The 57,671-nt window shown below is 36.9% G+C and carries 52 protein-coding genes and 2 tRNA genes (2 of these 54 only partly in view); 27 read left to right on the top strand and 27 right to left on the bottom strand.

Going from position 1 to position 57,671, the window contains the following annotated elements; genetic code table 11:
• From FORMB_RS05030 to FORMB_RS05010, 5 genes are all read right to left on the bottom strand, one after another.
• A protein-coding gene (locus tag FORMB_RS05030; protein ID WP_069676414.1) for a POTRA domain-containing protein crosses the window boundary here: on the bottom strand, positions 1–507 show its beginning. The gene continues 2,115 nt to the left of window position 1, outside the view; the window shows 507 of its 2,622 coding nt (coding positions 1–507); the start codon lies at positions 505–507; its stop codon lies beyond the left edge, outside the window.
• A complete protein-coding gene (locus FORMB_RS05025) occupies positions 479–1,219 on the bottom strand; it encodes an isoprenyl transferase (protein ID WP_069677903.1) in 741 nt (246 codons plus the stop codon). Before FORMB_RS05025 ends, FORMB_RS05030 begins: the two co-directional genes overlap by 29 nt.
• Before the next feature lies 1 nt (position 1,220).
• Complete coding sequence (locus tag FORMB_RS05020) at positions 1,221–1,910, bottom strand: type IX secretion system protein PorG (RefSeq protein WP_069676413.1); 690 nt, start codon at positions 1,908–1,910, stop codon at positions 1,221–1,223.
• Positions 1,911–2,005: 95 nt separating this feature from the next.
• Entirely contained in the window at positions 2,006–2,887 is an 882-nt protein-coding gene (locus FORMB_RS05015) for an NAD kinase (protein ID WP_069676412.1), read from the bottom strand.
• Between the two features lie 18 nt (positions 2,888–2,905).
• Positions 2,906–3,562 carry a CBS domain-containing protein gene (locus FORMB_RS05010; RefSeq protein WP_069676411.1) on the bottom strand — a complete coding sequence of 219 codons (657 nt, stop codon included), beginning with the start codon at positions 3,560–3,562 and terminating at the stop codon, positions 2,906–2,908.
• An 89-nt stretch (positions 3,563–3,651) separates the two neighbouring features.
• Here FORMB_RS05010 and FORMB_RS05005 point away from each other — a divergent pair, with 89 nt between their 5' ends.
• The 5 genes from FORMB_RS05005 to clpX all read left to right on the top strand — a co-directional run bounded on the left by FORMB_RS05005 (position 3,652) and on the right by clpX (position 8,566).
• Positions 3,652–4,365: a pyridoxine 5'-phosphate synthase gene (locus FORMB_RS05005; protein WP_069676410.1), complete on the top strand. Its 714-nt coding sequence runs from the start codon at positions 3,652–3,654 to the stop codon at positions 4,363–4,365.
• Positions 4,365–5,129: an alpha/beta fold hydrolase gene (locus tag FORMB_RS05000; protein WP_069676409.1), complete on the top strand. Its 765-nt coding sequence runs from the start codon at positions 4,365–4,367 to the stop codon at positions 5,127–5,129. The genes FORMB_RS05005 and FORMB_RS05000 overlap by 1 nt, the downstream gene beginning before the upstream one ends.
• Before the next feature lie 75 nt (positions 5,130–5,204).
• Positions 5,205–6,530 carry a trigger factor gene (gene tig, locus FORMB_RS04995; protein WP_069676408.1) on the top strand — a complete coding sequence of 442 codons (1,326 nt, stop codon included), beginning with the start codon at positions 5,205–5,207 and terminating at the stop codon, positions 6,528–6,530.
• Between the two features lie 110 nt (positions 6,531–6,640).
• Positions 6,641–7,315: an ATP-dependent Clp endopeptidase proteolytic subunit ClpP gene (gene clpP, locus FORMB_RS04990; protein WP_069676407.1), complete on the top strand. Its 675-nt coding sequence runs from the start codon at positions 6,641–6,643 to the stop codon at positions 7,313–7,315.
• Between the two features lie 18 nt (positions 7,316–7,333).
• On the top strand, positions 7,334–8,566 hold the full coding sequence (gene clpX, locus FORMB_RS04985) for an ATP-dependent Clp protease ATP-binding subunit ClpX (protein ID WP_069676406.1): 1,233 nt from the start codon (positions 7,334–7,336) through the stop codon (positions 8,564–8,566).
• Here clpX and FORMB_RS04980 read toward each other — a convergent pair.
• Positions 8,563–10,074: a GH3 auxin-responsive promoter family protein gene (locus tag FORMB_RS04980; protein ID WP_069676405.1), complete on the bottom strand. Its 1,512-nt coding sequence runs from the start codon at positions 10,072–10,074 to the stop codon at positions 8,563–8,565. The two genes, clpX and FORMB_RS04980, sit on opposite strands and share 4 nt — an antisense overlap.
• Positions 10,075–10,118: 44 nt before the next feature.
• Here FORMB_RS04980 and FORMB_RS04975 point away from each other — a divergent pair, with 44 nt between their 5' ends.
• On the top strand, positions 10,119–10,913 hold the full coding sequence (locus FORMB_RS04975) for a DUF2797 domain-containing protein (RefSeq protein ID WP_069676404.1): 795 nt from the start codon (positions 10,119–10,121) through the stop codon (positions 10,911–10,913).
• A gap of 90 nt (positions 10,914–11,003) precedes the next feature.
• The gene (folK, locus tag FORMB_RS04970) at positions 11,004–12,131 is read left to right on the top strand and encodes a 2-amino-4-hydroxy-6-hydroxymethyldihydropteridine diphosphokinase (RefSeq protein ID WP_069676403.1); all 1,128 of its coding nucleotides are present in this window, start codon (positions 11,004–11,006) and stop codon (positions 12,129–12,131) included.
• On the opposite strand, the gene FORMB_RS04965 is transcribed toward folK, so the two are convergent.
• Positions 12,128–12,655: an RNA methyltransferase gene (locus FORMB_RS04965; protein ID WP_069676402.1), complete on the bottom strand. Its 528-nt coding sequence runs from the start codon at positions 12,653–12,655 to the stop codon at positions 12,128–12,130. The genes folK and FORMB_RS04965 overlap by 4 nt on opposite strands.
• Before the next feature lie 105 nt (positions 12,656–12,760).
• Here FORMB_RS04965 and mutS point away from each other — a divergent pair, with 105 nt between their 5' ends.
• From mutS to FORMB_RS04950, 3 genes are all read left to right on the top strand, one after another.
• Positions 12,761–15,370, top strand: a complete 2,610-nt coding sequence (mutS, locus tag FORMB_RS04960) for a DNA mismatch repair protein MutS (protein ID WP_069676401.1) — start codon at positions 12,761–12,763, stop codon at positions 15,368–15,370.
• An 87-nt stretch (positions 15,371–15,457) separates the two neighbouring features.
• Positions 15,458–15,529, top strand: a tRNA-Gly gene (locus FORMB_RS04955).
• Between the two features lie 29 nt (positions 15,530–15,558).
• Positions 15,559–15,642: transfer RNA gene (locus FORMB_RS04950), tRNA-Leu, on the top strand.
• A gap of 440 nt (positions 15,643–16,082) precedes the next feature.
• Here the strand turns inward: FORMB_RS04950 and FORMB_RS04945 are convergent.
• The 8 genes from FORMB_RS04945 to FORMB_RS04910 form a co-directional block, all read right to left on the bottom strand.
• Entirely contained in the window at positions 16,083–16,364 is a 282-nt protein-coding gene (locus tag FORMB_RS04945; RefSeq protein ID WP_069676400.1) for a type II toxin-antitoxin system RelE/ParE family toxin, read from the bottom strand.
• 6 nt (positions 16,365–16,370) lie between these two features.
• Complete coding sequence (locus tag FORMB_RS04940; protein WP_069676399.1) at positions 16,371–16,610, bottom strand: hypothetical protein; 240 nt, start codon at positions 16,608–16,610, stop codon at positions 16,371–16,373.
• Positions 16,611–16,983: 373 nt separating this feature from the next.
• Complete coding sequence (locus FORMB_RS04935) at positions 16,984–17,265, bottom strand: plasmid stabilization protein (RefSeq protein ID WP_069676398.1); 282 nt, start codon at positions 17,263–17,265, stop codon at positions 16,984–16,986.
• Positions 17,265–17,513: a hypothetical protein gene (locus FORMB_RS04930; protein ID WP_069676397.1), complete on the bottom strand. Its 249-nt coding sequence runs from the start codon at positions 17,511–17,513 to the stop codon at positions 17,265–17,267. The genes FORMB_RS04935 and FORMB_RS04930 overlap by 1 nt, the downstream gene beginning before the upstream one ends.
• Positions 17,514–17,819: 306 nt before the next feature.
• Entirely contained in the window at positions 17,820–18,173 is a 354-nt protein-coding gene (locus FORMB_RS04925; protein ID WP_069676396.1) for a type II toxin-antitoxin system HicB family antitoxin, read from the bottom strand.
• A gap of 2 nt (positions 18,174–18,175) precedes the next feature.
• Complete coding sequence (locus tag FORMB_RS04920) at positions 18,176–18,415, bottom strand: type II toxin-antitoxin system HicA family toxin (RefSeq protein WP_069676395.1); 240 nt, start codon at positions 18,413–18,415, stop codon at positions 18,176–18,178.
• 309 nt (positions 18,416–18,724) lie between these two features.
• Positions 18,725–19,525, bottom strand: coding sequence for a Fic family protein (locus tag FORMB_RS04915; RefSeq protein ID WP_083243910.1), 801 nt, complete (start codon positions 19,523–19,525; stop codon positions 18,725–18,727).
• Between the two features lie 140 nt (positions 19,526–19,665).
• A complete protein-coding gene (locus FORMB_RS04910) occupies positions 19,666–20,145 on the bottom strand; it encodes a hypothetical protein (protein ID WP_069676394.1) in 480 nt (159 codons plus the stop codon).
• A 140-nt stretch (positions 20,146–20,285) separates the two neighbouring features.
• On the opposite strand from FORMB_RS04910, the gene FORMB_RS04905 reads away from it, so the two are divergent.
• Together FORMB_RS04905 and FORMB_RS04900 are read left to right on the top strand one after the other, a co-directional pair.
• Positions 20,286–20,573, top strand: a complete 288-nt coding sequence (locus tag FORMB_RS04905) for a helix-turn-helix domain-containing protein (protein ID WP_069676393.1) — start codon at positions 20,286–20,288, stop codon at positions 20,571–20,573.
• A gap of 227 nt (positions 20,574–20,800) precedes the next feature.
• The gene (locus FORMB_RS04900; RefSeq protein WP_069676392.1) at positions 20,801–22,276 is read left to right on the top strand and encodes a Fic family protein; all 1,476 of its coding nucleotides are present in this window, start codon (positions 20,801–20,803) and stop codon (positions 22,274–22,276) included.
• A 143-nt stretch (positions 22,277–22,419) separates the two neighbouring features.
• Here FORMB_RS04900 and FORMB_RS04895 read toward each other — a convergent pair whose 3' ends face one another.
• The gene (locus FORMB_RS04895) at positions 22,420–22,899 is read right to left on the bottom strand and encodes a hypothetical protein (RefSeq protein ID WP_069676391.1); all 480 of its coding nucleotides are present in this window, start codon (positions 22,897–22,899) and stop codon (positions 22,420–22,422) included.
• 92 nt (positions 22,900–22,991) lie between these two features.
• Here FORMB_RS04895 and FORMB_RS04890 point away from each other — a divergent pair, with 92 nt between their 5' ends.
• Complete coding sequence (locus FORMB_RS04890) at positions 22,992–24,305, top strand: hypothetical protein (RefSeq protein WP_069676390.1); 1,314 nt, start codon at positions 22,992–22,994, stop codon at positions 24,303–24,305.
• A 131-nt stretch (positions 24,306–24,436) separates the two neighbouring features.
• Here FORMB_RS04890 and FORMB_RS04885 read toward each other — a convergent pair whose 3' ends face one another.
• Positions 24,437–25,480, bottom strand: coding sequence for an alkane 1-monooxygenase (locus FORMB_RS04885; RefSeq protein ID WP_069676389.1), 1,044 nt, complete (start codon positions 25,478–25,480; stop codon positions 24,437–24,439).
• Positions 25,481–25,814: 334 nt separating this feature from the next.
• Here FORMB_RS04885 and FORMB_RS04880 point away from each other — a divergent pair, with 334 nt between their 5' ends.
• The 4 genes from FORMB_RS04880 (at position 25,815) to FORMB_RS13115 (ending at position 30,407) form a co-directional block, all read left to right on the top strand.
• A complete protein-coding gene (locus FORMB_RS04880; RefSeq protein WP_069676388.1) occupies positions 25,815–27,158 on the top strand; it encodes an OmpA family protein in 1,344 nt (447 codons plus the stop codon).
• Positions 27,159–27,287: 129 nt separating this feature from the next.
• Positions 27,288–28,475 carry a glycosyltransferase family 4 protein gene (locus FORMB_RS04875; protein WP_069676387.1) on the top strand — a complete coding sequence of 396 codons (1,188 nt, stop codon included), beginning with the start codon at positions 27,288–27,290 and terminating at the stop codon, positions 28,473–28,475.
• 137 nt (positions 28,476–28,612) lie between these two features.
• Positions 28,613–30,169, top strand: a complete 1,557-nt coding sequence (locus FORMB_RS04870; RefSeq protein WP_069676386.1) for a T9SS type A sorting domain-containing protein — start codon at positions 28,613–28,615, stop codon at positions 30,167–30,169.
• Between the two features lie 67 nt (positions 30,170–30,236).
• Entirely contained in the window at positions 30,237–30,407 is a 171-nt protein-coding gene (locus tag FORMB_RS13115) for a hypothetical protein (protein ID WP_197493499.1), read from the top strand.
• Between the two features lie 75 nt (positions 30,408–30,482).
• Here the strand turns inward: FORMB_RS13115 and FORMB_RS04865 are convergent, their stop codons facing one another.
• Entirely contained in the window at positions 30,483–32,285 is a 1,803-nt protein-coding gene (locus FORMB_RS04865) for a sensor histidine kinase (RefSeq protein ID WP_197493498.1), read from the bottom strand.
• A 249-nt stretch (positions 32,286–32,534) separates the two neighbouring features.
• On the opposite strand from FORMB_RS04865, the gene FORMB_RS04860 reads away from it, so the two are divergent.
• The 8 genes from FORMB_RS04860 (at position 32,535) to bglX (ending at position 47,514) form a co-directional block, all read left to right on the top strand.
• On the top strand, positions 32,535–33,296 hold the full coding sequence (locus FORMB_RS04860; protein ID WP_069676384.1) for a LytR/AlgR family response regulator transcription factor: 762 nt from the start codon (positions 32,535–32,537) through the stop codon (positions 33,294–33,296).
• A 112-nt stretch (positions 33,297–33,408) separates the two neighbouring features.
• A complete protein-coding gene (locus FORMB_RS04855) occupies positions 33,409–36,213 on the top strand; it encodes a triple tyrosine motif-containing protein (protein ID WP_083243909.1) in 2,805 nt (934 codons plus the stop codon).
• Positions 36,214–36,442: 229 nt separating this feature from the next.
• Entirely contained in the window at positions 36,443–39,484 is a 3,042-nt protein-coding gene (locus tag FORMB_RS04850; protein ID WP_069676383.1) for a SusC/RagA family TonB-linked outer membrane protein, read from the top strand.
• 11 nt (positions 39,485–39,495) lie between these two features.
• On the top strand, positions 39,496–41,001 hold the full coding sequence (locus FORMB_RS04845; RefSeq protein WP_069676382.1) for a RagB/SusD family nutrient uptake outer membrane protein: 1,506 nt from the start codon (positions 39,496–39,498) through the stop codon (positions 40,999–41,001).
• 12 nt (positions 41,002–41,013) lie between these two features.
• Positions 41,014–43,059 carry a PKD domain protein gene (locus FORMB_RS04840; RefSeq protein ID WP_157498077.1) on the top strand — a complete coding sequence of 682 codons (2,046 nt, stop codon included), beginning with the start codon at positions 41,014–41,016 and terminating at the stop codon, positions 43,057–43,059.
• Between the two features lie 25 nt (positions 43,060–43,084).
• Positions 43,085–44,035, top strand: coding sequence for a PKD domain-containing protein (locus FORMB_RS04835; RefSeq protein WP_157498076.1), 951 nt, complete (start codon positions 43,085–43,087; stop codon positions 44,033–44,035).
• Positions 44,036–44,108: 73 nt separating this feature from the next.
• Entirely contained in the window at positions 44,109–45,215 is a 1,107-nt protein-coding gene (locus tag FORMB_RS04830; RefSeq protein WP_069676379.1) for a glycoside hydrolase family 16 protein, read from the top strand.
• Positions 45,216–45,219: 4 nt separating this feature from the next.
• Positions 45,220–47,514 (top strand): beta-glucosidase BglX, encoded by a 2,295-nt coding sequence (bglX, locus tag FORMB_RS04825; RefSeq protein ID WP_069676378.1) that lies wholly within the window; start codon positions 45,220–45,222, stop codon positions 47,512–47,514.
• Between the two features lie 35 nt (positions 47,515–47,549).
• Here the strand turns inward: bglX and FORMB_RS04820 are convergent, their stop codons facing one another.
• Positions 47,550–48,794 carry a 3-deoxy-D-manno-octulosonic acid transferase gene (locus tag FORMB_RS04820; protein WP_069676377.1) on the bottom strand — a complete coding sequence of 415 codons (1,245 nt, stop codon included), beginning with the start codon at positions 48,792–48,794 and terminating at the stop codon, positions 47,550–47,552.
• A gap of 115 nt (positions 48,795–48,909) precedes the next feature.
• Between FORMB_RS04820 and FORMB_RS04815 the strand changes: the two genes are divergently transcribed.
• The gene (locus tag FORMB_RS04815) at positions 48,910–50,064 is read left to right on the top strand and encodes a DegT/DnrJ/EryC1/StrS family aminotransferase (protein ID WP_069676376.1); all 1,155 of its coding nucleotides are present in this window, start codon (positions 48,910–48,912) and stop codon (positions 50,062–50,064) included.
• 3 nt (positions 50,065–50,067) lie between these two features.
• Here FORMB_RS04815 and lspA read toward each other — a convergent pair whose 3' ends face one another.
• The 8 genes from lspA to FORMB_RS04775 form a co-directional block, all read right to left on the bottom strand.
• A complete protein-coding gene (gene lspA, locus FORMB_RS04810; protein ID WP_069676375.1) occupies positions 50,068–50,571 on the bottom strand; it encodes a signal peptidase II in 504 nt (167 codons plus the stop codon).
• Between the two features lie 5 nt (positions 50,572–50,576).
• A complete protein-coding gene (gene fabD / locus FORMB_RS04805) occupies positions 50,577–51,464 on the bottom strand; it encodes an ACP S-malonyltransferase (RefSeq protein WP_069676374.1) in 888 nt (295 codons plus the stop codon).
• 20 nt (positions 51,465–51,484) lie between these two features.
• Positions 51,485–51,994 (bottom strand): dihydrofolate reductase, encoded by a 510-nt coding sequence (locus FORMB_RS04800; RefSeq protein WP_069676373.1) that lies wholly within the window; start codon positions 51,992–51,994, stop codon positions 51,485–51,487.
• A gap of 40 nt (positions 51,995–52,034) precedes the next feature.
• A complete protein-coding gene (locus FORMB_RS04795) occupies positions 52,035–52,859 on the bottom strand; it encodes a thymidylate synthase (protein ID WP_069676372.1) in 825 nt (274 codons plus the stop codon).
• A 90-nt stretch (positions 52,860–52,949) separates the two neighbouring features.
• Positions 52,950–54,347 carry a NupC/NupG family nucleoside CNT transporter gene (locus FORMB_RS04790; protein ID WP_069676371.1) on the bottom strand — a complete coding sequence of 466 codons (1,398 nt, stop codon included), beginning with the start codon at positions 54,345–54,347 and terminating at the stop codon, positions 52,950–52,952.
• 11 nt (positions 54,348–54,358) lie between these two features.
• Positions 54,359–54,979 (bottom strand): bifunctional nuclease family protein, encoded by a 621-nt coding sequence (locus tag FORMB_RS04785; protein WP_069676370.1) that lies wholly within the window; start codon positions 54,977–54,979, stop codon positions 54,359–54,361.
• A 114-nt stretch (positions 54,980–55,093) separates the two neighbouring features.
• Positions 55,094–56,050 carry an electron transfer flavoprotein subunit alpha/FixB family protein gene (locus tag FORMB_RS04780; RefSeq protein WP_069676369.1) on the bottom strand — a complete coding sequence of 319 codons (957 nt, stop codon included), beginning with the start codon at positions 56,048–56,050 and terminating at the stop codon, positions 55,094–55,096.
• Between the two features lie 21 nt (positions 56,051–56,071).
• Entirely contained in the window at positions 56,072–56,818 is a 747-nt protein-coding gene (locus FORMB_RS04775) for an electron transfer flavoprotein subunit beta/FixA family protein (protein ID WP_069676368.1), read from the bottom strand.
• Between the two features lie 140 nt (positions 56,819–56,958).
• Between FORMB_RS04775 and FORMB_RS04770 the strand changes: the two genes are divergently transcribed.
• Positions 56,959–57,671, top strand: partial view of a pyruvate dehydrogenase complex E1 component subunit beta gene (locus FORMB_RS04770; protein WP_069676367.1) — the 5' portion only. Its footprint extends 265 nt past the window's final position; the window shows 713 of its 978 coding nt (coding positions 1–713); it begins with the start codon at positions 56,959–56,961; the stop codon falls past the right edge of the window.

The raw sequence follows: 57,671 nt of genomic DNA, 5'->3' as shown, positions 1-57,671 counted from the left end.
CCCAAGTTTACGATACTTGTTTTCAAGATAATTCTTGGTAGTAGTGATTAAATTCTCGGTAACCTTAACACCTGAAGTGAGGTTGTTTTCTTTAATGATCTCTTTTATTTTTCCTTTTTTGACGCCCACAATTTTGACGTCTTTCAGTTCGGGTAAATCATTTAATGCAACTTCTAAGTACACACTACTTCCTTCCGTTTTAGTTGCATACACCTCAATACTACTAAACAAGTTAGAGTCCCACAATTTTTTGATTGCAGCACTTATTTTGACGCCACCAGGGATAATTACAGATTCCCCTTTTTTTAACCCGGAATATGTGAGGATGGTTTCAGAACCATAGGAGGTTTCACCAGTGACAGTAATGTCAGCAATGGTAAATGTTGTTATTTTCGGTTTTGTTTCCTGGGAGAATATTACAAAACTGCTTAAAAGTAAGCAAAAGCAAAGGATTGTATTTCTGTATCTAAAAGCTTTATTAATGAAGCTGTTCACTTGTTTTTCCAAATCGTCTTTCTCTTTTTTGATAATTTATAATGGCTTCATACAAATTCTCATTCGTAAAATCTGGCCAGTATACATCAGTAAAATATAATTCTGCATAAGCAATCTGCCATAAAAGGAAATTACTGATACGTTTTTCGCCACTTGTACGGATTAATAAATCAACATCTGGCAAATTCTGGGTGTAAAGATGCTGATTAATTAGCGTTTCATCGATATTTTCTACTGAAATTATATTATTTTTAACTTTATCACATATTTGTTTCGTCGCATTCACCAGTTCATCCCTAGAACCATAGCTCAATGCAAGTGTTAAAGTCATCCGTGTGTTGTTCTTAGTTTCATCAATGACATGCAATAATTCCTTCCGAACACGTGCTGGCAGATGCTCAAGATTGCCTATGGCATTTAGTCGGATACTGTTTTTTTGCAGTGTATTCATTTCTTTCTTTAAAGAAGAAATCAAAAGTTGCATTAAAGTTTTTACTTCTAATTTAGGGCGATTCCAGTTTTCAGTCGAGAAAGCATAAAGCGTCAAATTTTCTATACCAAGTTCGGCACAGCTTTCTACGGTAGTTTTGACGGACTTTGTCCCATTTTCATGCCCAAAGACTCTAAGAAAGCCTTTTTCTTTTGCCCAACGTCCATTTCCATCCATAATGATGGCAATGTGCTTTGGAAGGTTTTCAGAATGGATTTTAGATTTTAGACTCATATTAAAAATAACAATAACAAGGTTTTCTACCAAAGGTGTAAGTTAATGTAAAACCGCTAAATACATACCAATCGTTATTATTAAAATTGCCAAAACGCACAATTTTTTTTAATTCCTCTGTGTCAGGCTCACTTCCATCGAGTTCATCAGAAAACGTATAACGTGCCCCAACTTCTAAAGCAAGAATAATATGCCGTGTCAAAGTTGTCTTGAACCCTAGCGTAATCGGAATTCCGTAGGCATTGCTTCTTGTTTTTTCAGAGACTAAATCAACGTTGGTGAAATAAAAATTCGGATGGTTGGCCATGCTGATCCCCGTATAAATATAAGGAGTGGACATCGGCGTTGCCGCATGTAAATCAAAATCTAAAAAATTAAACTCTATGCCAACAGAAGCCTCTAAAATATCTGCATTAAAATTATAGGCACGTAGTTTTCTTCGAGGATCACTTGATAATGCATCATTGGCAGAGAGTGTGCTGTACGTCAAACTCGCTCTCAAGGAATGTCTGGGGCTTCGGTTCCATTTAAAAAGCCCTCCAAAAGCAAGTTTATTGGGATTCACAAATTGAGTTGACCCTACATCCCCAATAAAATTACTTCCACCCACAAATCCACCTATTTCGTAGATTTGAGAAAAACTCAAACTCGACATAAAAAGGAAACATATAAGGGTTAAAGTTGTTTTCATTGTGATTTTAAGAATGCAAATATAATAATTTAGAGATGGAACAAGTCATTTGTTTTCTCGCTAATGACTAAACTTGATTTCTAAAGATATATTGCTTAATTCCTTGGGTCTGCGCCCCACAACAGCTTTTTTCGAAGGGTTTCTAAAAATCCATCTTCTTTGAGTTCAATCATATGAATACAAAAAGGTGCTTTTTGAATGGTGATGGTCGTATTGTTTTCTAAGGTGTTGATTCTTGAGTCTAACGAAACAAGGTGCTGCTCTTCACGACCACTGACTTTTAATTTTATAACCTTATCACTCGAAATCACTAACGGACGTGCATTAAGATTGTGAGGTGCGATGGGTGTTAGTACCAAGCTGTCTGATTCTGGTATGATAACGGGTCCGCCACAACTTAAAGAGTAACCTGTTGAGCCGGTAGGCGTAGAAACGATCAGGCCATCCGCCCAATAAGAGGTTAGATACTCGTCGTCTAACCATGTTTCAACAGAAATCATAGAAGTGGTATTTTTTCGACTTACAGCAATTTCATTCAATGCGAAGTCCAAATCAAAAGCAGTGTCTTTAGTATCCACAGCAATAGTTAGTAAGCTCCGTTTTGAAATTCTATAATTTCCTTCAAAAATTTCATTCATCGCTTTTTGAATGGTATTCATAGGAATGGTTGCCAAAAACCCTAAGCGTCCCGTGTTGATTCCTACAATCGGAATCGTTAAATCTTTTACAAATGTAATGGCTCTTAAAATGGTTCCATCGCCACCAATGCTGATTAACAAATCAAAGGATGCATCTAAAGTTTTAAAAGTATCAAACAAGTAAGAACTTAAATCAATATCAGAATCTGACACAATGGACGCGTGAAAGTTTTTTTCAAAAACTACTTTGGCATCCCGTTTTTTTAAATACGCAATGAGTGTTTGAATTGTGCTTTTTGAGCGCTCGTTATAAAGGGGGCCATAAACAGCTATTTTCATTTGAGTTGATTTTATCACTTAAAGGTTTAAATAGGTGTCTAAATACGCCGATCGTTCTTTAAGCGTTCGTAAAAAAGTGTCGTCTTCGTGGCCCGAAATGATCGTATATCCGTAGCGTCTAAATGCCTGTAAAATGGTGCTTAATCCAGAATCTCCAATTTTAAGCGTAATTTGAGTCAAATCATTTTCGTTTTTAGAGATAAAAGCGCCTAGTAATTTTGCGTCATTAGACTCTACAATTTGACTGATTTCACTAAACGAAAAATCGTTTTGCCCTTTTTCAATGACAAGAATCCCGCCTGGCTCCGAAAAAAAAGGCGTTTTATTAAACAATGAAATAATATCGCTCAATTGATAATAACCTATATACTTATTTTCAGCATCCAAAACAGGCATGATGTTACAGTTGTTTTGCGCAAACGCTTCCAAAACATCGAGCCATAAGGAGGAATCTCGCACAAAAAAACCTTCCACAGCATAGAGTACTTCTGAGACGGCTTGATGGGATTCAAAGCAATACACATCTGTTTCAGACAAGCAACCCAAATAAACCTGATCTTTTAAAATAGGAATATGCGAATAAGTTAACTGTTTAAAAACAGTCTGTAACTCCTCTACAAGTGTTTTAGGACTTGAGGGGTTTAGATCGTTTATAATAAATTGATTTAAAGGCATGGGTTCATTTTAATCAGATGCAAATTAATCAAAAATAATATACTTTAAGCGTTAAGTACTTTGTATTTTTGTTTCAAATTCAATTTTTAATGACCAAATTAAGCGTTAATATCAATAAAATTGCCACCCTACGAAACTCTAGAGGCGGCAATACTCCCAATGTAGTTCAGTTTGCTAAAGATGTGCAAGAGTTTGGAGCTCAAGGGGTCACAATTCACCCACGTCCAGATGAACGTCACATTCGCTATCAAGATGCTTACGATTTAAAATCAGTCGTTTATACTGAATATAATATTGAAGGAAATCCCATCCCAGAATTTATAGACATGGTGCTAAAAATCAAACCCACGCAAGTCACTTTAGTACCCGATGCAGAAGATGCAATTACGTCCAATGCAGGCTGGGATACCCTCAAACATAAAGGGTTTTTAACCGAAATCATTCAAGAATTTAAACAAAACGACATCCGAACCTCGGTGTTTTTAGACCCAACCCTCAAACAAGTTGAGGGCTCGAAGGCAATAGGAGCAGACCGTATTGAGCTATACACCGAAGCATTTGCGCATCAATTTTCTCTTGGAAATAAAAACGCAATGATTCCTTACACTGAATGTGCAGAACGTGCTTTGCAATTGGACTTAGGTTTGAATGCAGGACACGATTTGTCACTCGAAAACATTCAATTTTTCAAAGAAAACTCCCCAGGATTGTTAGAAGTTTCTATCGGACACGCCCTCATTTCAGAGAGCTTGTATTTAGGAATTGACAATGTGATTAATATGTATTTGAATAAATTAAAATAATGCACTTACATTCCAATATTATAGGAGAGGGGAAGCCGTTCATTATTCTCCATGGATTTTTGGGGATGGGCGATAATTGGAAAACCCTCGCAAAACAGTTTTCAGGTTTAGGCTTTCAAGTTCACCTCGTCGATCAACGGAATCACGGACGCAGTTTTCACGATTCAGAATTTAATTATGATGTATTAGCAGCAGATTTAAAAGCCTATTGCAGTCAACATGATTTAGAGAATATTGTGCTTTTAGGGCATTCTATGGGCGGAAAAACAGCCATGCTTTTTGCGGCACTTTATCCGAAAATTGTTTCAAAATTAATTGTAGCCGATATCTCCCCTCGATTTTATCCAGTCCATCACGATGCTATTTTAGAAGGATTGACTTCCCTGAATTTCGAGGAAATCTTCTCTAGAAAAGAAGCGGAAACCCAATTGTCTAAATACGTTCACGAGGTTGGAACACGCCAATTTTTATTGAAAAATGTGTACAGAATTTCTCCAGATGTTTTAGGGCTTCGGATCAATTTAGAAGTGCTCAAAGCACAAGTTTCTGAGGTGGGAGAAGCTTTGCCGTCAACATTGGTTTTTCAAAAAGACACCCTGTTTTTAAGAGGTGATAAATCAGAGTATATTTCCGCTGCAGATGAAGCGCTTATAAAAATTCAATTCCCGAGTGCAACCCTCAAAACGATTTCAAATGCAGGCCATTGGCTGCATGCCGAAAACCCAGTGGAATTCTTCGATCGTGTTTGCACGTTTATCACTTGATACACATAAGCTTAAAAATGTTTGTAAGGCATTAAAAATATTGTATTTTTGCCACCCAATTTTTATTTCATCACAATGAATATTACAAGAGAAACTATTGACACGTTAAATGCCGTGGTTAAGATTGATATTACGAAATCAGATTATTCTGAAAACGTAGAGAAAATTTTAACAAATTACCGCAAAACAGCGAACATTCCTGGCTTTAGAAAAGGACAAGTCCCGATGGGTCTTGTTAAAAAGCAATATGGAAAATCCGTGTTGGCTGACGAAGTCAATAAGACACTTCAAGAAGCTTTAGGGAAATACCTGACAGATGAAAAACTAGATGTTTTAGGAAATCCACTGCCAATAGCTAAAGACGATTTGGATTGGGAAGGGGATGATTTTTCGTTTGAATTTGAAATCGGATTAAGTCCAGAATTTGAAATCAAACTAAAAGCTAAAAAAGCACTTACTAAATACACGATTACTGCCGATAAAAAAATGATTGACGATCAATTGATCAACATTCAAAAACAATACGGAAAACTTGTTGCCAAAACAGTCGTTGGCGATGAAGATGAAGTCACTGGAGTATTTTTCAATGACGCAGAAGGGATTGAAGCAACCGCAACTTTGACTTTAGATAAGTTAAAAGGAAAACCAAATGTAAAAGCTTTTTCAGGAGCTAACGTTGGCGATGTGTTGACATTAGACACCAAAGGGTTGTTTAATGACTCCCACGATTTGATGACCTATTTAAAAGTAGATCACGACACGGCTCATGGACTTGATGTGCAAGTGACCTTTACAATCAGTGAAGTGAACACAAGAGAATTAGCAGATTTAGATCAAGAGTTGTTTGATAAGTTATTTGGTCCAGGCGCTGTGAATTCAGTGACAGAATTGAGAGCTAAAATCACAGAAGATGCTGAAAAACAATTCGTACAACAAGCAGATCAGAAATTCTTGAACGATGTGACTGAACACCTTGTAGAAAACACAAAATTTGATTTACCAGTGAAGTTTCTTCAGAAATGGATACAAACGGCTGGCGAAACCGAATTAAACGAGGCGCAAGCCAAAGAGGAATTTGAGAAGTCAGAAAAAAGCATGCGCTACCAATTAATTGAAAGCAAGCTTATTGTAGAAAACAATCTTCAAGTTAATTTTGAAGATTTAAAAGCCTACACTTCGGAGATGATCAAAGGGCAAATGGCACAGTACGGTCAAATGAACCCAACCGAAAAAGAAATTGACGATATCGTTGCACGTGTACTTTCAAACCAAGACGAAGTGAAACGTATTTCTGAACAACTCACAAGTCAAAAATTATTAGATTTTTATAAAGAAAACGCTAATTTTAAAGATAAAAAATTAGCTTACGAAGCCTTCGTTAAAGAAGTTTACGGGAAGTAATTTTATAAATAATTAAGCAAAAAACACTTTTTAGGAAGTGTTTTTTTATACCTTTAAAGCAAATTATAAATAGTTTTATATTTACATTTTAAAAACTTAAAAAAAGCATTATGGATTACGGAAATGAATTCAAAAAATACGCCATCTCAGACCATGGAATCAGCAGCACTTATTATGATAAAATAGTAAGCAGTATGACACCTATGGGTTTGACGCCAAACATTATTGAAGAACGTCAAATGAATGTTGCTGTTTTTGATGTGTTTTCAAGATTGATGATGGATCGTATTATATTTATGGGAACAGCGATCAACGATCAAGTTGCTAATATTATTCAAGCACAACTGTTGTTTTTAGAAAGTACAGACGCCACCAAAGACATCCAAATATACATCAACTCTCCAGGAGGAAGTGTGTATGCAGGACTTGGAATTTATGACACAATGCAGTTGATCAAGCCCGACGTCGCAACGATTTGTACAGGAATGGCAGCCTCAATGGGAGCTGTATTATTATGTGCAGGAGCTAAAGGAAAACGTAGTGGATTGACACACTCAAGAGTGATGATTCACCAACCACTAGGAGGTGCGCAAGGACAAGCAAGTGATATTGAAATTACAGCCCGCGAAATTCTAATCTTAAAAGAAGAACTTTATAAAATCATTAGTAAGCACTCCGGTCAAGAGTATGACAAAGTGTACAAAGATAGTGATCGTGATTATTGGATGAAATCTGATAAGGCTTTAGAATACGGTATGATTGACGAAATATTAACGCGAAGTTAAAAACACCCCAAAGGAGTTATGGCAAAAGAAGAATTAGACTGTTCATTTTGTGGCAAGAAAAAAGCCGACACCAACTTACTCATTGCAGGAATCGATGCGCACATCTGTGATCGCTGTATAGAGCAAGCCAATGGCATTGTCCTTGAAGAAACAAAGCAAGATAATGGCAGCGGACTCACTTCGGATGTCATGCTCAAAAAACCCCAAGAAATCAAAGCCTTTTTGGATTCTTATATTATTGGGCAAGAGCAAACCAAAAAAGTAATGTCGGTAGCGGTTTACAACCACTACAAACGTTTGTTGCAACCGCCTACGGAGGACGATATCGAAATCCAAAAAAGTAATATTATTATGGTAGGGCAAACAGGGACCGGAAAAACCCTGATGGCCAAAACCATTGCGAAAATGCTCAACGTCCCTTTAGCCATCGTCGATGCGACGGTGTTAACTGAAGCTGGTTATGTGGGTGAGGATGTAGAAAGTATGCTCACACGTCTCTTACAAGCGGCAGATTACGATCAAGAAAAAGCCGAACGTGGCATTGTTTTTATCGATGAAATTGATAAAATTGCTCGTAAAAGCGACAACCCATCCATCACACGTGATGTGTCTGGAGAAGGCGTACAACAAGCACTTTTGAAATTATTAGAAGGAACGGTTGTGAATGTCCCACCAAAAGGCGGTCGAAAACACCCAGATCAAAAATTCATAGAAGTCAATACAGAAAATATTTTATTCATCGCTGGAGGTGCATTTGATGGCGTCGATCGTCATATCTCAAAACGCCTCAATATGTCCGCTATTGGCTACAAGGTTTCACATGACGAAGAACAAATTGACACTGAAAATTTATTGCAATACATCATCCCAAAAGATTTAAAAGATTTTGGATTGATTCCAGAAATTATTGGACGTTTACCCGTGTTGACGTACATGAATCCTTTAGATGAGGAAACCTTAAGAGCGATTTTAACAGAACCCAAAAACGCCCTTGTAAAGCAATATAAAAAGCTTTTTGAAATGGATGAAATTGCGTTGTCTTTTGAAGACGATGCCTTAGATTTTATTGTCAAGAAAGCCATTGAATACAAGCTTGGTGCCCGTGGATTAAGATCTTTATGTGAAGAAATTTTAACCGATGCCATGTTTGTAATGCCAAGCAATGACGAAACGGCCTTGGTGGTTACTGAAGCCTATGTTAAAAAACACTTGACGCGTACTCAAATAAAACGTTTGAAAGCGGTTTCTTAATTCATCTCTAAGAGCTCCTCTAAAAATTGACGCGAATTGGACAGGCGGGGCACTTTGTGTTGACCGCCCAATTTGTTATTTCGTTTCATCCATTTATAGAACAATCCTTCTTGTGCGACATGAACTTTAGGCATATTTAAGGTTATATTGTTAAAGCGCTTGGCTTCGTAATCAGAATTTAAAGACTTTAGAGAATTATCTAAAAGCTCCACAAAATAAGAGAGGTCTTTTGGTGGAGTTTTAAACTCGATTATCCATTCGTGGGCTCCTTTAGATTTTCCTTCCATAAATATGGGTGCAGCCGTATAATCCACAATTTCCGTTTTGGTTTTTTGGGTGGCTATTTTTATCGCCTTATCTGTGTTTTCAATGATCAATTCTTCTCCAAAAACATTAATAAAATGCTTGGTTCTTCCTGTCACTTTAATCCGATAGGGTGCTACAGACGTAAACGTCACGGTATCTCCAATTTTATAACGCCACAAGCCCGCATTCGTCGTCACAATAATGGCATAGTTTTCGCCGACTTCAACCTCCGATAAAGGGATTATTCTCTCGGTTGGACTTCCATAAGTTTTCATAGGAATGAACTCATAAAAAATACCGTAATCCAACATTAACAAAAGCTCATCCGAATGGTTCCGATCTTGAATGGCAAAAAAGCCTTCGGAAGCATTGTATATCTCATAATACTTAACGGAATTTGAAGGGATGATGGATTTGAATTGATCGACGTACGGAAGAAAACTCACCCCACCATGAAAGTACACTTCCAGATTTGGCCAAACGTCCAAAATCGTTTTACTGCCAGAAGTTTCTAAAACATTATTCAGCAGTACCAACATCCACGAAGGTACGCCGGCAAGGCTGGTTACATTTTCATGGATCGTTTCATTAACGATCGCCTGCATCTTATATTCCCAATCACTCATCAAAGAAACTTTGTTACTGGGCGTGCTGCTAAACTCTGCCCAAAAAGGCATGTTATGAATCAAAATAGCAGACAAATCTCCGAAGATCGTTCCATTTTCCTCATAGAGCTCTTTGCTGCCTCCCAAGCGTAAATTTTTTCCATCAAAGAGCGTAGAGTCTTCGTTATTATTCAAATACATACACAGTAAATCCTTACTCGCCGCATAGTGACAATCTTCTAAAGAATCGATACTAACAGGGATAAACTTGCTTTTTGCATTGGTCGTTCCACTCGATTTTGCAAACCATTTGATCGGTTTTGGCCAAAATATATTTTTCTCACCTTTTCGGGAGCGTTCTATTAAATCTTGGTAATCTTCATAGGTGGAGACAGGGATGCGTTGAGAAAAATCGCGGTAATTACGAATGGATTTAAAATCATAATTTTTTCCAATTTCGGTATCTTTAGAAATCGATACTAAATTCATAAGCAGTTCATTTTGAACTTCATGCGGGTATTTCAGAAACAAATCAATTTGATGAAATCGTTTCTTTAAAACCCATGATGCCACAGAATTCACTAATGGAATTGCCATATAATTGTATATATTTACATGCTAAATGTAATAAAAATTTGCTAATGCTGTATCAAGGAGTTTTAACTAAAATGGAAACGGAGTTTTCAAAGCCTATTCAATATTTTTTGGTGCTTGAAAATGACATTCTAAACATGAACCAATTATTAAACAAGAAATTGACGCTTTCTTTTGTCAAATACCAGTGTTTAAACTGTAGTAGTGAAGCGCCTGTTTTTAGACAAGGATTTTGTAAATCTTGTTTTTTCGAACTGCCTCAAGCGGCAGATTGGATCATGCGCCCCGAACTCAGCAAAGCACATCTCGATCAAGAAGAACGTGATTTGGAGTATGAAAAGCGGGTGCAGCTTCAACCTCATATTGTGTATTTAGCAAACTCTAGCAACGTGAAAGTAGGCGTCACTCGGAAAACCCAAGTACCTACACGTTGGATCGATCAAGGGGCACAAGAAGCACTGGAGATTGTAGAAGTGCCCAACCGTTATTTGGCAGGGGTGACGGAAGTTGCCCTTAAAAAATATGTCAGTGATAAAACCAATTGGCGTGAAATGCTCAAAGGCACCGCTCCCGATGAAAATTTAGAAGACTGGCGACAACGCTTATCAGAGTACATCCCAGAGGAATCTAAATCCTATTTTTTAGCCAATCAAAAACCACTTAAATTAGAATTTCCCGTTCAGAAATACCCTGAAAAACCAAAAAGTTTGAACTTGACCAAAACACCTGAGTACTCGGGAGTTCTCAAAGGGATCAAGGGGCAATATCTTATTTTTGAAGACAATACAGTATTCAATGTGAGAAGTAACGAAGGACTGGTTGTGGGCTTAAACGTGTCTTAAGTTGACTTTTTAAATGGAAGTTAAATTGTCAATAAATACTTAGACAAACCCCTCATATTAATTTTTCTTTTAGTTATTTTGCTACTTTATATGATGCACGAAAAAACGGTTTTAATTGGGATTGGAAGTAACAAGGGTGATAAACTAAATCACCTTCAAACGGCTGTTGATGCCATCCATACCCAAATAGGCAGTATCCATCAAATATCGAAGCTGTATCAAACGCCTGCGTTGGGGTTTGAGGGCGATGATTTCATCAATGGATGCCTAAAAGTATCCACCCTGTTAAATGCCTCTGAAGTGTTGGAAAAACTGTTGGCAATTGAACAAAGTTTAGGACGCATTCGTCATGAGGATGGTCAATACCACTCTCGAACGATTGATTTAGACCTGTTGTTTTATGACAGCTTGATTTCAAAATCAGAGCGTTTGGAGTTGCCACATCCCAGACTTCAAGAACGGCTTTTTGTGTTACAGCCGCTCATGGATATTTCTGCCGATTTTGAACACCCAATTTTAAAACAATCCATTCGTACGTTGCTGGATCAGTGTACAGATGAAAGCCAATTGACACTTTCAGAATCTCGCTTGAAAAATCCGATGCAAACATTTGATTTTTCAAACTATAATTTCATTGCCATAGAAGGAAATATAGGCGCAGGAAAAACAAGTTTGGCACACATGATGTCTCATGATTTCAATGCTAAAAAAATCTTGGAGCGTTTTGCGGACAATCCATTTTTGCCAAAATTCTATGAAGATGCGACCCGCTATGCTTTTACTTTAGAAATGTCTTTTTTGGCCGATCGCTACCAACAAATCTCAGATGACTTATCGCAATTAGATTTGTTTAAAGATTTTATTGTGAGTGATTACGACGTATTTAAGTCGCTTATTTTTTCAAAAATCACCTTGAGTGAAGATGAGTTTGTGTTGTATAGAAAATTATTTTATCAGGTTTATAAAGATATTGCAAGGCCCGATTTGTATATTTATCTCTATCAAAACACCGAACGCTTACAAGAGAACATCCGACTGAGAGGGCGCGACTACGAACAAACCATCGAGTCGAGTTATTTAGATAAAATCAATTCAGGTTATTTGGAATTCATACAAAAGCATCCGGAGTTTAATGTAAAAATCATTGACATTTCTAACCGTGATTTCATCAAAAACCGTGTGGATTACCTTTGGATTTTAGAGCAAATTTGTGCCTAGTCTAATTTACTAAACAGATCCCACAACACCACGCCACAACTCACGGATATGTTTAGCGAATGCTTGGTGCCATATTGTGGAATTTCAATCACTGCATCACTAAGGTTTACAACGTCTTGAGAGACGCCTTTCACTTCGTTTCCAAAAACCAAGGCATAAGTTGTGTTTGGTTTGGGAGTGAATTTATTCAGCATCGTCGCGTTTTCTGCTTGCTCAATGGAAATTACTTGAACGCTTTCTGCATGTAATTTTTGAATAAGTTCCAGAGTATTCTCAGCGTATTCCCATTCGACAGACTCGGTACTTCCCAAAGCCGTTTTTTGAATATCCTTATGTGGCGGTGTTGCCGTAATCCCACAGAGGTAAATTTTTTCAATTCGAAAGGCATCACTGGTTCTAAACACACTTCCAATATTATTTAAACTTCGAATGTTATCCAAAACCACAATTAAAGGCGTTTTTTCAACGGCTTTAAATCCTTCGACTGATAAGCGTTCCAATTCGCTATTTTCTAATTTTCGCATGCGTGTTTTAAATCTTAATAAACTTAGTTTTATAAAAAGGCTAAATTTAATTACTTTAGCATTATTACTTCCGTACAAAAGTAAGGCATAAAAACAAGAACCCCATTGGCAAATAAAACGAAGAAAGTCACTCCTTTAATGAAACAATACAATGCCATCAAGGTCAAGTACCCTGATGCGTTGCTATTATTTCGGGTGGGCGACTTTTATGAAACTTTTGGAAGTGATGCCGTCAAGGCGTCCAAAATATTAGATATTATTTTAACCAAACGCGGCGCAGGCAGCGAAAGTGAAACCGAATTGGCGGGATTTCCGCACCATTCGCTCAATACCTATTTGCCAAAATTGGTCAAAGCAGGGGAGCGGGTCGCGATTTGTGACCAATTAGAAGATCCAAAACTCACCAAATCGATTGTGAAACGTGGGGTTACGGAACTCGTCACGCCAGGTGTGGCGTTGAATGATGAGGTTTTAAGTTCTAAAACTAATAATTTTTTAGCGGCGGTGTATTTTGGAAAAACAATCGGCGTGGCATTTTTAGATGTTTCTACGGGAGAATTTCTCACAGCACAAGGTTCGGCTGAATATATAGGTAAACTCCTTCAAAATTTTAACCCGAGTGAAGTCCTCATAGAAAAACAAAAACGAAGTATTTTTAATGACACTTTTGGTGCTAATTTCCACACCTTCTATTTAGAAGATTGGGTGTTTCAGGATGATTATGCGAACGAAACGCTTTGTAAGCATTTTCAGACCAAAACCCTTAAAGGCTTTGGAATTGAAGCCTTGGCGCAAGGAGTGGTGGCTTCTGGCGCGATCATGCATTATTTGGGGGAAACTCAGCACCACAAGCTGCAACACATTACCGCCATTGAGCGTATTTTAGAAGGTGATTATGTGTGGATGGATAAGTTTACCATCCGAAATTTAGAGCTTTACCATTCGACTAATGCCAATGCCGTAACCTTAATAGATGTGATCGATCACACGATTTCACCGATGGGTGGACGTTTGTTAAAACGTTGGTTGGCATTGCCCTTAAAATCACAAGAAAAAATAAAAGCGCGTCACGAAGTGGTGCAGTATTTTTTGGACAATGAAGTAGCGCTTCAGAAAACACAAAACTATATCAAACAAGTGGGCGATTTGGAGCGCCTGATCTCAAAAGTAGCCACCGCCAAAGTGAATCCACGTGAAGTGGTGCACTTAAAAAACTCTTTGGAAGCCATTGTGCCCATCAAAGCCTTGGCATCTAACTGTGAAAATGAAGATTTAAAACGCATTGGCGAGCAGATTCAAAGTTGTGAGTTGTTGCGAGAAAAAATAAAAGAAACGCTTAATGAAGATGCGCCTGTAAATATTCTGAAAGGAAATAGCATCGCCTCTTCTGCTTCTGAAGAATTGGAAAGTTTGCGTGCGATTGCATTTTCAGGGAAAGATTATTTAAATAAAATGTTGGAACGTGAGAGTGCGTCAACTGGGATTACATCGCTCAAAATCGCCTCCAATAATGTATTTGGCTATTATATTGAAGTTCGAAATTCACACAAAGACAAGGTGCCAGAAACGTGGATTCGAAAACAAACACTGGTCAATGCGGAACGTTATATTACGGAAGAACTCAAAGAGTATGAAAGTAAAATATTAGGCGCTGAAGACCGTATTTTAGTCATCGAACAAACGCTGTTTTCTGAGCTGGTTCTTTGGATGCATTCCTACATTTTACAGGTACAGCAAAATGCACAACTGATTGCACAATTGGATTGCTTGGGGTCTTTTGCGCATTTGGCACAACAAAATAATTATGTGTATCCAGAAATAGATGCCTCTTTTGATTTGGATATCAAACAAGGACGTCATCCGGTGATTGAAAAGCAGTTGCCGTTGGGGGAATCCTATGTGGCGAATGATGTGTTTTTAGACCGAGATACCCAGCAAATCATTATGATTACAGGGCCTAATATGTCTGGTAAGTCAGCTATTTTACGCCAAACGGCTTTGATTGTACTCCTGGCTCAAATTGGGAGTTTTGTGCCCGCCAAAAGTGCGCGTATCGGATTGATCGACAAGCTTTTTACAAGGGTAGGGGCGAGTGATAATATTTCGATGGGCGAATCGACCTTTATGGTGGAGATGAATGAAACCGCTTCCATCTTAAACAATGTGTCGGAACGTAGTTTGGTGCTGTTGGATGAAATTGGTCGGGGGACGAGTACCTACGACGGGATTTCAATTGCCTGGGCGATTAGCGAATACTTGCACGAACATCCCTCACATGCCAAAACCTTATTTGCAACCCACTACCATGAGTTGAATGAAATGACGGAAACCTTTGACCGCATTAAAAATTACAATGTGTCTGTCAAAGAACTGAAAGACAATGTCTTGTTTTTAAGAACTCTGGTAAAGGGTGGTAGTCACCACAGTTTTGGGATTCATGTGGCAAAAATGGCAGGGATGCCACCACAGGTCTTACACCGGGCGCAACAAATCCTGAAGCAGCTGGAGAAATCACATTCGAGCGATGAGCTGACGGCCAAAGTCAAAGACTTGGACAGTGAGATGCAACTGAGCTTTTTTAATTTGGATGATCCCATGCTAGAGGCTTTAAAATCTGATATAGAGGCGATTGATATTGATACGTTGACACCCGTTGAGGCCTTGATGAAATTGAATGAAATCAAGCGGATGTTGACCAAAAAGAAAAGAGCATAAAAAGTTTAAAAAAACTTTGCTATTCTAAGAATTGTATTAAATTTGCACCTCTCTATACAATAGTAGAGAAACGTTCATTAAAAAATTGCGAAAGTAGCTCAGGGGTAGAGCATCACCTTGCCAAGGTGGGGGTCGCGAGTTCAAATCTCGTCTTTCGCTCTGATACTTTTTTTAAAACATACCAAGATGCTGAAGTGGTGGAATTGGTAGACACGTTGGACTTAAAATCCAATGTCCCTTGGGACGTACGGGTTCAAGTCCCGTCTTCAGTACAAAAGCCTCTCTTAATCTATTGATTTTGAGAGGTTTTTATTTTTTAGGGCAATAAAAAGGGCAATATTTATTTTATTGGATCTGAATTAGCATTAATTAAAATAATATTTAGCCTTCTTAATTTTGTTCTCCATTTTACAACGTCATAAACTTGACACATTTCAATATAAATAATGTCATAAACTTGACAAATAACTCTCTTTAAAACCTTGACTTACAATAGTTTACAGGAGCCTACAAACAGGTTAACCTAAACAAATATACAAAGAAGGTTAAAAGAGTTTTTAAAGAAGAAAAAATATTGATTTTACTGTTATTGTATTTTGAGCGAATATAATTTAAAAAAGAAAACGCATTCCTTTCCCCTTTTTTGAGACTTGTTTCCGCATAGCGGTATATTTAAGTGTTTATCTGATCGGTTATTTAGATTTTAAGTTTTTTATTTAAATAATTCAGAATGAGAACCTATTCTAACGAGCTTAACTGTATTCGGATTTTCAATTTGAACCCATATAATTAACAAATCTGGTTTGATATGACACTCCCAATTATCTTTATAATTTCCTGTTAATTTGTGGGGACGCATAATTATTGGAACTCCAAAAACCCCTTCTTTTTCAAGGATTTTTAATAGTTTAACGGCAAGTACATATTCTTTTTTGTTACTTTTTATTTTTTTTAAATCCTTTTTAAACTTAGTTGTAAAATCTAATTTGTACATTTTATTTTAAAGTGTTTCAAGCCATCTATCAAGGTTTTCGATGGTTCCCAAATTTCCATTTCTAGCCTCTTCTATGGCTTGTTTGGTTTCATCATTAGGAATGTTACCTACATCCCTTAACATTAATATCTCAACATAATTATTGAGGCTTCTTCGCTGTGCTTTCGCTTTCTCTCTGACAAGCTCTAAAAGTTCATGATCGAACCTAAAAGCAGTCTGAACTTTGAAACTTTCCTTTTTCCCCATAATTCTAAAAATTCTATTAATTAATATTTATTACATCCATAATTAAGAACAGAACAAAAATACAAAATAACACCCTGTTATACAAATAGTATCACAATATTATTTTGTGTTATTTTTCCTTTTGCAGCTTTTATAGTAATTTTTTATTTTCCATTAAGTGAATGTGTTTGTCACACTAAGAATTGTTTAATTCTTGCTAATCTTCATCTGTCCTTTGTAAGCTTCACAAAATTTTCACTTAGCCCTCTTGTAGATCCTAAGTTCTAATCTTTGCTTGTTTCAAAGTACTATTTAAAAATTAGCCTTGGTTGTATTATTAGCCTGTACCATTATGTGGATCAAGGCCAACGATCGGTTATTTAAACGTTTATTTTCATTTTGCCCCCTTTTTTGGAAACACCTTATATATATCATTTCGCTTTACGAAACGTGCAAGCTCTACACTTTCAAATTCCTTATACATTCCAACTCTATAATCACCAATTCGTGATCTATAAGCCATAGAATAGCCTTTTAGTTTTTTGATGTTTTCAACATCTTCTAATAGGTTTGCTCCTTTAATTTCAAGAATCAAAATCTTAATTTTATTCTTAATTTTTTGATCTTTAATTTTTTTTAAATCAGAAAGGAAACTCCTTAAATATATAACTTTCATTAGCTAAGTTCTTTCATAATTTCTTCTTCGCTAACAATATCATTTCTGTCCGATTGTTGCATTAATAATAAAAGTCCTAAATCTTCTTTTTCTTCTTCTGATAAGGAATTTAAACGTTCTTTTTCTTTGGATTCAACAAAAAATGAAATTGCTTTTTCCATAAGCTTTTTAACGCTAATTTCTTCAACTGCAGAAAGGAACTTTAACTTTTTTAAAACGTTATCGTCAATGTCAATATTTTTTCTCATAAGTTAATTATTTATACAAATATACAAATTATACATTATATACATAATGTGTTTTTTATGTTATTTCCCTAAGTGAATGTGCTTATCACAATATGAATTGTTTAATTCTTGCTAATCTTCATCTGTCCTTTGTAAGCTTCACAAAATTTCACTTAGCCCTCTTGTAGATCCTAAGTTATAAGCTTTATTTCACTGCACAATCAAAAAATTAGCATTTGTTTCGAAAATAATGCAGCGGCGTCGGCTTTTTTCAAAATGTTGATTCTGGGATTCAGCGGAGCTAAGTCCTAGCTTTTTTTTAGGAGTTTAGCCTAATACTTTATCTTCATTTGTTATAAAGAAATCAAATGCTTTATTTATAACTTCATTTAATTTCATCTTATTTTTTTCTGCGATCATTGATAAGGCTCTATGATTATCTTTAGAGGTACGAACATTAAAGACGCCTTTAAATGTTTTATTTGGTTCTTTGTTTACTTCTTTACAAGTCGCTAAATAATCTTCAACAGCTTCCTTAAAATAGGTGTTTAATTCTTCAACCGATTGAGCTTCATAATTAACTAAATCATCTATTCCTATAATTTTTCCATAAAGACAATTATCTTCGTTACTATATTCTACAGTTCCTAAATAGCCTTTATATTCTAATGTGTTTTTCATAATTATAGTTTTTCTAATAATTGCTTAATCATATACTTTTTAATAATCTTAGTAGGGTGCGGTTTATGTAAATTTATAACGTCTTTTAGTTCATTTACAAATTTTCGTCGAGAACCCCCTGTTTTACCTTTTTTTGATAATTCAAAATACCCCAAATAATTTAATATTTTAACGAGTTCATCCCACGTTAAATCATTAGGAATACTTTTAAATTTTTCTAAGAGTTTTTCTGTCTTACTCATAAACAAATATATAAAAATTAGTGTAACTAAAAAACAGTTACACTAATTTTTTATATTAATCAAGGGTTTTATAGGAGCTAATTTTATACGTTAGCTTGTTCAGGCTTCACAAAATTTCACTTAGCCCTCTTGCAGATCCTAAGTTATAAGCTTTATTTCACTGCACGATCAAAAAATTAGCATTTGTTTCGAAAATAATGGAACGACGTCGGCTTTTCTCAAAATGTTGGTTCTGGGACTCAGCGGAGCTAAGTCCCGTCTTCAGCAAAAAACCTTCTATTAATCTATTGTATTTTGAGCGAATATAATTTAAAAAAGAAAATTCATTCCTTTCCCCTTTTTTGAGACTTGTTTCTGAGAGAGTTCCTCTATTTTTTCTAATAGATTTTTAGTTGTTTGATCAAACATAAATTTCCTGAAAATAGTAATGTCTTTCTGATTTCGAGTGTCTTCTAAGGCCGTAAAATAGTCTGATTTGTTTTCTAAATAGATCGCTGTTAACGGAATTTTATGGTAGTGCTGTACATAGTTCATCAAAAGCCGACTGAGTCTTCCATTTCCATCCGCAAATGGATGAATTGAAACCATCTGAAAGTGGGCGTCAAAAGCTAATTCATTGATTTGTTGAAACCCTTTTACTGTATTAATAGTGTCATTAATATAGTTTAATAACTCATTAACTTTTTCTGGAACTTTTTGGTAATCCATAAACGTCGTATTGCCCGCTCTCACTGTCACTTTTCTGTAATCCCCCTTTGAGGAATCAAAATTACCTGCCATAGACGATATTTCCGAGCCTGTTTTATCCATTATTAAGGATGCTATTTTTCTAATAATAACATCGGACAGTTCTGTTTTAGACGCTGCTAAACCAATCACGTATTTTAAAGCTGCATAATGATCAATAGCCATCAACGTATGCTCTAAGGGTTTATTTTTAGGGGTTAAATTTTCGCTTAATAATAGATAAGTTTCTTCCTTACTAAGTGTAGATCCTTCAATTGAGTTTGAGTGATGAACAATCGCAAATTGATTGAATTTGTCAAAATCAAAATCATCCTCTTTTTTTAGGTCTAAATACGTTTCATATAATTTTAAAAGAGAATTCATTTATGAATTATTTAATTCTTCAGAAATTGTAATACTAAATTTTGATATATCCAAATATACTATTAAAATAGGATTCTAATTATTTTTTTACGCCTAGATGTCTCCATTCACATAAATCAAACGCTATATCAAATGTGATTTTATGTAGCGTGTTCGTTGTCATTTGCTTTAATCAATTCGTTTATTTCACCCTTGGTGAATGGTTCGGCATTTGGTAGGCATTCGTTCCACAATGTTAAGTTGTTAGCACTAAAACCATAGGTGATGTTGTATTCTTGTTTGGTGAATGGTTCGGCATCTGGCAGGCATTCGTTCCATAAAATGAAGTCCTTAGCACTCAAGCCATAGGTGTTGCTGTATTCCTGTTTGCTGAATGGTTCTGCATCTGGTAAAAGCCGATTCCATATGATTACGGCTAGGGCATCACATCCTTTGGTATTGGCATATTCTTTTTTGGTGTAGGCTTCCCTGCCGTTTAAAAAAAAGTTCCAATACCTTTTAGCATCGGGGTCGCAACCTTTGGCGGCGGCGTGCTGCTGTTTGGTGTAGGGCACTGGTTTCCCCTCTTTTAGGGCTTTCTGATTGGCATCTGTAAGTTGTTTGGCGGTTTGGGGTTTCATGGTTTTTAGATTTTGATTTCTATTGCGTCACTTTATGACTACAAATGTACTGTAATTAGGCACAATTACAAACAATATGGTACGTTTTATTTGTTTAGTGACGTAATTTGTATATTTGCTTAAACTTAAAAACGTTATTCATGGATTTTTTAAACATCAAAGAACAAATTAAAAAGAAAGGCTATACGTATGAGGGGTTTGGGATTGAAGTAGGTATGTCAAGGGGTAGCATTAATCGCATTATTATTGGTTCTCAAACACCTAGTTTTGAAATGCTCGGTAAGTTTGCGGATACTTTAGGTATAGAGGTAATGGACTTATTTAAACCCGTCAGAGGAGATAAAAGTCCTAAAGAGATTATAGATACGATAAGGGGCGAAATGGATAATTTAGAGGCACTTTGTGATACATTAGCCAAAACGCGCTAAGTCGTTTTTTTTTAATCTTTTATTTCCACGCGCTTCTATGATTTGAAATAGCTAAGTAGATCTATTGTTGAAAAACCTGAACTTTTTCAACTCAGTCATATTGGAGAAAATCTATCGAAATTGAACTTATATTAGGAAATTTGCATTTCCCTATAATGGAAATTATTTGTAAAAAATAGCGCTATATTGGAAAAAAGTTATCAAATTTGTTGAGTTAAGTCGTTGTAATGGAAAAAAACAGTCAAATACATCTCCAAGAAATCATTTACGGATCTAGCGATTCAAATATTTCAAGACAGATATCTAAGTTAAAAAAAGAGGGTAAGATTAGAAAACTCGCTTCAAAAATTTATACTTCTAATTTTGAAGATACCTCAGAAAACATTATTCAGCGAAACATTTTCTCCATTCTCGGAAATCAATATCCAGGATCTATATTAAGTCATCGATCTGCATTTGAGTTTAAACCAACGGCTACAGGGCAATTATTTGTAACCTACAAATACACAAAAAAAGTAAAGCTTCCCGGCGTAACGATTCGTTTTATAGAGGGTTGGACTGCTATTGAAGGGGATCACTTATTTTCAGGAAGTTTGATGGTTTCTCAAAGAGAGCGTGCATTACTTGAAAATTTACAAACCTCAAAACGACCTGGGTCAGATTCTAAAACACTTCCATTTCCTCAAATAGAAGAAAAATTAGAACAGATTATACGTGTTAATGGAGAAGATGAATTGAATAAAGTAAGAGATAGAGCAAGAACGATTTCAGAAGAAATTGGAATGCAAAAGGAATTTAAAAAACTCAACCAACTAATTAGTGCATTACTAACGACCAAACCATCTGACATATTAAAGTCTCCTGTTGCAACTGCAAGAGCTTATGGGCAACCCTATGATTCAAATCGAATAGCGTTATTTGAATACTTGTTTAGAGAATTACAACAACAAGAATTCAAGAATTTAGAGGAGCAAAACAGCACTACTGGAGCGTATCGTAATTTTGCGTTTTATGAAAGTTATTTCTCAAATTATATTGAGGGTACTGTTTTTGAAATTGAAGAAGCAAAACAGGTTATTGCAACGCAACAACCCTTGCCAGCCAGAAATGAAGATTCGCATGATGTTTTAGGAACCTATCAATTGGTTTCCAACCCTAGAGAAATGAAAATTGTTCCAAGTTCAAAAGAAGAGTTCATTGACATTCTAAAATACAGACATCAAACTTTATTAAGTGCTAGAGACGATAAGAAACCAGGAAAGTTTAAAGACAAGAACAATCGTGCTGGTAATACATCATTTGTAGACATGGAATTGGTTGTTGGTACGCTTCATAAAAGTTTTGATTATTATCAGGCGCTAACGCATCCTTTTGCGAAAGCGGTCTATATGATGTTTGTCATCAGTGAAGTGCATCCGTTTTTAGATGGTAACGGCAGACTGGCTCGCGTGATGATGAATGCAGAATTGGCCTGCGCAGCACAAACGAAAATAATTATACCTACGGTCTATCGAGAGGACTATTTAGGCGGTTTGAGGCGGCTGAGCAGAGATCAAGAAGCCGCTGTTTATATACGCATGCTCAATAGAGCACAGGCTTTTAGTCATACGCTTTTAGGAGAAGACATGGGTGGTATGGAATCTGTATTACAGCAGAGTAATGCCTTTATGGAGAGTGATCAAGGAGTGCTCAAAATTAAATAGCAATACACATTTTTTGATTAAGTTGAATCTAATTTTGTTTTCAGCAACGAATGAAGCTTGCTTTAGTGTGTGAATCAGCCCAGTATGCATAAAAAAACCTCACAATATTGCGAGGTTTTAATACTAAAAAAATACAACAATAACTACTGTCGTTCCCAAATTTGTATAACTTCACCAGTATCATGCGTAAATTGCGATTTATCACTGCTAAATTCAAAGTAAACAATTTCTTCATTAGGTTCTTCGTCTGCTGGGTCAAAAAACAAATAATTTCCTTGAGATCCAATTTGTTCCCAATTTCCACCCAAAGACAATAATTCTTCCGATCGTACTGGATCAAATTCATTAGTTCCTCCAATGCATTCATAAAAGTACATATCCAACTTTCCATTCGAATACGCAAAAATTTTGCTCGGAAGTTCTGGATCTAATTCACCTAAACAAGCTCTTACATTATTCGATCCATCTTCAAAGAAGTACCTCTCTTCAGAAATTTGTTGCCATGCCCCTATCATTGGTTCATTGGGGTCAAAGGCAGTGCTGTTGTTGTTTCCATCTCCATCGTCATCTCCGCATCCTATGAGTAGTAATGGCAGCATAAGTAAAATAATAATTTTCTTCATATCAAAAGTTTTTAAATTTAGTTTGTAAATCTAATTGAGTTAAGCAGTATTTTCATGAATTTTTAGTACATTACACTATATATCCTGTATTTATGATGCCTTTAGTAATCGCTTTTTTCTTGTCATTTGTAAGTCCCTCTTATTCAGAGTTACCGAGCGGATCATTTTTTAGTTTCCACTCAAAAGAATTCTTTTATACCGTTGATTCTGATTCTGTGTTTGTTACCAAAAACGGAAAATCTTACGACACATGGGCTCATAAAATGGATTGGCCACATTTTGATTTCGATGCGATTCATCGCCCCAACGAAACAATTTTAGTAACAAAAGGGGGTGGGGTTCTGTATCGGTTCAAAGACAATGCTTTTGAGCGTTTGGATAAGTCTTTTGAACATCGAAATAAGTTTAAATCTTTTGATTTTACGTTTGATAATAAAATACATTCCTTTGGAGGTTATGGTTTGTTTATGACTAATCCCAATCTCACTTTTTTTAATGAATTAAATCAGGAATGGAGTGAATTTTTTTACCATCCAGACTCAAAAATTCCTGCTCCGAGACAACGTATATTCGGGCAATTGGAGGATTCTTTTCTGTATGTTGCCGGAGGAACCAACAAACGGGTTAATGAGCAACTTGAGTTGAGTTATAATGTTTTGAAGGATGTTTGGAAATTAGATTTAAACACTCATTTTTGGACCTACTTGGGCAAAGCTGATTTTGATTTTTCTGACAACTCTAGTAATCTATTTCTACCGTCTACCCTAAAAGTTTCTTACAATAGTGGAACCCTTGCGATATGTCGTGGGGAGGTGTTTTTGTTTGATATTAAAAACAATGTCATTAAAAAATTTATGGATGTCAATCCAATTCTTTTTGAGAGTATTGACCGTATTGATTTCAATCCATCTACCAATCTTTTTATGATTTCGAAATTGAAACACAATTCTCAATCGTATCGCTTTGTTTTTATGACGCCTTTAGAGTTGTTAGGTTCCTCTACAAATGAATATCAACTGTACCAAAAAGATATTCAATATGGATTGTATATACTTCTATCACTGTTTTTGATGATTGCCCTCTTTTTTGTGTATTTAAAAATACAGCCCAAAAGCAACTATAGTATCATCGTAAAGAGATCCAACAATATCCGTAAAGAACTAAGTTCAGAAGACTTTAGTGTTTTAGAACTCCTACTTAAGGAACACCCAACTGCTGTCGATTTTCCGTCAATTTTAACTTTTTTTGAACCCAATTTGTCCTACGAATCTCGCGTTAAAAAATTACGACTCTCAATACATCGCATCGATAAAGTGCTCTCAATTTACACAAAATCTAAAGGGGCTGTTTTAAAGTTTAGACAAAACAAAGATGATCGACGTATCAAAGAAGTTTTTTTAAACTAAGTCCCGTAAACAGTTGAGGAACTTGACAAAATCAATAGATTAAGACAGGTCTAAATATGTTTCATGTAATTTTAAAAAAGAATTTATTTATGAATTATTCTCTTCAGAATAGATAGTTCAATTCACAACCTTTAGTTCTTCTTCATTTCTTCTGGTACTCGTGGATTCATGATTTTAAACCAAAGTGGTGGGATAAAACTTAAGAGAATAGAAGCGGGGTAGCCCAGCGGTAAAGTTGGACTTTGGTCATAACTGTTTAGCAGTTGGTATTTTTTGGAGGACTTAAAGTGGTGGTCGCTATGCCTTGTCAATTCATACAACACAATTCTTCCAATTTTAAAGTTAGAATTCCATGAATGCTGCGGTTGCACGCGTTCGTACCGTCCAGAAGGCGTTTTAAAGCGTCTCAATCCGTAATGCTCAATATAATTGATGCTCTCTAAAAACAGAAAAGACACCACTCCAACAGCGATGGCAAATAGCATCGCATCAAATGAAAAGATATAGAACACTCCAAATATATAGGTGGGTTGAATCAAATGATACCAAAGCATGTCATTTTTCACAGATAAGAATGGGCGATTTTGAGTTTTTAAAAGTTTTATTTGACAGTTCCAAGCATCTACGTATTGCTTTGTCACAGAGGTGACCCAAAACGAAAATACGGTCTGGTTGTATTTTGCTGTAGCGCCGTCGTTTGGAGTCGCCACATTCAGATGATGACCAAAGTTGTGCTCTATATAAAAATGCATATACAAGCAGGGCATGTATAGGAGTTTTCCCATAAATCGCTCAAAGTAAGGTGTTCTGTGTCCTAGTTCGTGCGCCACATTAATGGCGTTGGTTGCCAATAAAATTCCTGCGGAGAGGCCCAATCCAATGAGTTCATAAACGGCGTATTCTTGTGTTTGAATTTTTGAAAAAACAAGCCACAAAAGACCAAAAACAATGGGTAGATTTAAATACAACATCACATCAAAAACCCAGCTTGTTTTTTTGTTATTCGCTTTTTCTTTGGATATATTTTCAGATCCTTTTCCAGTAATGAGGTCGAGAAAAGGGAGTATTATGAAAGCGTAAATAACGGAAGTGTAGGTTCCTAGCCCCATGGATTCAAATGAGATGAACGCCGAAAGTGGTACTGTATAAGCAAAAAGATACTTTAAATTTCTCATCACTTAAAGATATACAAAAATAAATTAAGAGTTGCTCTCTGATACATCTTCAAAATTTCCAGTTCTAGCATATAGTTTGTGCAGAAATGAGTTGTTGTGTGTAATATATTGACTTTGAAGTGTTTTTATTTTAGTATTAACGATTTTTATACTTCAAACGCAATGCCTTAATTATACCGTTTGTTACGTCAAACAGCCGTTTATTACGTCAAATAGCCGTTTGTTACATTAAGCTAGTATCTTTCGTTTAAGCTTGCTTTCTTTGTTTGTAAAACCATGAAATGAAATTGCTTTTTAAAACAAGGCAAGACATAATATAAACCCCAAATTCAGCATGAAAAAACTTGCACTACTTTTATTTTTTATCGGAGGACTTGTATCAGCACAAGCCCAAGAATCTATATCCACGGACTCTATAAATAAGACGAACAAAGGGCTTCTTTTAAAACTAGGACTCAATTTAGTCGATAGTACAGGAAAATATAATCCTTTTGAGTTTTTAAGCAGCTTTGATGAAATGGCCTTTTCTGAAAATTTCAATATTGAACTAGAGTATCGATTCAGTAACTCCTTAAGTCTATCTGTCGCTTGGAGTAACAATAAATGGAAAGCGAACAAAGGAAGAATAGATGGGGCAATTATTCCCTCTGATGTCAAATATTCAGCGATAGATTTGGATTTGAAATACTATTACAATCAATCCTTTGGAGGTTGGTTCGATCGCAATGATTGGTTAGAACTCTATCTTCATGGTGGAGTTGGAAGAGTCTCGCAAGCAGATCAATCTGGAATGACTTTAAATGTTGGACCAGGTGTTAATATTTGGTTTTCGGATCAATTTGGCCTCAATCTAAATGGGACAGGGAAATGGACGTTAAATAAAGAGGAATATAACTCCAATCATTTTCAATACTCTACATCTTTAATGTATCGATTTGCTAGCAGAGATAAGGATGATGACAATGATGGTGTCAGAAATAAAATGGATGATTGTCCTAATGTATCTGGGGTTGCACAAAACAATGGATGCCCAGAAGAAGCTGATAGCGACGGAGATGGCGTAGTTGATGCTATGGATAAATGTCCTGAAGCATATGGAACCGATAACGGTTGTCCTGAAGTTTTAATGGAAGCTGACACAGATGGAGATTCTGTTTTAGATTCAGCAGATAAATGTCCAAAAATCAAAGGCTTGCCAACAAACAATGGATGCCCTTTACTTGATAGTGATAATGACGGCATCGTAGATGTAGCGGATAAATGTCCAAATGTTCCAGGAGTAGAGTCTAATAACGGTTGCCCTTACGAAGAAATAGAGATTGGCTCGACAAAAACAAATTTAAATATTGTGTCTAAAGGAATATTATTTAATTCAGGAAACTCTAATTTCAGACAAGAATCCTACCCTGTTTTAATTAAAGTTGTTGAAATGATGAAACAACATCCAGAAGCTCAGTTTAAGATAGAAGGACATACAGATAGTTCCGGAGGGTATGATTCTAACAAGCGTTTGTCTCAAACAAGAGCGAATGCGGTTCGCAACTATCTAATAAGTAGTGGCATCCCCTCAGAAAACCTCATTGCCGAAGGGTTCGGAGAAACTAGACAGGTGGCTTCAAATTTAACAGGAGAAGGAAGACGCCTTAACAGACGGGTAGAAATTATTAGAACAAAATAAATAAAATGATCTCCACCTCTTTTTTAAAAGATTGTGGATTCATGAACTCTACAGGAGTCTAACAGCTTAACAAGAAGATTTTTGTAGCGTCCTAAAACATGTTATTACTAATTGTTAACTGTTTTAAATATGACTGAAACTTTTACCTTATTTATGCTTTCGGAATTTAGTACAAGAATTTGGATCAATGACCTATTGTTTTCACATCCAATATTTCTAAAATCAACAAGTGTAACTCCAAATATCTATTTGTTTGTTTTAGTGTTTGGAATTGCTTTTTTTACAGCCCAATGGTTGATCCCTCAAGCGATTCGATTTGCACACAGATTTCAATTAGTGGACCATCCTGATTTAAGAAAAAAACATATAAAATCGACACCTATTTTGGGAGGGGTTAGTGTATTTGTGAGCGTTGTTTTCGCATTGTCCCTCACAAGCTTACTTTTATACAGCTACCCTAGTATTGATATAGATTTTAAAATAGTTTTTGGTTTGTGTAGTGCTGTTTCACTGATGGTATTTTTTGGACTTAAAGACGATATATTTGAAGTAAGCCCTTTAGAAAAAGTAATTTTTCAAATCATTACAGCTCTTTTTGTAATCATTTCATGTGAAATACGAATTGATAATTTTGATGGGCTTTTTGGAATTTATGAACTGCCTACTGTTTTTAGTTACGTTTTTTCTGTATTTGTATTTGTAATCGTCGTGAATGCTTTTAATCTAATTGATGGTATTGATGGTTTGTCAGCGTCTGTAGGTTTAATTAGCACCCTATGCTTTGGTATATTTTTCTTTTTAAATGATTTAGTGATTCAGTCCGTAATTATGTTTTGTTACTCTGGGGCATTAACCTCATTTTTAATATTTAATTTCAAAAAGCGTTTATTTTTAGGAGATAATGGCTCAATGAGTTTAGGGGTGGTCATTGCTTTTGGCGTTTTTTCGGTCATTACAGCCACTAATGGAGCCAACCTTGTTGGAGGAACAGGCTACTTTATTAACAATGCAAGTGTAATCGTTTTAGCTTTAATAAGTTTCCCGTTATTGGATACCCTTCGTGTATTTTGCGTGCGATTGGTGCAAGGCAAAAGCCCTTTTATACCCGACAGAAATCATTTACACCACCACCTTACATATTTAAATTTCTCTCATTTTGAGAGCACACTTATAATCGTGATTTACACGATTATAATTACAGGGATTGCCCTAGCATTAAGATCTTGGGATATTACCAGTCATTTTTTTGTAATGTTATTTTTATCATCTTTTGTTTATCTCATATCATGGATATCAAAAAGAAGGCTTAATACATAATAACACTTTGAAGACTTGACCGATTATAACATTAAATCAACCGTTTGTTACACGAAACAGCCGTTTGTTACATAGCTATAGGTTAATCCCTTTAAGAAACTTAATTTGCGTTCGGAATTACCTTAAATAAAAATATCATGAAAAAACCTACTTTACAAATATCAATCTTTGCAATCTTTTTTAGCCTGTCAGCTTTCGCTCAAGATTTGAATGTAGCTGCAGGTGGTCAGATGTATATCTCCCCCACAGCATTTGTCCATGCGTCAAGTAACGTTGGTATTGACTCTAATGGTGAGCTTATCATGGACTCAGTGTCCGATGATTTTTCTGACCTTTTTGTTGTTGGGTCTTCTACAGGAACTGCAGAGTATCGTCATTTCACAGGCTCTTCTGCCACCAGGGATTTAGTCTCCCCACCAGTAAGTGGTCAAACCTTTGCCTCATTTGCGACTGCAAATACTGGGAAAATTGCTACAGGAACCATTACTACTTCTAACCTAATGTATGGTCCATTCGATACTGCAAATGGAGTATACGTAGAGTATGCAGCTGCAGATGTCACACCGTTAGTGGCTGCCAAAGGCTATCGTGCAGGTAGTATAGGTGGGCAAACATTGGCTTACAAAGGGGTTGTAAGCACTTCCGATGTTGGTATAACTATTGTTCATGCTCCTGGAGTTTATGTGGCTGGTACATACAAAGAAAGTAACCTCGTTGGAAATCCTTTTACTACACATATTAATGCGGGAGCGATAGTAACAGCATTGGGTGCTGCTAGTGCCGTCATTGACCCAACATATGCTGCTATTTACGGGTATGATGGGGCAGCAACTGCAAGTGCTAGTACTTGGAAAGTAATAAACAGTCTTACAAGTACGGAATTGATCACTCCAGGACAAGGGTTTATAATTATATCCACTGCTGCTGGAGGCACATTCAACTTTCCTAAATCAGCTAGAACAGTGAGTACTTCTGCACAAGATAATTTTATCCCTGGAAGTCAGGTAAATAGTCGTTCATCTTTTAAATTAAAGTTAACCAAAGATGCTAATGTTTATGACACGTCACTTTACTTTATTGATGCATATGGTTCACGCGGCTTAGACGTGACCTTTGATGCAGGGTCTTTAGGGTCTGATATAGGAACTCATTTAGTAGAAAATTCTCAAGGTTATAATTTGGCCATACAAGCGCTATCTACTAGTGATTTAACAGCAACGGATTATGCCATTCCTTTGGAGGTGAATGTTGCAGCAGGTCAGGAAGCAACGATTAGTATCGACGATTTAGACGTTCCTTCAGGTACGAGATTTTATTTAGACGATAGAGTGCGAAACGTTCAAACGTTACTAACCTCTAACGATTATACGTTTATACCTTCATCTGACTTAAGCGGAATTGGACGTTTTTATTTAGGCACAACTTCATCCACTTTTTCAAGCCCTTACACGGCACTCAACTCTGTTGAGATTTTCTCATCGGCTACTACAAAAAAACTAATCGTTCAGGGTCAATTAAGGCATGACTCGACATTAATATTATATGATATAAGAGGCCGCGTGATACAAACGCATCAATTGGAAGCTTCTCAAACAAAACATGAGATTGATGTGTCTAACGTAAGTTCGGGAGTGTATGTTGCAAACTTGAACAATAAACACCAATCTAAAACAACCAAGTTAGTTATCAAATAAAGACTCATTTTAAGACGTAAAAGGCTTAAATGTAAATATTTCGCACTAAATTTCAACTTACAAATTCATGAAGAAATCAAATAATAATAAAAACCAAATCACTCGCAAAGAAGCCCTTTCTAAAATGGGGAAATATGCAGCACTAACCGCTATAGGAACGTTTATAGCTCTCAACCCAAGAAAGTCGCAGGCCGTATCATTGCCCCCACCATCTAATGATGGGATTTTTGACGACTAAAACATAGAACAGCTTAAAAAACAATAATCAAATCGCATAAAAAAAGCATTACACTAAATTTAGTGTAATGCTTTTTTATGACTTTAACAGAGGGACAGTAAGAGTTACAACTGTACCGCCATCTGATTTTATTTCAAATTTTATGGGAGTCTTGTAAAGCTTTGAGGTTGCTTTTATAACGTCTTTAGTGATTTTCATTCCATGTAATTTTTCAGAATACATTTTTTCTGTATCAATCCCCACACCATTGTCTTTCACACAGATCACTAAACAGTTTTTCTCTATTTGATGTGTTAGAGAAATTAATCCCTTACTTTTCACACCCTTAAAGGCATGATTTACAGAATTTTCTAAAAAAGGCTCTATAATCCCAGGAGGGACTTTCCACCCCTTAATAATTGGGTCGTTAAGATCCATAATATTACACTCAAATCTATCTGAAAACCGTAACAGCTCTAAATACATATAATCCTTACAGATATTATATTCGGACTGATAGGATACTAAATCTTTACTCATATTATCAAGTGTAGACCGTAACAGCGTCGCCATTTTTGTAAGTGCATTAGAAGCGCTTTCAATATCTTTTTTGGCGATAAAATAATTGATGACAGATAATGCGTTAAATGTGAAGTGAGGTTTAAACTTTGATCTCAATACATCAACTTTCATTTTTTCGTTCTTATATTCCAAAGACTCTCTTTCTTTTACACTTTGAAAATAAAAAAATATAAAAATCGAAAACACTAAGAAGAATGCAAGCCCAACAGATGTTATTGTTTTTTGGTACTTGAGGTCATTTTTAGATTGTTCTTTTTCTAGTTTATCAGCTTTCTTTTTTGTCTTCGCCTCTAAGTCTGTAACATCTTTCACAAAACTTAAATACTTTTCAATTACGAGTAATTGTTTATCGTGTTGCTGTTGTTTAAGGGAACTTAACTTCGTGTTGTAAAATTTGAATGCACTTATATCACCACTATGTGTTTTAACATCAATAATTGCCTCCAAGGATTCATGGAGTTGATACATTTTTTTATTGTCTTCAAAATAGTTCAATGCTTTAAGGTACATCTTGTCGGCTGTGCCAAAGCGACGTTCTAAGGCATAGCGATGTCCCATATTGAGGTATAAAATATGTTCGTTGAAACTGTTTTTCCCTTTAAATTTCTCTAAGAGGATAGGGAATAGACTGTCCACTTTAGAGAGTTGTAGGTTATTTCGATACGCAACCAAAAGTTCATGGGTATGCTCACTTTTTTTGGCATGAATCAGTTCTTTTTTGTGATTGTTTTGAGACCGATACCATCGTGTCAATATTAAATTTTTTGTTTGTTTTGGGAGGTCGTATGTGTTCAGGTAATATAACAGACTATCATTTTGTGTTTTTTGCAAATAGTGTAGTCTGTGTTTTTGATGCAATCGAATATCGTTATCGTTAAAAGGAATTGTTTTTAGAATTTCAAAATAGCGATTAGAATAATATTTACTAAGACCTATAGAGGCTTTTGATGAATTGTATTGAGATAAATAGAATTCACTCATATTGAGATAACAAAGAAGGAGAAGTCTAGGGTGATTTTTTAAGTACTCGTACTCTTTAATCATCAGGTCTTCCAAAACATCCACCGAGCCTTTGTTTTTTTCTATTTGCTGAAATGTGAGATCTACAAAAAGAGAATCTTCTTTTAAAGACCAAGCCTCATTTCTAAGCTTATTGAAGATACTATCAGAGTTCTGAGTGTTTTGATTGTCAAGAGATGCATTTATTTTTTCAATAAACGCATCTCTTGTAGTGGCTTTCTGAGCATTTATCCAATTCGTACACACACTTAACAAGCTAATACTTGTTATTGCCCAAATTGATCTTAAAATTTTCATTAAATCATCCATTTTGCTAAACAAAAACTAAAGTTACACAATTACTTTTTAAGAACAAATGAATTCACCTTATTATAGTGTTTTATAGTAGTTTCAAGGCTTTTTTAATAGTTTTTAAGTTATTTTCCCTATTTTTGTATTGTAACCTACTTATCTAGAGTATAATAAATTTTTAACTAATTGTTCTTTGAGTAGTTATACATTATGTATTATTTGAGTCACTAAATCGCGTTCTTATCTTAATTTATTATGTCAAAAATCAGTGCTGTACTCGTCGATGACGAAATTAAAAACAATGAATTATTAAACATTTATTTAGATAAATATTGCCCTATAATTGAAGTAATAGCAATCGCTACTACTGTTGAGAGTGCAATCACTACAATCAACGACTTACAACCCAAACTTATTTTCTTAGACATTGTGATGCAAGACGGCACGGGGTTCGATGTGCTTGAAGGTATAGATTATGAGGATTATTCCGCGGTGTTTATAACAGCTTTTCAGGAGTATGCAGTATCCGCCTTCAAATTTAATGCCATTGATTTTCTTCTAAAGCCAATTGATCCAAAGGATTTGATGACAACAGTAAAAACACTTGAAGACAATCTTAAGAACAAACTCTTTACGACCAACCCTCAATTAGAATCTGCCAAAATTTCTATTGAAGCCAAAACTTCTGATTATAATTTTATTGCAATTCCTTCCACAAAAAAAATCGACTTCATTAAGATAGATGATATTTTATACTTTGAATCAGATGGAAGATACACTATAATTCATCTAATTGACAAGACAACCTTTTTTGTTTCTAAAAACATTGGAGAGTATGATAAGATTTTAGCTCCAAGGTATTTTTTTAGAATCCATAAAAAATACTTGATAAACCTTAAGTATATTGTAAACATCAATAATGCCGATGGCAGTAACTGCGAGTTAATTGGCAATCTTATATTGCCCGTTGCCAAACGAAGAAAAGAGGATTTAGTATCCTTTTTAAACATTAAGTAATCTTGATTCTTAGAGTAGCGCTATTGACATCTCCGATGGTTTTATAGTGTTATCCTTCGTTGCTATTAGCTTAAATTTCAAATTTTCATTACCTTGTGCCTTTCGAATCATTATGAGGATTATTAAGTATATATTAGTTTTATTAGCCTCTTTGGTGATTTCTGCCCAAGAGCACCCTCCTGTAATGGCTTATAATCCAGATGCCTATGCTGCTCAAAATCAAAACTGGAGTATTTCTCAGACCTCGGATCAAACCATGTATTTTGCCAATAACTCCGGATTATTGGAGTATGATGGTATGAATTGGAAACTTTATCCAGTCCCAGACAACTCTATTGTAAGATCGGTAAAGGCAATTGACGACTTAATTTACACAGGGAGTTATATGGATTTTGGTGTTTGGAAACGAAATAATAAAAGCATCTTAGAGTACACCTCTTTAGTACAGCAATTAGGTATTGAGTTAGACGAAGACGAACAGTTTTGGGACATTATTAAATTAGATGATTGGTTAATTTTTCAATCTCTTTCCAGGATTTATTTAGTGAACGAACTCACAAAAGAAACAACTTTTATAGAATCTGATCATGTCATCTCAAATATATTTGAGGTGGAAGGGGTCTTGTTTTTTAACCAGCTAAATAAAGGATTTTATAAAATAATTGATGGAAATGTTGAGCTTGTTAGTGAAGATGTAAGGTTGACATCTAATAACCTTGTGGGCGTATTTGAGCTTAATAACCAATTATTAATTATCACGGCATCCAATGGGTTTTATCTCCTAGAAAACAAGAAACTAACCCCATGGAAAATAGACCCTAAAGTTGACCTGAATTCACTTACAATATACAGCACCACTAAGTTAAGTGACAACAGTATTGTTATAGGGACTGTTTCCAACGGACTGTACCACCTAAGTCCAAACGGGATGCTTAAATATGATCTTAACTTTGAGAAGGGTCTCAGTAATAATACGGTATTATCTGTTTTTGAAGACTACCAAAATAACTTATGGCTAGGGCTTGATATTGGAATTAGCCATATAAATCTGTCCTCTCAGTTTATTATTTGTAACGATACAAAAGGAGCCATCGGTACCGTCTATACTTCTGTGCTATTTGAAGATTATTTATACTTAGGGACAAATCAAGGACTGTTTTATAAACGGAGAGACAAGAACTCTGGCTTTACTTTTATAGAGGGTACAAATGGTCAAGTGTGGAATCTTAAGGTTATTGACAACCAAATTTTCTGTGGACATGACCGCGGAACCTTACTCATCAAAAACCAAAAACTACAATACAGTATAGGTCAATCCCTTGGAACGTGGGACTTTAAACTCCTTAAAGAGAACCCAAACATCATATTACAAGGAAATTATAACGGCTTAAGCCTTTTAGAGAAAACGGAAGGGCGGTGGCGTTATAGGAATAAAATTAAAGGGTTTGATATCTCAAGTCGTTTTTATCAACACATAGGAGATCAAATATATGTGAACCATGAATTAAGAGGTTTATATGAGCTCACTTTAAACAAAGATTTAACTGAGGTCTCTAAAGTTTCTAATATTACTCCAATCACCAAGGGTAATGGCTCCAACTTTCTAAAATTCTCTAAAAACTATTATTACACCTCGTCTGAAGATGTTTACAAATTCAATCCTACAGATCATTCCTTCATTGAATCAGAGCCTTTCAAAGAAGTCTTAAAAGAGTACTCAACACGTACCACCATTATGGATGTCAAGGACTCTGAGGGACTTAAATGGTGCTTTGCAGATGACAATATTTTAATCATTAGTGCAGGAAGTGTTACGCAAACACCAAAAGTTGAAATCATTCCAGTTGCGATATCAAACTTTAAAAAGGTTGTTTCTGGTTTCGAGAACCTCACAAAAATTGGGACAGATGAGTATCTTCTAGGCTCTGCTTATGGTTATTTTATTTTTAATTCAGACACACCAAAACCAAATCACCTTTATAATTTAAAAATCAACTCTGTTGAGGCCAGTAAAATTAATGAAGATAAATTTCGACTCAACTCTACAGATCCAAAGATTTTAGACTCCGAAAACAATAATATTTATATTAATTACAGCATTCCTCACTACGACAATGTAGTCAGTAAAAAATATTCTTACAAGCTAATAGGGTGGTCCAATTCTTGGTCGGATTGGCAAGCTGAATCCCAACAAGTATTTGAAAACCTGCCTTTTGGGAGTTATGAGTTTAAAGTTAAAGGGAAAATAGGGAATTCCGAAACTCTCAATACCGCCTCCTATTCTTTTGTTATCAACCGCCCCTGGCACCTTTCAAATGCTGCAATAACTCTTTATGTAATCTTTTTTATTATTTTATGGATCCTAATCCATAACCTATACAAACGGTATTACAGAAAACAACAACAACAACTTCTTCAGAAATCTCACGAACAACTTGCACTCAAAGAACTTGAAACCTCTCAAAAATTCATGCAGTTAACCAACGAGAAACTGAAACTTGACATTGAAAGTAAGAATCGAGAGTTGGCAGTCTCTACAATGAGTTTGATTAAAAAGAACGAGTTCTTGAATAGCATCAAAAGTGAATTAAAGGAAAAAGATAATCAACAGGATATCAAGAAGGTAATCAGGATTATTGATAAAAATCTAAACAATACAGACGATTGGAAGCTATTTGAAGAAGCCTTTAACAATGCGGACAAAGACTTTCTAAAACTTATCAAAGAAAAGCACCCAGTACTCACCCCAAATGACCTTCGTTTGTGCGCCTACTTACGACTAAATCTATCCTCTAAAGAGATAGCGCCACTGCTAAATATATCCCCGAGAAGTGTAGAGGTAAAACGATATCGTTTGCGAAAAAAAATGGATTTACCCCATGAATCTAGCTTAACAAATTATATTTTAGAAATATAATAACCCTACAGCTCGCTTTTTTACCCATACAAATCCACTACATTTGGACAAATTTCTTTTGTTTAACATTTACCATATTTTGTTAATCAATATTTTTTACCCTATAATATTGCCATTTCACTAAACATCAGACATTTTTTTATTTTGTATAACATTTGTTGAGGTTATTTAAACAAATTATGTAATTAGTTGTTTTAGATTTACAGTAAACCAAAACAAACCAATATTCATGAAAAAAATATTTTATTCCGCACTGATGACTTTAGCATTTGCTTTTACAGCATCCGCCCAAAATTCGACAGTAAGCGGTACAGTGAAATCTAGCGCTGATGGTCTTCCTCTTATAGGAGTAAACGTCATAGTTAAAGACACAAGCACTGGAGCTGTGTCCGATTTCGATGGAAATTTCACCATCACAAATGTACAACCGAATGCAACCTTAGTCTTTACCTATATAGGGTTTGAGACTAAAGAATTACCAGCGTCGGCAAACATGGATGTTTCTTTAGACGAAGACAACGAATCTCTTGATGAGATTGTTGTGATTGGATATGGATCCAAAAATAGGAAAGATGTGACGGGATCAGTGTCATTTGTAGGCGCTGAAACAATTGAAAAATTAAAACCTGTAGATGTTTCTCAAGCATTACAGGGAACCACAACGGGAGTTTCTGTCTCTTCGGCGTCAGGATCGCCAGGAAGTGGATTTAAATTCTTAATTAGAGGGGTTAGTAGTAACTCTAGTAACGACCCTTTATTAGTTGTAGATGGATATATAGTATCAAGTCTTAACAGTCTGAATCCAAATGATATTGAAAGTCTTACAGTATTGAAAGATGCGCAAGCGGCTATTTATGGAATTCAGGGAGCTAATGGAGTTATATTAGTAACAACTAAAAATGGAAAGAAAAATACGGCGCCTAAAGTATCTTACAATGCCTTTGCAGCCGTACAACAAACAACCAAAAAACTTTCCTTACTTAACGGTACGGAGTATGCTGCCTTGGTCAATGAAAGTTACGCAGCCAATGGACAAAGTTTGCCTCACACCAACCTAAGTGGTTTAGGTGAAGGGTTAGATTGGCAAGATCAAATTTTTGATGAAGCACTATTGATTAACCATAATCTAAGTTTATCTGGAGGTACAGAAAAAATTACGTATTATTTAAGTGCAACCCATTTAGACCAAGATGGAATCATTGCTCCAGACAAGTCAAACTATGTAAGAGATAACATAAAGTTAAACTTAGGCGTGGACGTGAATGACCGCTTAAAGACGACTTTAAATCTTAATTACTTTTCTAACAGTAGAAAATCAATCAACGAATCAGGTTTAGGTTCGGTATTATTTAATGCGATTAGTTATTCGCCATTATTTACTTTAGATCAAGAAGATGTTGGGGGAGTGTTTGGATCTGATGCGCCTTTATTTGGAAATGAAATCATCAATCCATTGTCTCAAATTAGAGACACTTACAATTCCTATTCTGGAAGCAGTATTGAAGGAAACTTCCAATTAGAATACAAACTTACAGATGCTTTAAAAGTAACCTCTAGAATCGGGTTTAAAACCTATAGCGATAAAAGCAAGTCTTTTTCACCGATTGTAAATTACGGATCAGGAAAAGTATTTAATACAACTCGAAGTACCGTCAATCAAGGTCGAAATCAATACGACTCTTACACATGGGATTCTTTTGCAACGTACAAAAAATCAATTGCAGATAAACATAACATTGAAACAACTGTTGGTATGACCGTTGTCAAAAATTGGGGTGATGGTTTATCTGGAACAGGTTATGACGTCCCTTACAATTCATGGGATTTTGCAGATATTTCACAGACAACAGGTTTAGGCACAGGTAATGATACTAGTTCTTATACTTATGACAACCGTTTGTTGTCTTATTTTGGACGTCTTCAATACGACTTTAAAGGGAAGTACTTATTGTCTGCGATGGTACGTCGTGATGGATCTTCAGCCTTTGATAATGATTACAGAATCGATTACTTTAAATCGGTCACTGCTGGATGGAAAATTTCAGAAGAAAACTTTTTGAAAGACAATCAAACAATTGATTTCTTGAAGTTAAGAGGAAGTTACGGAACACTAGGAAATCTTGTTGGTGCCGATTTATACAAGGCATTACTATCTGGAGAAGCAACCTACGTATTTGATGGTACTTTATCCAATGGTCAAGCGCTTGGAAAACTTCCAAATAAAATTGCACAATGGGAAACAGCTGAAAAATTAGACATTGGACTGGACGCTAAATTATTTAATAATAAATTAGAAATTGTAGCAGATTACTTCTTAGAAGACCGAGTGGATTTGTTGATTGAAAACCTGCCAGTTTCGGGAATTTTAGGAACGACTGCTCCAGGCTCTTCAGCTCCAACAGTTAATGCTGGTACTACACGATCAGAAGGTTATGAGTTGTTGTTAAGCTACAGCGATAATATTTCTGAAAACCTATCCTTTAATGTAAGCTACAATGTAACTAAGATAAAAGGGGAAGTCATTAACATCATCGGAGATGTTTCTCCTACGGGTGGATCTTTTGGAGTAGGACAGCCTTTGCTACCCTCAATAATGACCGTTGGTCAACCAATAGGATCTTTTTACGGACTTCAAACGAATGGAATCTTTCAGAACCAAGCCGAAGTCAATGCCCATCCAACTCAAGAAGGATTGGGTTATGCAGCAGCGCCAGGAGACATTCGTTATGTAGATGTCAATGGGGATAATAAAATTGACGCCGATGACAGAACATTTATTGGAAAACCTTTAGCCGATTATTTTATGGGCTTTAACTTCTCAATCAACTACAAGGACTTTGATTTTAGTGCCTATACCTATGCGGAAATAGGTAAGGAAATGGTGCGTAATTATGAGCGTGACCAACCCAGAGTGAACCGGCTTGATTATTACTTAGACCGTTGGACAGGTCCAGGAACCAGCAATACAGTTCCTAGAGCGACCACAGGAGCTACGACTAATAAATTATTTTCTGACTTCTTTGTAGAAGATGCTTCATTTGTTCGTATCCAAAACATTCAGTTGGGATACAGCTTACCAGAAGACCTCCTCCAAAAAATAGGGATGTCTAAAGTAAGAATTTACACTTCCGTTAACAATGCTTTTACTTTTACGAAGTACAAAGGATTTGACCCTGCAGCCACAAATGGTGCTGCCATTGGGGGCGGTATTGATAGTGGATTCTATCCAGCCGTTAGACAATATATTCTTGGACTAAATGTTTCATTTTAAACTAAAGCACGATGAAAAACAATAAAAACATACTATCTGCAATTCTAGTGTTTACACTAATTGCTACTGGAATTTATTCCTGTTCGGATGAATTCTTAGATGAAACTGAAAATTATAATATTGACTCTGAGAATTTCTTTAATTCGGAAGAAGACTATTATTTAGCACTCGTTGGAGCTTATGATTTACTACAAGCTTCTTACGTAAATGTACTCTTAGGAGAAATTGCTTCAGACAACACACTCTGTGGAGGTGAAAGCGCAACAGATGTTGTAGGCTTTCAGCAAATTGACGATATGGGACACACCGAAGTAAACAGCAACCTAAGAGATATTTGGAGCTGGATGTTTGCAGGCGTGAGTAGAACCAATTACTTCTTAGAAAATCAAAACAAAACAGCCTTTGACGGACGTGATGCTATGGTTGCAGAAGCTCGTTTCCTTAGAGCCTATTACCATTTTGAATTGGTAAAATGGTTTGGAGGAATTCCAATCAAAAATTACGAAGCAGCTTTAGAGGGTGCTGGAGAACGTTTTGTTCCTGGCGATGAACTAGTGATTGCTAGATCCTCATCAGCTCAGGTATATGCGCTTATTGAAAGTGATTTGACCTATGCAGTTAACAACTTAGAATACACAGCTCCTCAAGTAGGACGTGTGACTAAAGGAGCTGCAGAGGCGTTACTTGGAAAAGCCTATTTGTATCAAAACAAATTTACAGAGGCTGCGACTGTTTTAGACAACGTGATTAATAATGGACCTTACGATCTTGCATTAGACTATGCTACCATTTTTGAAAGTGGAGGCGAGAATAATGTAGAATCAGTGTTTGAAGTACAATATACAGATGCTGAAGGTGCAGGATTCGGTTGTTTACAATGTAGTGAAGGAAATATTGCCGTTGGATTTAATGGAATTCGCAACTATTCAGGACCTACTTTTGATTCTGGATACAGTTTTAATGTACCGACTCAAGAAGCCGTAGATGCTTTTGAAACAGGAGACTCTAGAAAAGACGTTTCTATTTTAGACATTGAAGCTTGGGCAACAACAACACAAGCAACTTTTGGAGTTGGTTATGAGCATACAGGCTATTACAACAGAAAATACCTTGCACGTCAAGGCGATCAAAATATGGGCGATCAAAATTTAACAAACCCAAACAACTACAGATCGATTCGTTTTGCAGATGTATTGTTAATGGCAGCAGAAGCGAACAACAGAGGAAGTATTGATGATGCTAAAGCACAACTATACTTAAACAGAGTACGCGAACGTGCATTTGGAAATACGACTAATAATGTGTCTGCTTCAGGGACAGCACTTACAGATGCAATCTATCACGAAAGACGTGTTGAACTTGTAGGAGAAGGACATCGGTTCTTTGATTTAGTTCGTACAGGTCAAGCAGCATCTGAAATAGACGGCTTTGTAGCTGGAAGAAACGAATTATTTCCTATTCCAATTGAAGAAATTCAATTCTCAAATGGACTCTGGACACAAAACACAACTTATTAAAAAAATATAACGATGAAAACACTTAAATATTTATTTAGTTTATGTCTTGTAGTCTTTACACTAACTACATGTTCAGACGATGTAACAGACCTAAGCTTTGTCTCCAAAGTGGAGGCTCCTACTGAATTAGCAATGCTTTTTCAAGTAACTCAAGACAATACAGGCTTGGTAACCATCACTCCTACAGCAGAAGGTGCTGTTAGTTTTGATATTTCTTTTGGAGACGACACTGTCGAACCTGAAAGTTTAGAAAACGGACAAAACATTGCACATACGTATGCAGAAGGGACTTATACTGTAAACGCAGTCGCTTATGGAATCACAGGCTTAGAAACAACCTTGAGTCAAGAATTAGTGATTTCTTTTGAAGCACCCTCTAACTTAGTGGTGACCATTGAAAATGATACAGCTATTTCAAAACGTGTAAACATCCTAGCCGAAGCTGATTTTGCAGTGAGCTTTGATGTGTATTCTGGAGTTACAGGTGTAACAACGCCAGTTACTGGTAACATTGGAGAGATAGTTTCTTTAGATTATGAAGAAGCTGGAACGTACACAATTACCGTAGTCGTTATGGGAGCAGCTATTGAAACAACCACCTATACCGAAGAATTTGAAGTCACGGCTATTGTAGCACCTTTAACAGCGGCACCAACACCGCCATCAAGACAAGCTACGGATGTAGTCTCAATATACAGTGATGCCTATACCAATGTTGATTTATCTGAACTAAATCCTGGATGGGGACAAACAACAGTCCTAACCGAAGTTCAAGTTGAAGCAAACAATACTTGGTTTTATAGCGATTTAAACTATACTGGAATTGTAACCGATTACGGAAATGCAACGGATCTTTCAGCTATGGAATTTGTACATTTTGACTATTGGACACCAGATGCGACCGTTTTAGGTCTTAAACTAGTCAACACCTCTCACCCAGATGGAGACCCGTTAAAAGAAGACATTGAATTTGTGAGCCCTATCACTTTAGGTGCTTGGGTAAGCGTAGAAATTCCTTTAGCAGATTATACAACCGATGTATCTGGTATAACTCAATTGTTATATGATACTACTGGTAACAGTGCAATTGTTTATATAGATAATTTATATTTTTACAAAACATCTAGCAATACTTCTGGACCAACACCTATCACATTTGAAACACCTTATGTATTAGATGGTTTTGATGGCGGTACTACTTCAGTGATCGCAAATCCAGATACAAATGGCAATACTTCAGGTTCAGTCTTAGAACTTGTAAAAGGATCAGGACAACCATGGGCAGGATCTAAAATCACAGTTCCAACACCATTTTCTTTTGCAGGATCAACATCAGTGTCGGTTAAAGTCTGGTCCCCTAGAGCAGGTCTTACTCTTATGATGAAGTTTGAAGATGCTGTGCCATGGCCAAACAATGCTGGTTCAGCTGAAATTACAGCGACGACAACCGTAGCGAATCAGTGGCAAACGTTGTCATTCGATCATTCAGCGATTGACACGAGCATCGATTGGTATAATATGGTATTGATTATGGATAACGGAACTCAAGGAGATGGCTCAGCAGATTACACCATCTACGTAGATGATATATCTTCGGATCCAATTTTAGATTTTGAACCAGGCTTTACATTAGATGGTTTTGATGGTGGTACCACAGCAGTGATCGCAAATCCAGATACAAATGGCAATACTTCAGGTTCAGTCTTAGAACTTGTAAAAGGATCAGGACAACCATGGGCAGGATCTAAAATCACAGTTCCAACACCATTTTCTTTTGCAGGATCAACATCAGTGTCGGTTAAAGTCTGGTCCCCTAGAGCAGGTCTTAATCTTATGATGAAGTTTGAAGATGCTGTGCCATGGCCAAACAATGCTGGTTCAGCTGAAATTACAGCGACGACAACCGTAGCAAATCAGTGGCAAACGTTGTCATTCGATCATTCAGCGATAGACACGAGCATCGATTGGTATAATATGGTATTGATTATGGATAATGGAACTCAAGGAGATGGCTCAGCAGATTACACCATCTACGTAGATGATATATCTCAAAACTAATCCTTTAAAATCTAAAAATAATATTATGAAGCAAATAAAATATTTATTCAGTTTATGTTTAACCTTAGCACTTTTCACAAGTTGCGAGGAAGACAGTCACGAGTTTGGTCCAATCACTGCGCCAACGAACGTACAAGTAACCGCAGAAATTGTTGGTCAAGATGCCGACAATCCAAATGGCGATGGCGATGGATTTGTAAACTTTACAGTGACTGCTGTAAATGGAGTTACATATCAGTTTAACTTTGGAGACGGAAATTCAGAAGTAGCACCTTCTGGGATGATATCTCACAGGTATTCTCAAACCGGAATTAATGATTACACCGTAATTATTAATGCTGTAGGTACTGGCGGCACCTTGTCTAGCACCTCTATTGACATTAGTGTCTTTAGCTCATTCGAAGACTTAGAGGCCTTAGAATTCTTAAGTGGACTCAATGAAGGCGATACTAAAACATGGGTTTGGGCTTCGGACATTCCATTACATATAGGTCTAGGCCCTGTTACAGATGACTACGGCGGAGGCGAATTTGCATGGCCAAATTGGTGGAATGCAATACAACCCAATGATCCAGAAAAATCATGTATGTACACCAACGAATTTGTTTTTACAACAACAGCAAATGGTCTTACTTTTGAACAAACAGTAGGCCCTGCATTTGTACCAGGAGCTTATGCTGATGTTATAGGAGTCGGTGGCGACACTTGTCATGATGATACAGTGGCTACAACCATGTTTGGAGTTAAAAATGTTTCATTTTCTCCATCATCATCCAAAGCCGCTCTTGAAGGATCTTATGACGATGTCCCATATAGAATGACTAGCTTTCAGTTCTCAGACGGTGGTTTTATGGGTTGGTATATAGGTGAAGTCGTTTACGATATCATTTCTATCAGTGCTACAGAACTTCATGTCAGATCAATACAAGAAGGTGGTGGATTTGCATGGTATGCTAAATATAAAGTAGCAAATTAATCAAATCAGTAAAACATTGAAAAAAAGAGGCGAAATTTCGCCTCTTTTTTTATTATTATTTATTTTTGTAACTATGAAAAACTTAAAATCTTTTACACTTTTATTTACGATCGTCAGTCTCACCCTCATAGGGTGTTCTTCTGGCGACGATGATTCCTCAGACTCTGGTAGTGGAGGTGGTGGAAATCAACAAAACACACCCTCCAACTTAGTGGCAACTGTCACAATTCAAGGACAGGACACAGCAAACCCTTATGGCGATGGATCTGGTATTTTTAGCTGTACAGCCACAGCAACCAATGCTGTTAAATACGGATTTAAAGTGGGTAACGGTACAGAATCTCAAAACACCACGGGTGTTTTTTCTCATACCATTAATACATCTGGAACCAATCAATTTGCACTCACTATTTATGCATATTCAAACACTGACGAACGCATCAGTACCATTAAAAACTTAACAATTGAGGTGGATGGAAACACCAATGGAGGTTCTGGCAATAATGATGTTTTAGTCTGGTCAGATGAATTTGATGGTAATGGATCTATCAATACCGAATTTTGGAATTTTGAGACTGGCGGCGGCGGCTGGGGCAATCAAGAAGTTCAGATCTACACAAGCAATACTAATAATGTTGTTAAAGAAAACGGCATTTTAAAAATAACGGCTGTAAAAGAATCGAATGGAACGTATTCTTCTGCTCGTATTACAACTCAAAATAAAATCGACTTCAAATATGCACGGATTGATATTCGCGCGAAACTTCCATCCGTTGCGGGGACTTGGCCTGCCTTATGGATGTTAGGCTCTAGTTTTAGTTCTGAAGGATGGCCGTATTGTGGAGAAATTGACATCATGGAACAATTTGAAGATAAATCGTATGTGCAAACCACCTGCCATTGGAATAATAATGGGACCCCTGCTAGTCATGGACAGCCGACGAATTTAAGCACGCCTGCCGAGTTTCACATCTATTCTTTAGACTGGAGAGCTGGTAGTATTAAAGCGTTAATTGACGGCGTCGAAACCTATGCACTCTCCACAAACAGTACCCTGCCTTTTGATGCCAACTTCTTTCTAATATTTAACCTAGCAATGGGTGGCAGTAACGGAGGTACTATTGATCCTAACTTTACATCCGATGCAATGGAAGTAGATTATATAAGAGTTTATCAATAAAATAATGAAACCCAATTTAACAGTAGCAATCGTATGTTTTCTGATCGGATTAAACGCCTGTCAAAATCCGAATACAACCCACTCAGAAACCCGTTCATCCTCAATAACATCAGTAGTAGATGTAGAGCAAAAAGTAGAAACCCTACTGAAACAAATGACCCTCGAAGAAAAGATCGGTCAGATGAACCAATACAGTGGGTTTTGGGACCTTACAGGCCCTGCACCAAGTAATGGCGACGCTGCTAAAAAATACGAACACCTTCGCAAAGGCTATGTAGGATCCATGCTCAATCTTAGAGGCGTTGAAAATGTTCGCAAAATTCAAAAAATTGCCGTCGAAGAAACCCGCTTAGGCATTCCCTTAATTATAGGTTTTGATGTCATTCATGGCTATGAAACCCTAAGCCCAATTCCTTTAGCAGAATCTGCGAGTTGGGATTTAGAAGCCATCAAAAAATCAGCAGAAGTCGCGGCGGAAGAAGCTGCGGCCGCAGGCATAAACTGGACCTTTGCACCCATGGTCGATATTTCACGCGATGCCCGATGGGGACGTGTCATGGAAGGCGCTGGTGAAGATCCCTATTTAGGCTCCAAAATTGCGTTTGCAAGAGTGCAAGGATTTCAAGGATCAGATTTATCAAAACACACCACATTGGCAGCCTGTGCGAAGCATTTCGCAGCCTATGGCTTTGCCGAATCAGGAAGAGAATACAACACCGCCGATGTAGGAACCTCCACTTTAAACAACATTATTTTCCCACCCTTTCAAGCCACCATTGATGCAGGTGTCAGAACCTTTATGAATTCTTTTAGTGAACTCAATGGAATTCCTGCCACAGGTAACAGCTATTTACAACGAGATATTCTCAAAGACAAATGGGAATTTGACGGATTTGTAGTCTCGGATTGGGGTTCTATTGAAGAAATGATTTCTCATGGATACGCAAAAGACAACAAGCATGCCGCCCAAATTGCAGCCAACGCTGGCTCTGATATGGATATGGAATCCTATTTATATGTCAATGAATTGGCAGATTTAGTGAGAGAAGGAAAAGTCAAACAAGCCTATATCGATGATGCCGCCAAACGTATTTTGCGTGTAAAATTTGAATTAGGTCTTTTTGAAGACCCCTATAAATATTGCGATGCACAACGCGAAAAAGAAGTCATTGGACAACAAGCGTTTCACGATGCCTGTTTAGACATGGCTAAAAAGTCCATCGTACTTTTAAAGAACGAAAATCAATTATTACCCCTCAAAAAACAAGGTCAGAAAATTGCGTTAATTGGCGCACTCGCAACAGATAAAACAAGCCCTTTAGGAAACTGGAGAATTGCTGCAAAAGACAACACCGCAGTCTCTGTTTTAGAAGGAATGCAAGCCTACACCGGAAACCAATTGACCTATGCGAAAGGCGCCGATGTCAGTTTAGGCAACACCGAATTCACTGTAGAAGTCAACATAAACACCACCGATAAAAGCGAATTCCCGCAAGCCATTGCTGTCGCCAAAACGGCGGATGTCGTTGTCATGGTACTGGGTGAAATAGGCTACCAAAGTGGCGAAGGCAGAAGCCGCACAGAACTCGGATTGCCAGGGGTTCAACAAGAGCTTTTAGAAGCCATTTACAAGGTCAATAAAAACATTGTTTTAGTCTTAAACAACGGAAGGCCCTTAGTACTAAACTGGCATCAGGAACACCTCCCCGCAATTGTGGAGGCTTGGCAATTAGGAACTCAAAGTGGAAATGCCATTGCACAAGTACTCTATGGCGATTACAACCCAAGTGGAAAATTACCGATGAGTTTCCCAAGAGCTGTGGGTCAAATTCCCATCTATTATAATTACAAAAATACAGGCCGTCCTACCTTACCGGCACCCGGAAAAGTGTTTTGGTCTCATTATCAAGATGTAGAAAACAGTCCTTTATACCCTTTCGGATATGGGCTAAGCTATACCACATTTGAATACAGTAGCCTTCAAGCGCAAGCAGTATCTGACAAAGAAGTCACCGTATCCGTCACGCTAAAAAACTCTGGAAAATTAACAGGAAAAGAAGTCGTTCAGTTATACATTAGAGATCATTACGCAAGTGTCACACGCCCTGTTAGAGAACTCAAAGGTTTTGAACTGGTCAGTCTTGAGCCAAATGAAAGCAAGGAAATTTCATTTACCCTTACAGAAAAAGAACTTGGATTTTATAACAATCAAGGCGATTTTGTTTTAGAACCAGGCGATTTTTCAATCTTTGTTGGAGGCGATTCCAATGCAAAATTGGAAACCAAAATCACTTTATAATTTGGTGGTAAATAATCATCTAAAGAAAGCGTAGATTACTTCTTAAAAATCTGTTGTAATTCGGTCATCACAATTTCAGAAGCCCCTTTGTTGTCTTCTACATAGTGTTTGTTTATTTGACCCGATTTTGTTCTTTTTTCCAAATCATAAACAAATCCATCTAAGGCCGAATGCAGCGCGTCATAGTTGCTGATACTAATCAAACCACCAAGAGTTTGCATGGCTTTTGCCTCAGGGAAGTTTTTATGATTCTTCCCAATCACAATAGGAACCGCAAAAGTAGCCGCCTCTAGTGTGTTATGAAGCCCCGTAGTGCCCATACCGCCACCTACATAAGCAACATCTGCATAGTTATAAATTTTGGTTAAGAGACCAATGGTGTCTACTACAAAAACCGTTTTGTCTTTCAGCGTTTCATTCTTATAATTCGAGTAAAGTACCGTTGGTTTTTCAATCCGTTTTGCCATCGATTTAATCTGATTCAAATCCATATTATGGGGAGCAATGATAAACTTGACATCGTCTTTGCAATTATTAATATAATCAACCAGCAGCACTTCATCTTCTGGCCACGTACTTCCAGCTACGACACAGGTTTGATTGTTCTTAAACTCCGCAATAAAATCCAATGTATTGTCTGTGTTCATTTGATTCCCAACACGGTCAAAACGCGTATCGCCTGAAACGGTGACGGCATCGTATCCAATAGAATTCAATAACACTTTTGAATCTGTATCCTGCGTAAAAATATGATCAAATGTAAAAAGCAACTGTTTGAGCCACCCACCATAAAATTTAAAGTACGCTTGAGACGGTCTAAACAAGGCTGAAATTAAGATGGAAGTGATATTTCGACGCTTTATTTCCAACAAATAATTTGGCCAAAGATCATACTTGACAAACACCACCAATTCAGGATGCGTGAGGTCTAAAAACTTTTTTACAATAGATTTTTGATCCAAAGGAAGGTACACAACCACATCCGCAATGGGATTGTTTTTTCTGATTTCATAGCCCGAAGGAGAGAAAAAAGTCATCACAAATTTATGGTCTTTATACTGTTTTGTTAAGGGTTCAAAGAAAGGCAATCCTTGTTCATATTCTCCTAAAGACGAGCAGTGCATCCAGATCACTTTATCCGTTTCTTTCAGTTCCTGTGCTAAAATTTGAAGACTTTCGTTCCGACCTTCTTGACCCTTTTGAGTTTTTTTGTGAAGGCCTCCAAAAAGACGAACAGAAATTGCAGCGAGTTCAACGATGATGTTATAAAAAAGTCCCAATAGCCTATTATTTGAGGCAAAAATACATTCTTTATATTAATTTTATGACTAAGCAATGCTAATTTTGTATTTTTGTTTGTGCAAAATATATTGCTTCGAAACGTAATTTAAAGAAATGAACAAAATTCAAATGGTTGACCTAAAAGGTCAGTATGCCTCTATAAAAGAAGTTGTAAATGCTTCCATTCAAGAAGTTATTGATAACGCCTCTTTCATTAACGGTCCAAAAGTTAAAGAATTTCAAGCAAATTTAGAAGCCTACCTAGGAATCAAACACGTGATTCCTTGTGCCAACGGAACGGATGCCTTACAAATTGCGATGATGGGACTTGGTTTAAAACCGGGCGATGAAGTCATCACCGCCGATTTTACTTTTGCAGCCACCGTTGAAGTAATTGCCTTACTAGGACTGACGCCTGTTTTAGTGGATGTCGATCCAGATAAATTTAACATCGATATAGAAGCCGTCAAAAAAGCCATTACTCCAAAAACAAAAGCCATTGTGCCCGTACATTTATTTGGTCAATGTGCCAATATGGATGCCATTATGGAACTGGCAGAAGCACATAATTTATTTGTAATAGAAGACAATGCGCAAGCCATTGGCGCGAATTTCACTTCTAAAAATGGTTCAAAAGCCAAAGCTGGAACAATCGGTCATGTGGCTTCCACTTCTTTTTTTCCTTCTAAAAATTTAGGGTGTTATGGAGATGGCGGTGCTATTTTCACCAATGACGATGACTTGGCACACACAATCAGAGGGATTGTAAATCACGGGATGTACAAACGCTACCACCACGATGTGGTAGGAGTGAACTCTCGATTGGATTCTATCCAAGCAGCCGTTCTAGATGCAAAGCTTCCAAAGTTGGATGCGTATAACAAAGCACGTCAATCTGCTGCTCGAAAATACAATGCTGCGTTTAAAAATCATAAAAATATAATCACGCCTAAAGCGGGCAACGGATGTGAAACAATTTGTGACAACTGTGATTGTCACGTATTTCATCAATACACTTTAAAAATACAAAATGCAGATAGAGATGCCTTAGCGGCACATTTGCAATCAAAAGATATTCCTTGTGGGGTTTACTATCCAATTCCATTACATAAGCAAAAAGCTTATGTGGATGACCGTTATAATGATGCAGATTTTAAAGTGACAAATACCTTAATTGACGAAGTCATTTCATTGCCAATGCATACCGAATTGGAGGACGATCAAATCGATTTTATTACCTCAACCATCATTGATTTTCTGTCCAAATAAATATTAATTAGACGGTTCAGCAGTTTTTGAAGGACGACTTAAGAAGGACGACAATAACAACAAAATCATACCAGTGGTCACTGATAAATCGGCACTGTTAAAGATGCCTGTTTTGAGTACGCCCCCTAGATCTATATATAAAAAGTCAGTTACCGAACCATACAGAAAGCGATCGTAAAGATTGGCGATCCCGCCACCTGCGATACAACTTAAACCTATAACTGATAAGTTGTCAAGGGTTTTATTGGTTAATACATAATACAATACAACCCCTAAAACAATTACGGGTAGAATGAGTAAAAAGATAAGTTTTACCGTAGGGTTGGAGTCGCTACCCATGCTTAAAAATGCTCCAGAATTTTCAACATTCATTAACTGTAATTGTGTTCCCAAAACTTCCGTTCTAGAACCTGGCACCACATTTTCGCGGACAAGTTCTTTTGAAACTTGATCCAATCCGATATTAAAAATAACAAGAATAAGTATTAAAATAGTTCTAGTATTCATGACGTTTAGTTTTCAAAAGTTGCTGCTTTTGTGTTCATTTCTCTGTTTATTTTCCTCACCAAGCCTTGAAGTACATTCCCAGGGCCTACTTCAATAAATTCATTCGCACCATCCTGAATCATTTGTTGAACGGACTGTGTCCATTTCACGGGTGCTGTCAGTTGGGATATTAAATTAGTCTTAATCTCCGTTTCATTGACAACAGGCATCGCGGTCACATTTTGATAAATTGGACAACTAGGTGTATGGAATGTGGTGTTTTCTATAGCCGCTGCCAATTGCTCTTTAGCGGGTGCCATTAAAGGCGAATGAAAAGCCCCTCCAACAGGAAGAACGAGCGCGCGTCGTGCGCCTTTTTCTTTTAGCGCATCACAAGCCAGATGAATGGCATCAACGGCACCAGAAATCACCAATTGACCTGGGCAGTTATAATTTGCAGCCACCACAATCCCATCGATGGATTTGCAAGTGTCCTCCACAATTTCATTTTCCAAGCCCAATACGGCGGCCATCGTTCCTTTTGTTAAATCACAGGCCTTTTGCATGGCTTGCGCACGTTGAGAAACGAGTTTCAAGCCATCTTCAAAACGAAGCGTGCCATTGGCAACCAACGCTGAAAACTCGCCAAGCGAATGTCCTGCAACCATATCTGGTTGAAAACTGTCCCCTAGGCTTTTTGCTAAAATCACAGAATGTAAAAAGATAGCAGGCTGTGTCACCTTCGTTTCTTTTAAATCGTCCACACTTCCTTCAAACATGATGGAGGTGATGTCAAACCCTAAAATGTCATTGGCTTGTTCAAAAAGTGATTTTGCAGCGGCTGAATTTTCATAGAGAGGTAATCCCATCCCCGTAAATTGAGCACCTTGTCCTGGAAATATATATGCCTTCATGTGTATATAGTTTTTGTTTTTTAACGTCTTTTATAAGTGATGAATGAAAAGTCAAATTTATGTAAATCGTCTTTTTTATGATCTTCACGATTGGTTTCTTCCCAAATAGTTTCTTGTATAACAGGAAAAAAAGTATCGCCTTCAAAACTGTGGTGTACTCTAGTGAATTCGATGGTGTCCACCACATTTAAGGCCTGTTTGTAAATTTCGCCACCTCCAATAATAAATGGATTTGCATCTTGCTTTGCCTGCTCAATAGCGGCTTCTAAAGAGTTCACAACAATGACCCCTTCTGGAGCTTTATAACTTTCCTGTCGTGTAATCACGATGTGCGTTCTGTTGGGTAAGGGCTTCGGAAAACTTTCAAAGGTTTTTCGTCCCATGATAATGCAATGCCCAGAAGTGAGTGCCTTAAATCGTTTCAGGTCATTTTTCAAATGCCAAATTAAATCATTGTCTTTTCCGATCACATCGTTTTCAGAAACGGCGACAATAATAGTGAGATTTGAAGGATGGTTTGTTGTTTTCAATAGAATAAATTAGAACGCAAAAGTAAGAATTTCCATTAAATTAAACGGCTACTGCGCCTTTGATATGTGGGTGTGGATCATATCCTTCTAAAGTAAAGTCTTCAAAAGTGAAATCAAAAATATCTTTTATCTCTGGATTTAGTTTCATTGTTGGAAGGGGACGCAGCTCTCTACTGAGTTGTGTTTCTACTTGCTCAATATGATTGCTATAGATATGCGCATCTCCAAAAGTATGAATAAATTCTCCAGCTTCATAGCCACAAACTTGTGCCATCATCATGGTTAATAGGGCATAAGAAGCAATATTAAATGGCACCCCTAGAAAAATATCGGCACTCCGTTGATACAGTTGACAAGATAGTTTTCCATCACTCACATAGAACTGAAAAAACGCATGACAAGGCGGGAGTGCAGCTTTGTTATTCGCTACATTCTCACTAAACGACTTTGAAGTATCGGGAAGCACTGAAGGATTCCAAGCAGATACCAACATCCGTCGGCTGTTGGGGTTAGTTTTTAGGGTCTCAATGACCTCTGTAATTTGATCAATTTCATCATTGTTCCAGTTGCGCCACTGTTGTCCATATACAGGGCCAAGGTCGCCATTTTCATCCGCCCAAGCATTCCATATTTTAACCCCATTTTCGGTGAGGTAATCGGTATTGGTATCGCCTTTTAAAAACCAAAGCAATTCATAAATAATCGATTTAAGATGCAGTTTTTTGGTGGTCACCATTGGAAACCCTTCACTAAGATCGAAACGCATTTGGTGTCCAAACACACTTTTAGTGCCTGTTCCGGTACGGTCTCCTTTTTCATTTCCAGTTTCTAGTACATGGGATACAAGGTCTAAGTATTGTTTCATTTTCAGTGTTATTTTATGAAGTTAAAAATAAAAAAAGCTTCAATCTTAAAGAAATTGAAGCTTGGAATAATTTTAAAAGTTATTAACTATTTAGCCAATAATTGCGCCAGCAATCGTTGCGGATAAAAGAGAAGCGATGGTTCCGCCAATAAGTGCTTTCATTCCAAATTCCGAAAGTGTTTTTCGTTGTCCTGGTGCTAAGGATCCTATTCCTCCAATTTGAATTCCTATGGATGCAAAATTGGCGAATCCACAAAGCATATACGTTGCCATGATGATGGATTTTTCATATTTTAAGTGCAATACGTTTAATGGATTTTTTAAATCGGCTAATTGTATGTATCCTACAAATTCACTCGCAGCAAGTTTTATTCCCAAGAGTTGCCCCATCAAAGCAACATCTTCTTTCGCAATTCCAATCAACCACATGAGGGGTGCAAAGGCATAGCCTAAAATAAATTCTAATGAGAAGACTTTATAAGATGTGTTTGAAGCAACCCAGTCGTTCAGAGTCGTTATATCTCCAACCCATCCAAGGATGCCATTGATCATGGCAATAAACGCTAAAAACACCAAAAGCATGGCGCCAATATTTAATGCAAGTTTTAGACCTTCAGTAGTACCGTTTGCAATAGATTCTAAAATGTTTGAACCAATTTTTTCTTGAGATATATGAATTTCATTGTCAATCGCTTCCACTTGTGGGTAGAGCATTTTTGAAATGACAATCGCACCAGGGGCTGCCATTACAGAAGCTGTTAATAAATGTTTTGCGTAAAATAAGCGTAAGACTTCATCTTCGCCACCAAGAAATCCAATATAAGCTGCCAAAACACCACCGGCAACGGTTGCCATTCCGCCAATCATAACCAATAATATTTCGGAACGGTTCATTTTTTCTAAGTACGCCTTAATCATTAAGGGCGATTCTGTTTGTCCCAAAAAGATGTTTCCTGCAACACTCAAACTTTCTGCTCCAGAAACTTGAAGGAGTTTGCTAAGTAGCCAAGCCAATCCTTTTACAACCCGTTGAATAATGCCTAAATAAAACAATACAGAGGTTAGAGCGGAAAAGAATATAACGGTTGGTAAAATTGAAATGGCGAACGTTACTAAAGGTGCTTCAATTTCACCCGTAGAAAACGAGGCGAATAGAAACTTTGTCCCTTCCATTGTAAAATCTAATACGGCAATAAATAAACTTCCGACCCATTCAAAAAAGGTTTGAACAAAAGAGACCTTAAGAACACCAATCGCTAAAATAACTTGAGTTCCCAAACCAAACCCAACGGTTCTCCAGTTGATAGCTTTTCGGTTGGCACTTAAAAGATATGAGATCAAAACTAACACAAACATTCCGAGAAGCCCTCTCAAAAGACTGTTGAGCGTAAACCCTTGACTTGATACGATTTCGGAGGTTGATTCCTGCGCAGCAATCGATTGAATATTTGTAAATAATACAAATACAATGAGCATTAATTTTTTCATTCTGCCTGTTGTTAGCGTTTAGAGATTTCGTCTCTTAATTTAGCAGCCGTTTCATAATCTTCATCCGCAACTGCCTTCGTTAGTAATTCTTGTAATTCTTTAATAGATTTAGAGGCATAGCCGTCGTCGGAAATTTCTACTTCCTCGGTTTCAAATTCTAAATCGTTAAATAACAACACATCTTCAGGCTGATCTTCGTCATCTTCTTTTCTGGAATCCGTTTTTAATATGATTCCAGCTTTTTCTAAAATGTTTTTATAGGTAAATATGGGTGCAGAAAAACGCAATGCGAGTGCAATCGCATCACTAGTTCGAGCATCGATAATTTCTTCCACTTTGTCGCGTTCGCAAATAAGAGAGGCATAAAAAACACCATCAACTAGTTTGTGAATAATGACTTGTTTTACAACAATGTCAAAACGATCGGAAAAGTTTTTAAATAAATCGTGCGTTAAAGGTCTTGGAGGTTGGATTTCTTTTTCTAAAGCGATAGCAATGGACTGCGCCTCGAAAGCTCCAATGACAATTGGAAGTTTCCGTTGCCCATCCACTTCACTCAAAATCAAAGCGTAAGCACCGCTTTGAGTTTGGCTGTATGAAATACCTTTTATGTTGAGACGAACTAAACTCATAAGTTATAACACAAAGAACAGTTTTAATTCGTAAAGTACCAAACCCTTGACAAATAAGTTTTGGATTAAAACACGAACTCAGATTATTTTAAATCGAACTGCAAGTTGTCAATTTTATGAATTTTGAGCCTTGAAAACTTTTAATTTTTCTATCAATTTAGGAACCACCTCAAAAGCATCCCCTACAATTCCGTAATCGGCAGCTTTAAAAAACGGTGCTTCAGGATCCGTATTAATGACGACTTTTATTTTGGACGAATTGATGCCTGCCAAATGCTGAATGGCTCCCGAAATTCCAATAGCGATGTATAAGTTTGTCGCCACAGGCTTTCCTGTTTGCCCAACATGTTCGCTATGTGGTCTCCAACCTAAATCAGAAACAGGTTTTGAACAGGCGGTTGCAGCCCCAAGCACATCTGCTAATTCTTCAATCATTCCCCAGTTTTCAGGGCCTTTTAATCCACGACCTGCAGATACCACTACTTCTGCATCTGCAATGGTGACTTTGTCACTTGCTTTGTCAATAGAGGTGACAGTAGTTGCCGAAGTTATTAAATTAGGCGAAAAGTCTTCCAGTTGTGCAGTGGTCGAATTCTCTACCAATCCAAAGGAGTTATTAGAAACGCCTACAATTTTCACAGCAGTGGAAATTTCAGTATTACAAAAGGCTTTATTTGTAAAAGCAGTGCGCTTTACGACAAAAGGACTTAAACTTAAAGGCGCTTCAACCACGTTTGATGCGTAGCCCGCTTTTAAACCAACGGCTAAAAGAGGTGCAATATAACGACTGTCGGCGCTTGCGCTTAAGATGACAACCGTTGCCCCTTCTTTTTCTGCGGCTTGTTTGATGGCATCTGCATAAATTTTGGCATTAAACCCATTCACGGAATTTGTGTTTAACACTTTTTCTACGCCATAAGTTCCCAATTCAGAAGCTTCACTTGCGTTGAAGGTAAGTGCTACTAAGTTGGTGTCTATAGCTTCTGCTACAGCCTTGCCATATGATGCAGCTTCTAAAGCTGCTTTTTTGAAATTTCCTTGATCAGATTCTGTATATACTAAAACGGACATGTTTCTTTTTTTTAAAATGAATTAAATAACTTTTGCTTCGTTGTGAAGAAGGTTGATAAGCTCATCAATGTTATCGGCTTCCACTAATTTAACAGCACCACGCGGGGCTGGTTTTTCAAACGAAACAGAATGCGTTTCGGACGCTTCATTGGTGGGTTCTACAATGGTGAGCGGCTTTTTTCGAGCCATCATAATCCCTCTCATGTTCGGGATTCTTAGGTCACTTTCTTCTACCAATCCTTTTTGTCCCCCAATGACAAGGGGTAAAACAGTTGAGATGGTTTCTTTGCCGCCGTCAATTTCACGAACTGCCGTGGCATTTGTGCCGTCAATTTCCAAACTAATACAATTGGTTACAAAATTGGCGTCTAGCATTGCTGCTAACATTCCAGGCACCATGCCTCCATTGTAATCAATAGATTCGCGACCTGCAATAATAAGATCATAATTCCCTTCTTTTGCAGCGGCGGCTAAATAAGTAGCTACCGTATGGCCGTCTATCGCTTCTGCGTTCACACGAATTGCTGCATCTGCGCCAATAGCAAGGGCTTTTCGGAGTGTAGGCTCCGTTTCTGCGCCACCAACACTGATGACATCTACTGTTGCGTTTTGTTTTTCTTTAAACCACATCGCACGGGTCAGTCCAAACTCATCATTTGGATTAATGACATATTGCACCCCATTGGTGTCAAATTTGGTATCTCCTTCGGTGAAATTAATTTTAGAAGTCGTGTCGGGAACATGACTAATGCAGACTAATAGTTTCATTTTTTTGTTCTTATTATAATAGTGTACGAAAGTAAATAAAAAACTTTAAATTTCCTATGCATGCATAGGAAATTTTAGTGAAATCTTGTAATTATAATTGAGTATTATTCTTTATTTTTGTCCCTCATAAAATTCAATTAATGAAAACAATTCAGTTTAGAGAGGCAATATGTGAAGCGATGAGTGAAGAAATGCGTCGCGATGAAAGCATTTATTTGATGGGTGAAGAAGTTGCCGAGTACAATGGTGCTTATAAAGCTTCCAAAGGAATGTTGGATGAGTTCGGTGCTAAACGTGTTATTGACACCCCTATTGCTGAATTAGGGTTTTCAGGAATTGCGGTGGGATCGACCATGACAGGAAACCGTCCCATTGTTGAATACATGACGTTTAACTTCTCATTAGTGGGAATTGATCAAATTATAAATAATGCGGCGAAAATCAGACAGATGTCTGGCGGACAGTTTAACTGTCCGATTGTTTTTAGAGGTCCAACAGGATCTGCAGGCCAATTAGGAGCGACGCATTCACAAGCTTTTGAAAACTGGTTTGCAAACTGCCCAGGTCTTAAAGTGATTGTGCCTTCTAATCCTTACGATGCAAAAGGATTATTGAAAGCAGCGATCCGCGATGACGATCCAGTTATTTTTATGGAGAGTGAGCAAATGTATGGCGATAAAGGCGAAGTTCCAGAAGGCGAATATGTTTTACCGATTGGAGTTGCTGAAATCAAGCGTGAAGGAACCGATGTGACCATTGTGTCTTTTGGAAAAATCATCAAAGAGGCTTATAAGGCTGCGGATGTATTAGCAAAGGAGGGAGTCTCTTGTGAGGTGATCGATTTAAGAACCGT

The organism is Formosa sp. Hel1_33_131 (genome assembly GCF_001735745.1).
In the GTDB taxonomy this organism is placed as follows: domain Bacteria; phylum Bacteroidota; class Bacteroidia; order Flavobacteriales; family Flavobacteriaceae; genus Hel1-33-131.
The sequence above is the reverse complement of the archived record's forward strand: the minus strand, read 5'-3'. Positions and strand labels throughout refer to the sequence as shown.

Excerpts from the sequence above, each read along its gene's own strand:
- FORMB_RS05025 (WP_069677903.1), bottom strand. The coding sequence starts at position 1,219 with ATGAGTCTAAAATCTAAAATCCATTCTGAAAACCTTCCAAAGCACATT.
- FORMB_RS05020 (WP_069676413.1), bottom strand. The coding sequence starts at position 1,910 with ATGAAAACAACTTTAACCCTTATATGTTTCCTTTTTATGTCGAGTTTG.
- FORMB_RS05015 (WP_069676412.1), bottom strand. The coding sequence starts at position 2,887 with ATGAAAATAGCTGTTTATGGCCCCCTTTATAACGAGCGCTCAAAAAGC.
- FORMB_RS05010 (WP_069676411.1), bottom strand. The coding sequence starts at position 3,562 with ATGCCTTTAAATCAATTTATTATAAACGATCTAAACCCCTCAAGTCCT.
- FORMB_RS05005 (WP_069676410.1), top strand. The coding sequence starts at position 3,652 with ATGACCAAATTAAGCGTTAATATCAATAAAATTGCCACCCTACGAAAC.
- FORMB_RS05000 (WP_069676409.1), top strand. The coding sequence starts at position 4,365 with ATGCACTTACATTCCAATATTATAGGAGAGGGGAAGCCGTTCATTATT.
- tig (WP_069676408.1), top strand. The coding sequence starts at position 5,205 with ATGAATATTACAAGAGAAACTATTGACACGTTAAATGCCGTGGTTAAG.
- clpP (WP_069676407.1), top strand. The coding sequence starts at position 6,641 with ATGGATTACGGAAATGAATTCAAAAAATACGCCATCTCAGACCATGGA.
- clpX (WP_069676406.1), top strand. The coding sequence starts at position 7,334 with ATGGCAAAAGAAGAATTAGACTGTTCATTTTGTGGCAAGAAAAAAGCC.
- FORMB_RS04980 (WP_069676405.1), bottom strand. The coding sequence starts at position 10,074 with ATGGCAATTCCATTAGTGAATTCTGTGGCATCATGGGTTTTAAAGAAA.
- FORMB_RS04975 (WP_069676404.1), top strand. The coding sequence starts at position 10,119 with ATGCTGTATCAAGGAGTTTTAACTAAAATGGAAACGGAGTTTTCAAAG.
- folK (WP_069676403.1), top strand. The coding sequence starts at position 11,004 with ATGATGCACGAAAAAACGGTTTTAATTGGGATTGGAAGTAACAAGGGT.
- FORMB_RS04965 (WP_069676402.1), bottom strand. The coding sequence starts at position 12,655 with ATGCGAAAATTAGAAAATAGCGAATTGGAACGCTTATCAGTCGAAGGA.
- FORMB_RS04945 (WP_069676400.1), bottom strand. The coding sequence starts at position 16,364 with ATGTACAAATTAGATTTTACAACTAAGTTTAAAAAGGATTTAAAAAAA.
- FORMB_RS04940 (WP_069676399.1), bottom strand. The coding sequence starts at position 16,610 with ATGGGGAAAAAGGAAAGTTTCAAAGTTCAGACTGCTTTTAGGTTCGAT.
- FORMB_RS04935 (WP_069676398.1), bottom strand. The coding sequence starts at position 17,265 with ATGAAAGTTATATATTTAAGGAGTTTCCTTTCTGATTTAAAAAAAATT.
- FORMB_RS04930 (WP_069676397.1), bottom strand. The coding sequence starts at position 17,513 with ATGAGAAAAAATATTGACATTGACGATAACGTTTTAAAAAAGTTAAAG.
- FORMB_RS04925 (WP_069676396.1), bottom strand. The coding sequence starts at position 18,173 with ATGAAAAACACATTAGAATATAAAGGCTATTTAGGAACTGTAGAATAT.
- FORMB_RS04920 (WP_069676395.1), bottom strand. The coding sequence starts at position 18,415 with ATGAGTAAGACAGAAAAACTCTTAGAAAAATTTAAAAGTATTCCTAAT.
- FORMB_RS04915 (WP_083243910.1), bottom strand. The coding sequence starts at position 19,525 with ATGAATTCTCTTTTAAAATTATATGAAACGTATTTAGACCTAAAAAAA.
- FORMB_RS04910 (WP_069676394.1), bottom strand. The coding sequence starts at position 20,145 with ATGAAACCCCAAACCGCCAAACAACTTACAGATGCCAATCAGAAAGCC.
- FORMB_RS04905 (WP_069676393.1), top strand. The coding sequence starts at position 20,286 with ATGGATTTTTTAAACATCAAAGAACAAATTAAAAAGAAAGGCTATACG.
- FORMB_RS04900 (WP_069676392.1), top strand. The coding sequence starts at position 20,801 with ATGGAAAAAAACAGTCAAATACATCTCCAAGAAATCATTTACGGATCT.
- FORMB_RS04895 (WP_069676391.1), bottom strand. The coding sequence starts at position 22,899 with ATGAAGAAAATTATTATTTTACTTATGCTGCCATTACTACTCATAGGA.
- FORMB_RS04890 (WP_069676390.1), top strand. The coding sequence starts at position 22,992 with ATGATGCCTTTAGTAATCGCTTTTTTCTTGTCATTTGTAAGTCCCTCT.
- FORMB_RS04885 (WP_069676389.1), bottom strand. The coding sequence starts at position 25,480 with ATGAGAAATTTAAAGTATCTTTTTGCTTATACAGTACCACTTTCGGCG.
- FORMB_RS04880 (WP_069676388.1), top strand. The coding sequence starts at position 25,815 with ATGAAAAAACTTGCACTACTTTTATTTTTTATCGGAGGACTTGTATCA.
- FORMB_RS04875 (WP_069676387.1), top strand. The coding sequence starts at position 27,288 with ATGACTGAAACTTTTACCTTATTTATGCTTTCGGAATTTAGTACAAGA.
- FORMB_RS04870 (WP_069676386.1), top strand. The coding sequence starts at position 28,613 with ATGAAAAAACCTACTTTACAAATATCAATCTTTGCAATCTTTTTTAGC.
- FORMB_RS13115 (WP_197493499.1), top strand. The coding sequence starts at position 30,237 with ATGAAGAAATCAAATAATAATAAAAACCAAATCACTCGCAAAGAAGCC.
- FORMB_RS04865 (WP_197493498.1), bottom strand. The coding sequence starts at position 32,285 with ATGAAAATTTTAAGATCAATTTGGGCAATAACAAGTATTAGCTTGTTA.
- FORMB_RS04860 (WP_069676384.1), top strand. The coding sequence starts at position 32,535 with ATGTCAAAAATCAGTGCTGTACTCGTCGATGACGAAATTAAAAACAAT.
- FORMB_RS04855 (WP_083243909.1), top strand. The coding sequence starts at position 33,409 with ATGAGGATTATTAAGTATATATTAGTTTTATTAGCCTCTTTGGTGATT.
- FORMB_RS04850 (WP_069676383.1), top strand. The coding sequence starts at position 36,443 with ATGAAAAAAATATTTTATTCCGCACTGATGACTTTAGCATTTGCTTTT.
- FORMB_RS04845 (WP_069676382.1), top strand. The coding sequence starts at position 39,496 with ATGAAAAACAATAAAAACATACTATCTGCAATTCTAGTGTTTACACTA.
- FORMB_RS04840 (WP_157498077.1), top strand. The coding sequence starts at position 41,014 with ATGAAAACACTTAAATATTTATTTAGTTTATGTCTTGTAGTCTTTACA.
- FORMB_RS04835 (WP_157498076.1), top strand. The coding sequence starts at position 43,085 with ATGAAGCAAATAAAATATTTATTCAGTTTATGTTTAACCTTAGCACTT.
- FORMB_RS04830 (WP_069676379.1), top strand. The coding sequence starts at position 44,109 with ATGAAAAACTTAAAATCTTTTACACTTTTATTTACGATCGTCAGTCTC.
- bglX (WP_069676378.1), top strand. The coding sequence starts at position 45,220 with ATGAAACCCAATTTAACAGTAGCAATCGTATGTTTTCTGATCGGATTA.
- FORMB_RS04815 (WP_069676376.1), top strand. The coding sequence starts at position 48,910 with ATGAACAAAATTCAAATGGTTGACCTAAAAGGTCAGTATGCCTCTATA.
- lspA (WP_069676375.1), bottom strand. The coding sequence starts at position 50,571 with ATGAATACTAGAACTATTTTAATACTTATTCTTGTTATTTTTAATATC.
- fabD (WP_069676374.1), bottom strand. The coding sequence starts at position 51,464 with ATGAAGGCATATATATTTCCAGGACAAGGTGCTCAATTTACGGGGATG.
- FORMB_RS04795 (WP_069676372.1), bottom strand. The coding sequence starts at position 52,859 with ATGAAACAATACTTAGACCTTGTATCCCATGTACTAGAAACTGGAAAT.
- FORMB_RS04790 (WP_069676371.1), bottom strand. The coding sequence starts at position 54,347 with ATGAAAAAATTAATGCTCATTGTATTTGTATTATTTACAAATATTCAA.
- FORMB_RS04785 (WP_069676370.1), bottom strand. The coding sequence starts at position 54,979 with ATGAGTTTAGTTCGTCTCAACATAAAAGGTATTTCATACAGCCAAACT.
- FORMB_RS04780 (WP_069676369.1), bottom strand. The coding sequence starts at position 56,050 with ATGTCCGTTTTAGTATATACAGAATCTGATCAAGGAAATTTCAAAAAA.
- FORMB_RS04775 (WP_069676368.1), bottom strand. The coding sequence starts at position 56,818 with ATGAAACTATTAGTCTGCATTAGTCATGTTCCCGACACGACTTCTAAA.